We start from the raw sequence: 55,727 nt of genomic DNA, 5'->3' as shown, positions 1-55,727 counted from the left end.
ACCGTGACGAACCGCCCGCCGTAGCGCAGGGCGCGCAACGCCTCCTCGGCATACGGCCCGCCGACCGGGTCGATCACGACGTTCGCGCCGCCGCCGGTCAGCTCCTTGATCCGCGCCTTGAGGTCCTCGCGCGCGTAGTCGATTCCCGCGACCGCGCCGTGCTCGGCGGCCAGCGCCAACCGCTGCGGCGACGACGCCGCGGCGATCACGTTGAGCCCCAGCCGGGTCCCTACGTCTACACAGGCCAGTCCGACTCCGCCGGCCGCGCCGGTGACGACGACCCACTCCCCGGTCTGCGCAGCGGCCGTGGTGACCAGCGAGTGATAGGCGGTCTGCGTCGTCACCGAGAACGCGGCGGCCGACACCGCATCGAGGCCGGCAGGCACCGGGACGGCAGCGGCAGCGTCGATCACCAGGCACTCGGCGAACGCACCCGTCCCGCCCGTGCCCATCACCATCGTCCCGACGGCGGGTTCGATGACCCCCGGCCCGAGGCCCACCACCCGCCCCGAGAACTCGCCGCCGGGCACGAACGGCACGGGCTGCCGGGTCTGGTAGGTGCCCGCGATCATCAGTACGTCCGGGAAATTCACCCCCGCCGCGTGCACCTCGACCAGTATCTGACCCGGCCCGGGCGTCGGATCCGGGACCTCGACCGTCTCGAGCTCCTCGGGGGTCCCGTACCGGACACAGCTCAGCGCGCGCACGTGGTGCTCACCTCTCGTCAGGGGTCAACACGCGGCCCGCCGTTCGCGCAGGCCCGCGACGGCCGCCGCGGGGACGCCCACGGTGGCCAGGACCGCGTCGGTGTGTTCGCCGAGCAGCGGCGCGTGCCGGTGGGTCACCGGGGCCGCGCCGTCGACCCGCACCAGACGGGCGAGCTCGTAGACCGTGCCGCGCCGCGGGTGTTCGGACACCCCCACCCGGCCGTTGCGGCGGTTCTCCTCGTCCCGCAGGAAGACGGCGTCGTTCTTCGGGGCGGGCACGACCACCGCTATGCCGGCCTCGGCCAGCGCCGTGACCAGCTCCGCGGTGGCCCGGCCCGCGACGACGCCGCCGATCACCTCGGCCAGTGCGTCGTCGTGCTCCGCCCGGGCCACGGCGGTCTCGAACCGCGGATCGCCGAGGATCTTCACGCCGAGCACCCGCTGCAGGTCCGCCAGGCGGTGGTCGACGGCGGACAGGCAGATCCAGCCGTCCGCGTTCGCGTACAGCCGGTCCAGGGCACCGATGCCGAGCTGTTCGGCGTCGAGCCGGGCAGCCCCGAGGACGGTCCCGTCCGCCCGGCGCACGACGTGGGCCATGTGCGCCATCGCCGAGTTGAGCTGCGGGTGCTCCACGAGCTGACCGGCCCCGTGGCGCTGCCGGTGCAGCAGTGCCATCAGCATCCCGGTGGCGCCGAGCAGCCCGTTGCCGGGATCCTCGTTGCCCGCCGGGTAGCTCGGCGGATTTCCCCGGCCCGCGACCTCGTGGTTGACCCCGACGTAGCCGGACACCAGCGGCGCGAAGCTCTGCCGGGCGACCCACGGGCCGCTCGACCCCCAGCCCGGCGAGTACGCGTAGACGACCTCGGGATTGACCTTCCGGATGTCCTCGTACCCCATGCCCATCCGCTCCGCCGCCTGCGGGCGCAAGTTGTGCTGCACCACGTCCGCCCACGCCGCGAGCCGCAGGGCGTACTCGCGCGCCTCGGCGTCCTTGGTGTTCAGCGCCACCGCCCGCTTGTTCGCCTGGGCCGAGCCGAACGGCCGGTCGAGAGCGCGGAGCTGGTCGCCGACGGGGTGCTCGAGCTTCACCACGTCCGCGCCGAGGTCGGCGAGCAGCCGCGAGGCGTAGGGCCCCGCGTAGTAGGCGCCGAAGTCCAGCACCTTGACCCCGGCCAGCAGCGGGCGACCCGGGTCGGGGCGGGTGGGCGGCACCACCCAGGCGTCCCCGGCCCAGGTCGCGTCGTCGACGACGGTCGGGGCCACCGGCGGAGCGGGCGGGGTCAGTCCGAAGCGGGCAGGCGGACCGACCTGGTCCACGGGGCCGAGGCCGGGGTCCTCGACCCGCACGACCAGCCCGTTGTGCCGCGCCTGCGGGGAGTCGAGCACCTCGCCGGGGCGCAGTTCGGGGACCGCTGCCACGTCGGCCTCGTCGAGGGCGCGCATCCACTCGTCCCGGGTGCGGGTGGCGAAGCGCGCGGGCACGTCCTCAGCGAGGATGCGGCGCTGCTCCGGGGTGAGCGCGGTGGCCGCCTCGGGCGGGGGCACCGGCGGGAAGTGCTCGGCGAGACCGAGCGTCTCCATCAGCCGCCCGAACCCGCCGACCGCACCGGTGTGCACGCCGAGGTACTCGCCGTCCGCGCACCGGAAGGGCTCGTTGATCATCCGGCGGACGCCGCCGCCGACCCAGCCCTCGCTGATGTCGTCCACGGCCCAGAGCATCGACAGGTAGACCAGCGCGCCGTCGAGCAGGGAGGTCTCGACCGCGCGGCCGACGCCGTCCTCCGCGCGCCGGTGCAGCGCGGCCAGGGTGCCGATCACGGCCAGGTAGGCCGCTCCGATCCCCGCGAAAGGCAGCCCCTCGTAGATCGGACCGCCGCGGAAGCCGTGCTGCTCCCCCATCGTCCCGACGACGGCGTGCACGATCGACTCGTGGCCCACCAGGTCGGCGTACCGCGGGCCCGGCCCGAAACCGCTGATCGTGGTGGTGACCAGCCGCGGACAACGGCCCCGCACGGCCTCCGGATCGAGCCCGAAGCGGGCCGCGACCCCCGCGGACCAGCTCGTGACGAGGACATCCGCCCCCGCCAGCAGTTCCTCGACCCGGGCCGTCTCCGCGGCGAGATCCAGCCGGAGCACCCGCTTGTTCCGATTGAACACCGAGTACTCGGCGGCGAGCGGCCCGGCGTAGCGGTCCCCCGCAGGCGGCTCGATCCGCACGACGTCCGCGCCGTGGTCCGCCAGCATCCCGGCCGCTCGCGGGCCCGCCGTGCCGGTCGTCCAGTCGACGACGCGCAGTCCCTCCAACGGTCCTGCCATGTCAGGCATCCCTCGGGGCGAGCCCGGGCTGCTCGCGCACCGGGACGAACTCGGGCATCCGTAGTCCGCGGCGTAGCCAGTTGGCGCCGTCGAGCACCATGGTGTGGCCGCTCAGGTAGGCCGCGTAGGGCGAGCAGAGGTAAGTCGCGGCCCAGCCCAGCTCGTGCACCCGCCCGGTGCGACCGGCCGGGATGGTGTCGGCGTCCGCCTCGCCGCCCCGCGGGCGCGACGCCCGCAGCGCGGCGTGGTGGTCGCCGTGCGGGAACAGCCCGGGAGCCAGGCAGTTCACCCGGATCCCGAGCGGCGCCCACTCCACGGCGAGGGACTGGGTGAGGTTCGTGATCCCGGCCTTCGCCGCGGCGGAGTGCGAGGTACCGGGGCCGCCCGTCCACGAGTAGGTCGCGCCGATGTTGAGGACCGCGCCGGGCTCGCCGCGGGCGATGGCCCGCCGCGCGAACTCGGTGGAGCAGAGGAACGTCCCGTCGAGCACGATCCCGGTGACGGCCCGCCAGGCGTTGTAGGACATGTCCTCCGCGGGCACCGGGAAGTTCCCGGCCGCGTTGTTGACCAGCACGCCGACCGGGCCGAAGGCCTCCTCGGCGGCGTCGAAGGCCGCCGCGACCTGCGCGGGGTCGCGCACGTCGACGGCGACCCCGACGGCCTTCCCGCCTGCGGCCTCGACTGCCTCGATCCCGACGGCCCGCTGGTCCGCCCGCCGCCCGGCGACGACGACCGAGGCGCCGAGCCTGCCGAACTCCACGGCCATGCCCTTGCCCAGACCGGTGCCCGCGCCGGTGATCAGGACGACCACGCCCTCGTAAGTCCCCGGCGGCAGCATCGCGGTACCGAGGGCGGGCGGCTCGAGGAGGCTCATGATCCGCCACCCAGCCGCGCCGCCTTCCGGGCGCGGTAGTCGGCGCCCGAGAACAGCGCGACCTGGGACACCAGCTCGGCGTGCAACGCGTGGTCCCGAGCGCCCCGCCACATCCCGTCGACGGTCTGTTTGATCATGGCCAGGGCCTCCTGTGGCATCGCGGCGAGCTCGGCGGCGACCTCCCGGGCGCGCTCGTCGAGCTGCGCGGCGGGGACGACCTCGTCGACCAGTCCCCAGGCCAGCGCGGTCGCGGCGTCGACGGAGCGGCCGGTCATCAACATCCACTTGGCGCGCGACGGACCGGCCAGAATCGTGGCCAGTGCCGCGCCGCCGGTGTCGGTCATCAGCCCGTAGCGGATCTCGGGGAAGGCCATCCGCAGGTCCTCGGCGGCGATCCGGACGTCGGCGGCGAGCGCGGACTCCAACCCGCCGCCGAGCGCGTTGCCCCGCACCGCGGCGACGACGGGCTTCGGCGAGTCCAGCTGGAGGAGCCGGGTCTGCTGGTGGCGGCGAACGAACGAGAGGTCGCTCTCCCCGGCGACCCGCTCGCCGAGCTGCGCGGTGTCCCGGCCGGAACAGAACGACGGCCCCTCTCCGCGGAGCAGGATCACCCGCGCTGCGGGATCGGCCAGTGCTTCTGTCCACAATGTACAGAGCCGCTCGTGCAGCGCGTCGTCGACCGCGTTGTGCCGGTGCGGTCGGTTCAGCGACAGCGTCGCGATGCCGTCGGCGACGACCAGCGTCGCCACCTCGGCGGGAGCCGCATCGGTCATGTCCGTCGCCGTCATCCCGCCCACCGCAGCGCCGTGACCGCCCCGGCGTGCCCGCCGATGCCGCCGAGCTCGGTGCGCAACGCCTGGGCCCGCATGGTCCACAGGTGCAGGTCGTATTCCTCGGTGAAGCCGATCGCGCCGCTGAGCTGGTGCATGTCCACGGCGACCTCCCGCGCGGCCATCGTGGCGTACGTCGCGGCGGTCGCCGCCGACTCGGCGTCGCCGTGCCAGGCCGCCGAGCGCGCGGACCACCGGACGCCCTCCACCCACACGTAGGCCTCGGCGAGCCGGTGCTGCAGCGCCTGCAGCGAGCCGAGCGGTCGGTTGAACTGGGTGCGCTGCGCGAGGTACTCGCTGGTCAACGACAGGGCGGCGTCGAGCAGACCCGCGACCTCGGCGGCGAGCGCGACCCGCCACCAGGCCGCCATCCGTGGGCCCGCGCCCGGCAGCACCCGCCCCCCGGACAGATCGACCCGGGCGTACGGGAGCACGTACCCGGTCTCCACCCGCTCGGCTTCGGCCGGCTCGACGACCCGCACGTCCGGCCCGTCGAGCACCAGGACGACGTCCGCGTCGGTCCCGAAGCGGATCGGGCCCGGGTTCGCGGCGTCGGCGAGGGCGATCCGCGGGGGAACCGGTCCGTCGAGCACCTGCGGTGCCACCAGCGCCCGGGCCCCGACGTGCACGGCGGCGAGCGCACGCGCGGCGGCCTCGGTGACCAGTGCGGCGTCGAGCGGGCCCGCGTTCGGGTCGAGCGCGAGATCCAGGAAGCCCGCCTGCTCGAGTGCCGCGAGCAGTGTGTCGTCGTGCCGGTCCCGCAGTTCACGGGCGCGCGCCGGGCCCGCCTGCCTGCCCAGCAGTGACTCGACCACCTCGAGGGTGGCCTTCTGGTCGGGGGACGGGACGTAGTCCACCGTCGTCTCCTCCTCGTCGAGGTCGGGTCAGGAGCGGGGCAGCCCGAGGATCTGGCCCGCGATCAGATTGAGCTGGATCTCGTAGCTGCCGCCCGCGATGCCGGCGGTGAGCGCCTGGCGGTAGGTGCTGTCCTCGAAGGTCTCGGCGACCAGCGCCTCGGGTCCGAAGACGTCCAGGCCCAGCTCGGCGACCAGCCGCTCCGCCCGGACCATCGCCGCGCGGGCGGGGTAGGCGGTCGCGGTGCCCTCGATCTCCTTGGCCCGCTCGTCGACGACCCGGTAGACCATCCAGCGCGCGGCCTCGACGAAGGCGCGCGCCTCGCCGAAGCGGCGGGCGACGTCCGCCCCGGCGAGCAGCCCCTCCTTCGCCGCGCGCTCCGCCAACAGGTCGAGCACCAACGCGGCCCGCTCCCAGCGCGCCGCGCCGACGCGCTCGAACTGCAGCGCCCGCCGCACGATCGGCCAGCCGCCGTTCTCCGGGCCCAGCCGGGCGGAGGCGGGCACCCGTACGTCGGTGAAGAAGATCTCCGCGAACGCCCCCTCCCCGACGATGTCCGGGATCGTGCGCACCTCGACGCCGGGGGTGTCGATGGGGAGCAGCAGGATCGAGATACCGCGCTGCTTCGCGGCGTCGGGATCGGTGCGCACCAACAGGAACAGCCACTCGGCCGACGGTGTGTGCGAGGTCCAGATCTTCTGGCCGTTCACGACGTACTCACCGTCGTCCTCGCCACCCTCGCGGACCGCGCGGGTGCGCAGCGAGGCGAGGTCGGACCCGGCCTCCGGCTCGGAGAACCCCTGGCTCCAGAAGGCCTCGCCGCGCGAGATCCGCGAGAGGTGCTCGCGCTTCTGCTCCTCGGTCCCGGCCAGCATGATCGCCGGTCCGATCCAGTTGACGCTCATGTACTGGGAGCCGCGCGGCTCGCCGACCGACCACATCTCCTCGGAGAGGATCACCGACTGCCAGGCGGACTGCTCACCGCCGCCGTACTCCTTCGGCCAGGCCGGGGTCAGCCAGCCGCGCTCGGCGAGCTTGTGGGTGAAGTCGACGACGCGGGCCTTCTCCTCCGGAGTGATCACCCGCTTGTGGACCGGGTTCGCACGCCAGCCGGGCACCTCCGCGTCGATGAACGCCCGCAGCTCGGCGCGGTATTTCTGCTCGGTCTCGGACCACCCGAACTCCACGGCGTCTCCTCTCGACGCAACCTTGCGTCTCGACATAGAGTATCCCGAAGAATGGTTTGACACCATGCTTCGCGGCGTCGAACCCGAAACAAGGGGGCCGGAATCAGCCGTGACGACCGAGCAGCAGACACCGGAACGTGACGGCGTACGCGTGCAGCCCGGGCGCATCGCCGTAGTCACCCTCGACCGTCCCGAACGGCTCAACGCGCTGACCGGGCGGGCGATCGCCGCTCTCTCGCGCGCCTACGCCGACCTCGACGCCGACGACACGGTCCGCGCGATCGTCCTCACCGGAGCCGGACGGGCCTTCTGCTCGGGCGCGGACCTCAGCCGGCGCGGCGGTGCCTTCCAGACCCCACGGGACCCGGCGACCTACCGCTCGTCACCCCCGCGGCCGCTCGCCTTCCAGCTACGCAAACCGGTCGTCGCGGCGGTGAACGGGCACGCCGTCGGACTGGGGATGACGCTCGCGCTGCACTGCGACGCCCGGATCGTGGCCCGCGAGGCGAAATGGGGGGTGGTGCAGGTCCGTCGTGGCGTGGTGCCCGACGCGCTCGCCCACTGGACCCTGACGCGCAGTGTCGGCACCGCGCGAGCCGCCGAGATCTTGTTGTCCGGCAGGCTGTTCACGGGGGAGGACGCGATCCGACTGGGTGTCGCGAACCGGGTGCTGCCCGCCACCGAGGTACTGCCCGCCGCGGTCGAGCTCGCCGCGGAGATGGCGGCGGGCTCCCCGCTGTCGGTGGCACTGAGCAAGCGGATCCTGTGGTCGGCGGCCGATGGCTCCGCGTCCCTCGTGGACGACCTGGAGTCCGAGGCCCATCGCCTCCTGATGGGCAGGCCGGACGCCCTGGAGGGCGGCCAGGCCGCCTTCGAGGGCCGGGATCCCGAGTGGACCGCGTCGGTGGACGACTGGCCCACGGACGGCCCGTTCGCCGGCCCACCCATGGGCTGAGGCCGGTGAGATCCGGGCGGCGCCGTGGCCTACCCGGAACTGAGTCGCTGTGATCGCGCAGCTCCGGTACCTGCGCCGGGTCACGACGGCTCCCTTGCCGTCGAACCACGGGGAACAGGCGGGTAGGTCCGTTCACCTCGGCTCGTCGATGTCCGCGAGGAGGGCCTCGACCCGGGCCCGAGCGACGGGCCCGCTGCCCGGATTGCTCAGCACGTGCACCCGGCCGGCCTCGATCCCGACCATGGCGGCCTCGGCGACCTCGTCGGGCGAGAGCGCGGAGCCTGCCGGTCGCGCCGTCTCCTCGGTCGTCCCCACGCCCGCCGGCCGGTTCTGCAGTGACGTGCGGTGCAGGTCGGTCTCGACCATTCCGGGGCAGAGCACCGTGGCACCCAGTTCCGCGCTGACCGCCTTGAGCTCCACGTCGAGGGTCTCCGTGAGCCCCACGACGGCATGCTTGGCGGCGTTGTAGGGCGTGCGCTGGGGCAGCGCGATGAGCCCGCCCATCGAGGCGGTGTTGAGCACGTGCCCGCTCCCCCGCTCGACCATGTGCGGAACGAAGGCATGCACGCCGTTCACCACGCCCATCAGCGACACGTCCACGATCCAGCGCCAGGTCGCCAGGTCCTGCTCCCACATCGGGGCGGTGGGACCGGTGACGCCGGCGTTGTTGGCAATCAGGTCCACCCGGCCGAACAGCTCCAGGGGCGCCTTGGCCAGCCCTGCCACGGACTCCGGGTCCGTGACGTCGGCCGGCAGGCCCACGGCCGTGGCCCCCGTCTCGCGCAGCCCGGCGGCGGCGCTCTCCAGTACGTCCGCCCGCACGTCGGTCAGCACCACCGACAGCCCCCGCTCGGCGAGCTGTCGCGCCAGGCTGAGCCCGATCCCGCTCGCAGCCCCGGTGACGACGGCGACCTGACCTGTTCCGAACCTCACGACGTATCTCCTGTCAGGTGGTCCACTTCGGCTCGCGGCGCTCGGCGAACGCCTTCGGGCCCTCCGCGAAGTCCGGGTGCGCCCAGTGCATCCGGAGCAGGGCCCAGCCGTACTCCATGGCGTGCTTGTAGCCCATCTCCTGGGCGCTCCAGAGGGCCTGCTTCGACAGCGACACCGCGTGCGGGGAGTTCTTCACGATGTCCGCGGCGATCTGCTCGGCGGTGCTGAGCAGGTCCTCCGGCGCGACCAACTCGTCCACCAGACCCAGCTGGTAGGCCCGCTCGGCGGAGAGCCGGAAGTTCTTCCCCTGCAACGTCATCCGCAGCGCGGTGCCCATCGGGAGCCGCTTGGTCAGCCCGATGTTCTCGATGGCGCCGACCATGCCGACGTTGACGTGGGTGTCCATGAAGGACGCGTTCGTGGAGGCCACGACGATGTCGGAGTCCACGACGAGGTGCAGCCCGCCGCCGTTCACCAGCCCGTTGACAGCGGTGATCACCGGCTTCCACACCCGGTTCTGATGCGGGGACCAGAACACCTCGTCGGTCATGGGGCCGTCACCCGCGCTGACCCGGCCGTTGGTGGCGACCGCGTTCACGTCCGCGCCGGTGGAGAAATGCCGCTCGCCCGTGGCGGTCACGATGGCGACCCGGATCTCCGGGTCGTCTCGCACCTCGTCCCAGATCGCCCGGGCACGCGCCTGCATGTCCCCGGTCAGCGCGTTGCCGCGGTCCGGTCGGTTCAGGGTGATCCGGGCGATGTGCCCGTCCCGCTCGTAGAGCAGGTCGTCGAAGGGCTCGCTGAGGTCAGCGGGATTCATCTGGCACCTCCATGTGCGGGGACGGTCGGGAACGGACGCTGGGGTCACGGGTCGAGCAGTACTTCCTGCCCGAACGACGCGACGGGGATACCGTCGGCCAGCCGGACGGCGCCGCGGGCGAAGCCTCGCCCGCCTGCGTTCGACTCGGCCTTCGCCTCGACCAGCACCCAGTCCCCACGGGGGAACGGACGATGTATCCAGAGGGCGTGGTCGAGGCTCACGGAGCGGCGCTGCTCACGCATCGGCGCCCCGGGCCGCCGGGCGGAGCCACTGACCCCGATGTCGGTGAGGATCACGAGCAGGCAGGCGTCGAGCACCGGGTCCGGTGGGAGCGGCGAGCGCAGCCGAGCCCAGTACGGGTGCAGCCGAGCCGGGCCACCCCGCACGTGCGGGTGGACCGAGCGCACCTCGAACGGAGCCAGCGGCAGCGCAGTCGTCATGGGTGAGTCGAGGACCTCGCACGGCGGGCCACCGGCCTCCGTCGGAACGCTCCAGTCCGGAGTGGACTCCTCCGGGAGCCGGAACGCGGTCTCGACGTTCGCGACGAGCCGCCCGTCCGATCCGGTGACCGCGACCCGCCGGAGGGCGGTGGTCCGCCCGTCCCGGACCCTCTCGACCGCCAGTCCGACGGGGTCCCCCACCGTGCCCGGCCGGACGAACCGGGCGTGCAGCGAATGTGGCGCGAGCGCAGGCCAGCCCACGGGCACCGTGCGCGCCGCCGCCCGCAGCGCCAGGGCGAGCAGGTGGCCACCGAAGGCCCGCGCACCGTTGGTGGGCGGGACGACGGCGCCGAAGTGGTCCGACGCGCCCGTCGGCGCGAGGGCCAGCAGGCGGTCGAGCGAGACCTCAGCCTCGGCGCCCGGAACCTCCTTCGGCCCCGGCGCGACCGCGCGACCCACCACATTCCCTCCTCCGAGGCAGAGTGCACTCAAGATAGGCCGTCAGCGGAGCCCGGGACAACCCCGCGACCTGAGGAGAAGCCTGTGGTGAGGGCGTCAATTCGCCGCAGGGTCTTCCCGTGCGACGGGTAATGGAGTGTACTTTTTGACAAGCAACGACATGGAGGTGCCAATGGAGATCAAGGGCAAGAAGGCGATCGTCTTCGGCGGTGCGTCCGGGATGGGGCGGGCGACGGCAGAGCTGTTGGCCGCCCGCGGCGCCGAGGTCGCCGTACTCGACCGGCCGCAGTCCGCGGGCGCGGAGGTCGCCGCCGGCTTCGGCGGCTCCTTCCACGCGGTGAACGTCACCGACTTCGCGGGCACAGAGTCCGTCATCGCGCAGGCGGTCGACCAGCTCGGTGGCCTGCACGTCACCGTCACGACCGCGGGCGGCGGCATCGCCAAGCGCACGCTCGGCAAGGAGGGGCCGCACGACCTGGAGTCCTTCCAGGCCGTGCTGAACCTGAACACGGTCGCGACCTTCAACATCAGCAGGCTCGCCGCCGCGCACATGGCGCGTAACGAGGCCGAGGACGAGGACACCCCTGAGCGCGGTGTCATCGTCAACACCGCGTCCATCGCCGCGTTCGAGGGCCAGATCGGCCAGGTCGCCTACACCGCCGCCAAGGCCGCCATCGCCGGGATGTGCCTGACCATGGCCCGCGACCTGGGCTCCTTCGGCATCCGGGTGCTGGCCATCGCGCCCAGCCTGTTCTCCACCGGGGCCACCGTGAACGTGCCCGAGGAGATGTCGAAGGCGCTGGTCAAGGACGCCGCGTTCCCCAAGCGGATGGGCCGCCCGGAGGAGTACGCGAAGCTGGCGCTCGCCATCGTCGACAACCCCATGCTCAACGGCCAGTGCCTGCGCCTGGACGCCGGGCAGCGGTTCGCCCCGCGCTGACCCGCAGCGGAACGATCCCGATGACGACCATGCATCCCCGCAGGCTGCCGGACGTCCTCGCGGTGCGCGCCGCGCACACGCCGGACGTGGTGGCCCACGACGACACCACCACCACCCTCACCTTCGCCGAGTGGGACCGCCGCTGCAGCAAGGTCGGCGGCGGGCTGGCCGCGGCCGGGGTGGCCCCGGGCGACCGCGTGCTGCTCCCGATCACCAACAGGCACGCGACCGGGTTCGCCGTCGCGTACCTGGCCGCCATGCGTGCCGGTGCGATTGCGGTCCCACTGAGCCCGCGGCTGGCGCCGGCGGAGGTCGAGTACTTCGCGGGCCTCGTGGGCGCGAAATGGGCGATCACGGATGTCCCGGAGCGCATCGCCCACGTGTCCGTCCAGCGCACCTGGCACGTCGACGACATGCCCGCCGACCTCGGCGCGCTGCCCGAGCAGTCGACGCTGGACCCGACCGCGGACGCGGACATCGTGTCCACCTCGGGCACCACCGGCCGCCCCAAGGGCGTGGTGTTCAGCCACGAGGAGCTGGTCTCCCGGATGGGGGACGGCACCGGGACCGCCCGGTCGGGGCGGCTGCTGCACGCCCTGCCGTTCTCCGGCTTCGGCGGCTGCCACGGCCTGATGCTGTCCACCCTGCAGTTCGGCAGCACCCTGGTCACCCAGCCCGCGTTCGACGCCCACGGGTTCCTCGACCTCGTCGCGTCCCGCGAGCCGGACACGCTACACCTGGTCCCCTCGATGATCCGGCTGATCCTCGACCTACCGGACGTCGCCGGGCACGCCATGCCGTCCGTGCGCTGGATCATCACCGGCACGGCGCCCGTACCGCACGACAGCATCGAGCGGATGACCGCGCTGTGGCCGCACATCCGGGTGATCAACACCTACGGGATGACCGAGGGCTCGGTCGGCCTGTCCACGCAGGGGACCTCGGCCCGCAAGCCCGGATGCGTGGGGAAGCCCACCGTCCCGGGTACGGTCCAGATCCGGGACGAGTCCGGGGTCGTGGTGCCGGACGGAACGCCGGGCGAGGTGTGGACGAAGGCGCTCAGCCGTCGTCGGTACTGGAACGACCCGGACACCTCGGCGTCGACCTGGCAGGACGGCTGGCTGCGCACCGGTGACCTCGGCCTGATCGACGCGGACGGGGACGTCATCCTCACCGGCCGCGCCAAGGAGCTGATCATCCGGGGCGGGTACAACATCAGCCCGGCCGAGGTGGAGGACGTCCTGCACGCCCATCCCGCGGTGCGCGAGGCCGCCGTGATCGGGGTCCCGCACGAGGTGCTGGGCGAGGACGTCGCAGCCGCGGTGGTGCTCCGCCCCGCCGCGACCGCCGACCCCGCCGAGCTCGTGGAGTGGTGCCGCGCCCGGCTGGCCTCGAACAAGGTCCCGCGTACCGTCGTCGTGCTGGACGACATGCCCTACAACCAAAACGCCAAGGTCCTCAAGCGCGAGCTCGCCCCGCTGCTCGAAGCGGCCGCGCAGCAGCGCCGCGCCCAGGCCGCGGCCTCCTGATCCCCTCCCCGGAGTCGGAGTTCTCACCGATGAACGTCACGATGTTGCTGGACATGGCCGCCGACGGGTTCGGCGACCGCATCCTGGTCGGCACCCGCGAGGACGGCCTGTCCGGGGAGCGGCTGCGACGGCTGGCGGCCGGCGGAGCGACCCTGATCGCGGAGTCGGGCGCGGACGCCGTGCTCTACCTCGCGGTCAACGGCCCCGCCTTCCCGGTCGCGATGTTCGCCGCCGCCCGGGCGGGCGTGCCCCTGGTACCCGTGAACTACCGCCTCGGCGCCGAGCAGCTGGACTCGCTGGTCGCCAACCATCCGAAGGCACTGGTGGTCGCGGACGCCGGCCAGACCGCGGTGATCGAGCGGGCCGGGCTCGCCGCGCGCACCCGGGCAGAGTTCCTCGCCGCCGCGGAGAGCGCCCGGCCCGGGGAGAACGAGCCCTTCGTCGACCCGGACTCGGCGGCGGTGATCATCTACACCTCCGGCACCACCTCAGCGCCGAAGGGCGTGGTGCTCCGGCACTCCAACCTGGTCTCCTACGTCCTCGGGACGGTGGAGTTCGGCAGCGCGGACGAGGCGGACGCGGCACTGATGAGCGTGCCGCCCTACCACATCGCGGCCGTGTCCAACGCGCTCACGAACCTCTACGCGGGCCGCCGGGTGATCGTGCTGGAGGCGTTCACCCCGCAGGACTGGGTGCGGACCGTGCGCGAGCAGGAGATCACCAACGCGATGGTCGTGCCGACAATGCTCGCCCGGATCATGGACGAGCCCGGGCTGGAACGCGCCGTGCCCTCGCTGCGGGCCCTGGCCTACGGCGGCGCCGCCATGCCGCGCCGCATCATCGAGCAGGCGCTGCGCGAGTGGCCGCACGTCGGCTTCGTCAACGCCTACGGTCTCACCGAGACCAGCTCCACGATCACCGTGCTCGGTCCGGACGAGCACCGCGAGGCGCAGGACTCCGCCGACGACGTGGTCCGCGCGCGGTTGTCGTCGGCGGGCCGGGCGGTGCCCGGCATCGAGATCGAGGTGCGCGGTGAGGACGGGCAGGCGGTCCCCGCAGGCACCCCCGGCACCGTCTGGGTACGCGGCGAGCAGGTCTCGACCGAGTACTCGGGTAAGGGCTCCTCCCTGGACGCTCAGGGCTGGTTCTGCACCCGCGACCAGGGCAGGCTGGACGCCGAGGGCTATCTGTTCATCGAGGGCCGCGTGGACGACACGATCATCCGCGGCGCGGAGAACATCGCTCCCGCGGAGATCGAGGACGTGCTGCTACGCCATCCGGACGTGGCCGACGCCGTGGTCGTCGGGGTGCCGGACGACGAGTGGGGCCAGCGGATCGAGGCCGTCGTCGTCCCGCGCCGGGGCACGGACCTCGACGAGGCAGCGCTCGCCGAACTGCGGGACATCGTGCGCGGCACCCTGCGCAGCTCCAAGACCCCGGACCGGATCCTCTGCTGGCCGGAGATCCCGCGCACGCCGACCGGCAAGCTCCTGCGCCGCGATGTCGTCGCGGGGTTGGCACCCACGCCGAACTGACGGCTTCCGGGGTGGGGTCGGGGTGCCCCGACACCACCCCGAGGCCCAGGTTCGACAGATGCCCCCGTGCGCGCGGCAGGGTGCTCAGGGCCGACCGGCCCCCGGGACGTCGACGTCGATCGCCACGATCCGGCCCTGCGGATCCGTCCGAGCCTCGTGCATCGGCCGGACCGGCCCGACGGTCAGGTAGAGCGTTCGCCGCTCCGGTCCGCCCAGCACGCAGGCGACCGGCGAGTCCATGCCGAAGTCGATCTGCCGGTCCAGCGTGCCGTCCGCGAGGAAGCGGAACACACCGTGCCCCTTGGGATCCGCAACCCAGACTGCGTCCTCGGCGTCCAGGCAGACCCCGTCCGCCCAGGTGCCCGACGGCAGGTGCGCCAGGTCGCGGCGCTCGCCGAGCGTGCCGTCCGCCGCGATGTCCTGGACCGAGATCCGGTGCAGCCGGGTCTCCGCGACCACGAGCCGTCGCCCGTCCGCGGTGACCGCCACCCCGTTGGGCCGCCAGAGCTCGCCCTGCTGCAGCTCGACGCTCCCGTCCGGGCGGACGAGGCAGACCCCGGTGGCCTGGCGCTTCTCCCCCGCGGCGGCGTCGTAGCCGAAGCCGGTCACGTAGGCGTTCCCGTTCGGGGCCACCACCATGTCGTTGAGGTCGGCCGGCACCGTGCGACGCAGGTCGGCGTGCAGCCGGGCTCCGTCCGCGTCGACGCGGTACACCGTGCGCCGGTGCATCGACACGGCAAGCAGTGTCCCGTCCGGCAGCCAGCCGAGCCCGGAAGGCGTACCCGGGATGATGCCGACGTCCTCGGCACGCGCCGGAGCCCCGGGCTCGTCCACCAGTCTGCAGATTCGCTCGCGGGCCATGTCCGAGAACCACAGCGCGCCCTCGTGCCAGCGCGGCCCCTCGGCGAACCCGATCCCCGAGACGACCAGCCGCCCCGTCCCCTGCTGCGCGGTCACATCGGATCCCTTCCTCGGCAACTCTAAGAGGTCACTATATGACGCCAACAGCTCTCGGTCCCGTACGGAGCGCCGCTCGGGGTCAGAAGGCCGTCGACCCTACCGGGATCGCGATCTGCGTGCTCTCCAGGAACTTCGCGAGACCCGCGATGCCGACGAAGGGGCGGACGTGGTTCTCCAAGTACCGCGTGCACATCAGAGGCGTGCTCGCGCTGACGTCGACAATCTCGAGGTAGAGGTCGGGCAACGGGTTGACCGTCGCCGAGGTCCGCGGGCTCCGGCATCGTCGATCTCGTCGAGCACCCAGCGAGCGACGAACTGTCGGACACTGCCTACGCTCTGCCCCGCCGTTTCGTCGACGGACACCCGCCGGTCGCAACCGCCTCGGTGCGGCAGATGACGTGGCGCAACAGCGCTGCGCCCGCGTGTCCGCCCAGGTCCCTCAGCGCGGGATCTCCGGGAAGATGAGTGTGCTCGGGCGCTCCGGGCCGCGCAGGACCTCGATGGTCGGCGGTGTCGGCTCCACGGGGGTGTCGAAGACGTCCGGTCGATCAGGTTCAGGGTCATATGGACCCGCTGCCCCGGGCGCACCAGGAAGGACGTTGGGAAAGCGCTACGTTTCTCGGACACCCCCGGCCCTGCGGCAGCGATGGTCAGCGAGGCGGCTCCGCCTCTGCCGCAGAAACCGCAGAAATCGCAGAATTCGTCAGCCGGGCTTTTCTGCGGTTTCTGCGGTTTCTGCGGCACGGGGGTGGACGGTCCAGGTCGGAGATGCTCGGCGACCTCGTCTCGGCCTCACCATCTGCTCCGCAGCGCGAACGAAGCCGTGGTCCTCGAGCAGATGCAGGGCTGGGTCGAGGTCGGCTACCTTCTGGAAGCGCGACCTGGACAGCGCGGAGAAGGCATCACGGCGGCTGAAACTCGTCAGCTGGGCTCGAACGATCCACTCGAGCACGACTCGGGCGTCGTCCACGGTGGGGTCGGCGCCCATGCGGTCGAAGACCGCGAGGGCGTGGGCGAGGAAGTACTGACCGAGGCGGGCGGCGGCGTCGACCTGGCGAGCGGCGACGGGCTGGAGCCACGCGGTCGGCAGGGTCTCGGCGAGGTGCAGCAGGCCGGCGATTCGGGCGGTGGCGCCGGTAAGTTTGGAGGCCCAGTCGGTGATGTGAGCCAGCTCGGCGTGCGGGGCCAGCTTGGGTTCGAGGGTGCGTTCGAGGTCGAGGACGCGGTGGTTGGCCTCGTCGTTGAGGCGCAGGCGCAGCGGTTCGGGCTGGTCGGCAAGGGTGACGACCAGGCGGGCGAGGCGGCTGGTGTACGTGCGGTCGACCGGTGCGGGGACGGCGGCGGCGCCGACGCGGCGGCGGCCGACGGTGTTCTCCGGGAGTGAGTAGAGGATGCGGGCGAGCAGGCCGCGGCCGCGGAAGCCGGGCATCTTGGCGATATCGGTGAGGACCTCGGGCTGCAGGGCGAGGCCGATGGTCAGGGCCGGCTTGGGGACGTGTTCGGCGGGGCGGCCCTTGCGGTCGACGCGGAGCAGGTCGCCTGCGTGGCCCTTGAGGAACACCTCCAGCGATGGGACGCCACCGGAGTAGCGGCCGGCCAGTGTGGAGAAGATCCCACCCTCGGCAGAAAGCACGGCGAGGCGGCCGCCTTGTTCGGCGAGCAGGGACGCAGCAGCTTCGGTGGTGACGTCGTCCGCGATCAGTCTCGGGAGCGGTGGGACCACGATCTCCTCGGCGGCGATCGCCGCGTCCTGGGCAGAGGCGAGGGCTTCGTCGCGGGTGAGCCGGTTGCGGGCTTGGGTGGCGTCCTTGGCGCGGCGCTCGGCGTCGGTCAGAGCTACCTTCTTCGCCAGCTCGGCTTCGACGATCAGAGGACGCACTTGCTCGACAAGGGTCTGTTCCGCTTCGAGCAGCGGGGCGGTCATGGCGGCGAACACGGCGCTCTTGCGGGAGCCGGGTGGCATCGCGACCACCGTGTAGAGGTTGAGCGGCTCGCGCCAGCCCGGCCGTACTTCGAGCTCGGCACGCCCACCGGCCGCCGTGGAGAGTGCAGCGAGGGCGAGACAGCCGGGGAGGTCGAGTGGGGTCTGGGTGAACTCGGCGACCGCCAGGACCATGTCGGCCACCCACGGCGGGAGTGCATCGACCGGGAACGGCGGCACCAGCCGCCGTGGAGTCAGCGGCGCGGGGTCGGCGTCCCAACCGGGTGTTGCGGGCTGGTCGTCGCCGTGCAGGACGGCGAGGCGGCGGTCGGCGTCGAGGCCGGTGAGGATGTCGTGGGCGGTCCGGCGGGACCGGGAGGTCACCGTGGGTCTCCTATCGGAATCCGTCGCGGTCGCAGGCCACCGGCGGCGAGGCCGGAGCGGATGGTGGCGTCTGCTTCGACGGGTGGGAGGCCGATGGCGGCCGAGGCTTCGGCCAGGGCAGCGACGGCAAGCCCTCTGGGGAGGACGTCGGCGGCGACGAGTTGGCCGAGGGCGAAGGCGGCGCGGTTGAGGGTGTCGTTGCGGCAGCCGGGATGCGCCGCCAGGACGGTTTCCAGCTCGCTGTGCAGCGCCGCGGCGGCGTAGCGGGAGCGGCGGCCGACCACGTCGAGGAGCGGGGCGAAGTCGCGTCGACGCGGGGGGCGGGGTGGGTGGGGCACCGGCTCGCGCAGCCGGTCGGCAATCCATTCCGGTAGTGGTGCGACGACGTCGTGTCCGTTGCTGCGGTAGCGGCGCCCCCGCACGATCGAGCCCGCGGCGACGACGTAGCCGCCACAGGCGCGGATGTCGATGAGCCAGCCGAGGCGGCCGGCCGAGTTGCGAATACGGAGGCCGTCGGGTGCGCGGAAGTAGAGGTGCTCGCCGCCGGAGGCGGTCTGCACGCTCAGCGTCTCGAACGGTGCTGGCTGCCCGGCTTCGTCGGCCAGGGTCGCGAGGACGTCGACGCCGTCGCCTATCCCGGGGCGGTCCCATTCGCGTGGTCGCGGCGCACCGTGAGCGGGGGTGTCGAGGTCGACGACTACCAAGGAGGAAGGCCCACAGGCGAGCCCGATATTGAATTTTCCCTGTGACCAGGCCCTGCGAATGCGTGCCTCGTCGGTGGTTGCGCGGGCTTCCCAGTCGCGGACGGCGGGCCTCTTGTCGTTGGGTCGCAACGGGAAGACTCGCCAGCCACGGGCTGCGTGGGCGAGGGCCGAGCGCAGTAGGTCAGGCTCGGTCATCGATGTCACCTCCCGGCATGAGGCGGAGAACAGGTCGGGGAACTGGCGCATACTCGGCGTCATGACGTGGACACCGACCGAGCCGCAGTGGACGGTCCCGTCGCTCCACGAGATCGCCGACCTGCACTGGCTCGCCTACGCCGACGCGACCGAGTCGGGCTCGGGACGCGCAGCTGGGATCGTCGCGACGCTGGCGTGGGTCCGCGGTGGACAGACCGCGCCGGTGACCGGCCGCGAGGAACGCCCGGTGAGCCAGGCCCTGGCTGAGGCGGAGCTCTGGGTTGCTCGCGCAGCCCTCGCACCAGACGCTGCTCCGCCCGCTCACGCTCTGTCCCAGACACTCGGTGTCGACTACTGCCCACCGCTCGACGTTCCGCCCACCAGAGCCGAGGGCACTGCAGCAACCCTGGGTTGGCTGCTCGGCACGAACGCGTCTCCCCCACTGCCGTTGCCGGCAAGGCGCCCCGACGGACAGCTGGCCGACGCTCATGAGCTGGTCGAAGCTGCGATGGCGTCGGCGCCGCTCAAGATCTGGGGACCAGAGCAGCGTCATGCCGCCCGGAACGAGGCACAGGCGACTGTGGAGCGGTCGCGGCGCCTGACCGCGCGGATCGCGGCGGCGCGGCAACGGGTGCAGTCGGGCTAGCGTTCGGCGACGGCTTCGGCGTCCCACTCCGGGACCTCCTCTCGGGTCTGCTGCCAGGCAGCCACGTCGCGGACGGCGGCGTCCTCGGCCTCGCGCTGGGCGTCTGCTGCATCGCGGGCGGCGATCTCGGCGAGCGCGAGCTGCGCGCGGCCCACGGCTGCGGTGGTCTCGTCGACTGTCGGGATCCGCCCTCGGCTGTCCTGGGCGGTCTCACTGGGCTCGGCAACGCTGATATCTCGGACGTCGGGCACGTCCGTCCCGATGCCGGCGCGCAGGTCACCGGACTCCGAGCGCTCGAGGTCGGCGACGTCCAGCTCCGTGATCTCGCGGTGCCGCTCCTCCTCGCGCTGGCTGGCGAGGTGCACCGCGAGCCACTCCTCGGCGGTCACGCGATCCACGGGGTGAGCGAGGTCGACACCGCGCGCGCCGAGCTCGACCCGAGCGCGCTCGGCCCGATCGCGGGTCTGAGCAGTGTGGACGAACCAGGCCGCGCGGGCCCGGTCGGCGACTTCGAGCTGCGCCGCCCGCTCGGCCAGCGACTCGGCCTCGGCGCGAGCCTTCTGCGCGGCGCCATGCAGCGCGTCCCGCTCGGCGTCGTCGGTGATGGTCTCGGCGCGGGCCGCCCAGATCTCTGCGTCGCCGGCCGTCTTCGTTGCCTGCTGGTGGACCTGATCGAGCTCGTCGCCGACCCACCGCGGCGCCCAAGCGGTCTCGCGCTGGTAGGCGCGGACCCGCATTCGCAGCTGCCCGTCGGTCAGATCTGCTTCCTCGGCGCCTGCGTCGGGCAGGTCGAGCGCACGGTGGGCAGCACGAAAGAGGGCAGCAGATTCGACGAGGCCAGCGGACGGTGCGGCGCCGAGCGGGTCATGGTCGTCGGTATGGCCGGCGTGCTCGCGGTAGGCGGCCGCCCAACCGGCTCGTCGTTCCCACTCCGCCCGCCCGACGACGTCGTCGGGTACGGACCCGAGCGCCGTCTGCGCCCACGGCGGCGGGTCGGACGCGAGTTCAGCGCCGAGTTCGTGACGGCGCAGGTCGACGGCCTCGGCCCGTTCCCGCAGCCAGTCGGCCCAGTCCGCAGGAGCGTCTCGCGGGACGAGATCGGCTGCGGACTCGATCTCGGGCGTCAGCCGGCCGTGCAGCGTGGTGGTGATGCGGTGGTGCAGCACCTGCGCCGGTGAGCGGGCGTCGTCGAGGCTGCGACCGTCGATCGCCCCGCGTAGGACAGCGGCGGGGTCGTGCCCGGCGAGCTCGGCGGTGCGCAGCAGCCGGTCCAGCGAGCTCAACGCCTCGTCGGCGGCCAGGCGTTCACGGATGCGCGGCGCGAGGACTCCGTCGACGGTGAGCTGATCCAACGTGGCCGCGGTCCGACCGGCCGTCACGTGACCGGCACCCTCGATGAGCTGCCCGGCATGGGTGAGGGTCGACCGCGCGGTGATCTGGGCCTGCTCGCGCTCCGCGAGTGCGGTCTGATCTGCCTCCGCCGCGGCGAAGACGTCGGCGAGGATCGCCCGAGCCGTACGGGGTTCGGTCTCCAGCGTCTGGCCGGGGAGCGCGTCGGAGGCGGTGGGGCGGGTGACGGTCCACGCGGTGTTGCGCTCCCGACCGCGGGTCAGCGCGACGTACACGGCGGAGGCGTCGGCGCCAGGGGCGAGGACGGAGTGTGCGGTGTCGACCGTGCGGCCCTGCGCGGCGTGCACGGTGCTGGCGTAGGCCAGCGCGAGGTGCGAGCGCACGTACTCCAAGGACAGCTGGATCGCCTCACCGCCCAGCACCGGCGTCACCGCCAGCCCGCCGTCGTCGCGAAGGGCGGTCACGCGGTAGGTGCTGCGGTTGATTGGCGCGCGGGTGTTCCCGGCGAAGCCGACCAGGTTCCAACCGTTGCGGCGCGCCTGCACGAGATCGCCGACCCCGGCGACGGTGCCCTGCAGCCCGAGCTCGACGCCGCGTTCCTCGACCCGACCGAGATCGACGAGCTGGGCGCGCAGCTCCGCGCTGACCCGGGCGGCGGCGTCGTTGCTGTCGACGATCAGCACGGAGTCGCGTCCGGCGAGGGTGTCGGCCAGCCACGCCCGGGCTGCTGAAGCCTCGGCCTGCTCGGGTGCGCCGGCGTCGACCAGTCGGCCGTGGCGTTGGTAGGCGTCGAGTGCGTCGGGTCGGCCCTCGCGCAGCTGCAGCGAGGCATGGCGTTCCCAGTTGGCGGCGAAGCGGCGGACCTCGCCGAGGTGATAGGTGATGCCCCGGTCGCCGACGTCGGCCAGCGCCCCTCCCGGTCCCACTGCGCCGAGCTGGCGGGGATCGCCCACGAGTAGGAGCTTGGCGCCGGCGGCATCACAGCGGCGGGTGATCTCGGCCAGCTCACCGGTCGAGGCCATCCCGGCCTCGTCGACCACGACCAGGTCGCCCTCGCGGGGCACCATGTCCCCCGGCGTGTTCGACAGCCACCGCGCGGTGTTCGCCGCCGTCAGCCCCTCCTCGGCGAGCAGGTCCGCCGCGACCTGGGACGGCGCCAGGCCGAGCACGCGGCGCCCGGAGGGCGTCCAGGCGTCGGTCAGCGCTCCAACGGTGAAGGTCTTGCCGGTGCCCGCCGCCGCGGCGAGGACCTCGACGCGTGCCCCTGAGGTCAGCACGCCCCGCACGGCGGCGGCCTGGTCAGCGCCGAGCTCGTGGCCAGACTCGGCGAAACGAGCCACGATCGCGTCGGCTTCGGCGGGATCGAGCGCAGCGGCACCGCGCACCACCGCGGTGCGTCGCAGCAGGCGTTCGGCGGCGAGCTGGCCGGGCGCGCTGTAGCGCTCCCCGCCCGGTCGCGCGAACATCGACGCCCCGTCCTGGCGACGCAGCTCGCTCGGCAACGAGTCCAGCACCGGCGGCGGAGTGATCGGCACAGCCTGAGCGAGCGCGGTGTCGGTCAGCTTCTCCAGCAGCGGCCGAACCTGGTCCGGTGGGATGCCCAGCTGGCCGGGCAGCTCGTCGGACACCGCGCGCATCAGATCCGCCCGCGACCACGACGCCCGCGCCGTGCCTACGTTGGCCAGCGCGCGCTCGACGACGTCCTCGACCGACCACTCCTCCGCCGCACCTTCCTTCTGGGCGCGCTCGACCACCTGATGCGCGACCTGGCTGAGCCCACCGGCGACGGCTTGCCGGGCCTCGGCCTCCCACCGGTCGAGGCGCTCGCCGAGCGACTCGCCGTCGTGGCTCTTCACCGCACGGGTCGCGAGGGTGGCCTGCTGGGCGAGCCGGGTGCGTTCCAGTGGGGAGGGCTCGCGCCCGAAGCGGGCGGTGAAGGCATCGACCAGCTCCCGCGTGCGGGCGGTGATGGCGTGTCGGCGGGAGGAGAACAGCTCCAGCAGCTCCGGTTTAATGCCGACGACCTCGCGCGCCCGCCCGTCCGGGCGGGTGGCCAGCTCCACCCCGAGTGTCCGCGACAGGTGCGCTTCCATGACCCGCTCGGCGATCGCACCCGCCGCACCCCGGTGGGCGTGGATGGTGCGGGAGTCCAGCGCCCGCCACTTGCCGTCGGCGGACTGGACGCGGTTGAGGATCGCGTTGTGCACATGCAGCTGCGGGTCCTGGTCGCGGGAGTCGTGCTGCAGGAACTGGGCGACGACGAACTCGTGGGCGTCCACCCACCGCCCACCGCCACCCCCGTGGTGACCAGCACGTGCGTAGCCGGCCGCGTCCTGCAGGTAGTCGAGTCCGGCCCGGGCCCCGGCGAGCACCGCGTTCTCCACCGCCTGCTGGTGCGCCGCCCACGCTGACGCCGCCCGCTCGTCTCCCGCCGCGCGGGCGTCGTTGGCGGCCCGCTCGAAGGCTGCTCCGAGCACCGTCACGCTCTTCGGCGCCGAGAAGGTCGCGTCGATGAACGCCACCGCTTGCCGCGAGGACTGCTCGGCCCGCGCGCGTAGCTCGGCCCGACGCTCCGGCCCTGCCTGCGGCTCAGCTGTCAGCAACTCTGCATAGATCTGCCCGGGCGACCGGAACTTCTTGTGCGGAGACGCGAGCGGCGCTGCCTTACCCCACGTCGATCGCGACTGCGCCGCGGGATCGCGCGGGTCGAGCAGGTGCGTGTAGACAGCCTCCATCAGCTCGGCGTCGACCTCGCCGGCGAGCCCGAGGCGCTCGGCCCCGGCCCCGTACCAGAGCCCGGCAGGCTCCCCGACAGCGACGGCGCCGGTGTAGTAGCCCTCCCGGCCGCCGGCCACAGGGCCGGTCAGGTAGCCGACGTCGTGGCCGATCGCGAGGCTCAGCACCGGCGCCCTCCGGCCGCGTCGCGCATGTCCATCGGATCGTGATGCCTAGGTGTGTATCGGCTTTGGATCTTGAGTAGTTGATCTTGGGAGAGTGTCCTCATCGGTGGGCCTTCCGGTGCTGTGCGCGGTCGTGTCGCTCGGCGGTCGCGAGCTGCTGCTCGGTCGGTTCGGGCAGTGCGCGGCGCGTGGCCCAGGCGTGGACGACGTCGCTCGCGGCTTCGGCGAGCGGGGCGACCGGAGCGGGACCAGCGGCGTCTCCGCCCTCGATGTGCAGCGCGAGTTCGCAGCCGCCGACGGCGGTGCGCAGGCGCTTGACGACGCCGGGCCGGTAGCGGTCGTGCCAGTCCCCGATGCGCTGCCAGGAGCCGGCCTCGTCGTCGTAGGCCGCGGCGTGCGCGCCGCGCAGCCACCACAGCTCCTCGACGACGGCCGGATGCCAGAGCCAGCACGAGGGCAGCTCGGCGTCCGGATAGCGCAGGAACACCGTCTCGACCCAGTCGACCAGCCCCGCCATCTCCGTCACGGCCGGGTCCGAGTGCTCGGCGAGTAGCCACCCGCCGCTCGTCGAGCGTCGCCCGCCCTCGCCCGTCGAGGCCGAGGCGTCGCCCGCCGGCGGGCGCGAGCGGGAGAGGCGGGTGACGTCGCCCGCCAGTTGGCGGACCAGACCGTCGAGCTCGCCCAGTCGCCGCTGGGTCCGCTCCAGCGAGCGGGCGAGGGCCGTGATCACGGTGTCGCGTTCGTCGGTCACGACTGCCGCCCCGGCAGCTGAAGCACGTTGTCCGGTGCGGTGATCTCGCGCTCGCGACGGTCGACGCCCTCGTCCCGCACACGTCGGGCGAGCGCGCCGAACCGCTCCGGCCATCGGGTCGCCAGCGCGTCGACGGCGCCAGCCACCGCGTTGTCGCGCCACCTCCGCAGCCGCCCCACCTGCGCCTCGCGACGGACGACCCGAGCATGCGACCGGACGTCGCGCCGTCTCCATGCCATCCGGACCCGCCCGATGGCCGGCGGGATGCCGCGCCGGAAGACCACGACCTGTCCCGCGGGCAGGTTCGCGATCTGCGCCGGCGCGAGGACGGGCACCCGTCGCACCGTCCGCGAGGCGAGCCGGCCGTGGAGGTCGGTCGTCGTGACGGGCTCGTCGCGCTCGCCGGCCAATGTGGACCAGTAGGACAGGTCGTCACGATCGCGAGTCCCGCCGAACACCATCACCGCCGCGGTGTTGTTCAGGATGATCGCCGCACCGGTCTCGCCCCACCGTGCGATTACCTGCGCCCGCGACTGGAAGGCCCCGATGATCGAGACGCCGCGCCCGCCCATGTCCGCGGTCCAGGACTGCAGCGGGACCGGCGAGATCAACGCCGCCTCGTCGAGCGCGAGGGTCAGCGGCGGGTCCAGGCGCCCGCCGGGCCGGACCGCCGCGAGCCGCCGCGCTTCCCTCGCGATGAAGCCCGTCAGCGCGCACACCAGCGGCGCCGCCTGCGTCTCCTCCGCGCCGAGCAGGTAGACCGTCGCCCGGGTGTCGAGCAGGTCGCCGACGTCGAACGGGTGCGCGCCGCTCGCCGCGGCCGACGCCGCCGGCGAGGTCAACCAGCCCAGCGCCGGCATGATCGTCGAGGTGATCGACGTCCGCGTCCGGTCGTTGGTCGTGACGAACTGCGTGGCGTCCTGGACGTACTCCGGAGCGGGCGACTTCCGCAGTAGCGACGTGACCTCGCGGTGCGCCCCGTCCGGGTCGGCGACCCACCCGAGGACCTGGCGCATGGTCAGCTCCCCCAGCGCCGCTGCGTGCATCAGCGCGGCAAGGACACGCCGAGCCTGGGTGTCCCAGAACTCGCGGTCGCCACCGCCGTGCGAACCCGCCGCCAGCAGGTCCGTTGCGCGCTCCGCCGCCGTCACCGGATCCGCGCAGCCGGTGAGCGGGTCGAAGGTGATCGTCGACGCGTGGCCGCCCAGCCCGACGGCGTTGAAGACGTAGGTCGGGCCACGACGAGCGCGGAGCGGCCCGGTCAGCTCGAGGAGATCCGTTCGGGTCGAGGTGACGACGGCGGCACCGGGGGCGTCGAGCAGTCGACCTGCCAGCCACCCCGTCTTGCCGGTGCGCGGCCCACCGAAGATCAGCGTGACGTCCTCGATCGAGGCCCAGACTCGCTGCAGGCCGACACGGCACAGCGCGACCCCGACGTCGGACGTTCGGATGCGACCCCGCTCGGCCAGCGGCTGCGCCGACAGGGCCGGGCGAACCGAGGCCGCCTTACGCCGGATCGCTGCGCCCGAGGCCACGCGCGCGATGTCGACCGACGAGGCCACTCCGGACTTCCGGCGTGACCGGGCTCCCCAGCGAGTCACCTTCGCCGATGTCCGGCTCCAGCGATGCCACCCCCACGCCACGAGCAGCGCTCCTGGGACGAGCAGCACCCAGAACGGCAGGTGCCGAACCGACCACCAGCCCGGAAGGACGGCGCAGGCGGCCACGATCACGGCCAGGCCCCGCGACCCGCGCACCCACACGGCTACCGCTCCGATCGCAAGGAGCAGGCACAACAGAACGGGCGAGTAGGTCATGACGCGTTCTCCTCGGGATCGTCCGCTGCGTCGTCGCGGCGGGAGGAGGCGAGTAGCTGGCGCGCCTCGTGCTCCGTCACGCCGAGCTCCCTGGCGAGGCGGCGACGACCGATGCCGGAGGCGATGAGCGCCTCGGCGCGGTCGTATCGACTCGGTTCCGACACGGGAGGGGCTGACTCCCACCACGGCGACAGAGGCTCGTCGCCGAGATCAGCGAAGTCGTCGTCGGCCAGCTCGACGGGCGGCGCCGGCTTGACGCGACCGACCAGGACGGCGAGATGCACGACGGCGCCCAGAACGGCCGGCGCGATCGCGGACACGACCACGACGACCCACCAGGGGGGCTCGAGCCCGTAGGCCTCGAGCCCATGGCCCAGTGCATTGGCTGCGACCGACAGGGCCAACAGACAGAGCGCCAGGGCGCGGGCGAACCGCCGAGCGGTGTCAGCCGCCCACCCGCCGAGCCAAACCAGGGAGCCCGCTGCCGCCCCGGCGTCGACGACGACGGGGAGCAGCCAGGCGAGCCACACCGCGAAGCCGCACATCCGGGCGAGATCGCGCAGGGCGGCGAAGGAGAGGACCGCGGCCGCCACCGCCACGACGAGCAGCAGCGAGAACAGAGCACCGCGCGCGGTCACCTGTGGTCTCCGCAGACAGCCCTGTCGATCAGCGCGACGTACCGGCCTCCTCGTTGTTCAGGACGGGCGTGGCCGCGTCGTCGAGCGTGGAGAAGAAGGTCGCCACCGCGCCGGGAACCCCCTGCCCGATCGGGCTGGCAACGAAGAGCACGAGGGCGACGAGCGCGAACAGCACCGCTCCCCCGGGCACGCGCGCCCGGGCACAGATGAACGCCCCGACGAGCGCGAAGAAGATCAGTACCCCGACGCCGTCCACCCCACCGGTCCTTTCGTCGCGCATCCGTGGTCATGCCGCCGCCCGCCTGCGACGCCGCCAGCGGGGGATCTGGAATCCGCCGTCGCGCAGGACGCGGACGAGTCGAAGCCGCTCCCGGTAGGTCAGCCCGCCCCAGATCCCGTGCGCCTCCCCGGTTGCGATCGCCGTCGCGAGGCATTCGGGCTGGACAGGGCACGACCGGCAGACCGCTTTCACCTGCCCCGCCGGCTGGCGGTCCTCCGGAAAGAAGAGGTCGGCGTCGATCTCCCGGCAGGTGGCGAACACCCGCCAGTCCGGGTCGACCTCGTGAACGAACAGGGCGGAGAAGAGCTCAGCCGCGCCCATCAGCAGCCTCCTCCGCGACGGCCGCAGTCCACTCCGCGACATCGACGGTGCGGTGCCCGGCTACCGCCGCCTCGGTCATGGCCTCGAGCGCCTTCGCCGGCACAACAATCCGCCCCCGAATCCTCAGCGCCGGGAACTCGCCGTCCTGGATCGCGCGGTACACGGTCATCTCCGACGCGCCGAGCATCCGCGCTGTCGCGGCAACGCTGTAGAAGGCCGGCGCGACCGAATCCGCACTGCTCTGCTGCTTCCTCATCAGTCCTCCTCAGAACGACCCGGCTCGACCATATGCACATAGTGCACCTGTGGTAGTAGGTGTGGTGACACGCCTGTGGATGGGCGTGTCGTGGAAGGTGGTGGTGCCCGACCGGCAAGATGCCGGTGACGAGGCGAGGAGGGTCGGTGGCGAGGCGCCCCAAGTACCAGCAGATCGCAGACGACCTGCGCGGCAAGATCCTGGACGGGACCTATGCCGTCGGCGACCTGCTGCCCTCCACCTCGGCGTTGATGTCGACCTACGCCGTGTCCGTCACCGTCGCCCGCGCCGCGGTCAAGCAACTGCAGTCCGACGGGCTTGCCGAGGGCCAACCAGGCAAGGGCGTCTATGTCTCGCGGGAGCCCGAGCCGTCCGCTCCGTCGGCCGAGTTCGTCGAGATCAGTCAGCGCATCGACGACCTCCGGGAGGCTCTCGACTCGGCGATGGCGCAGCTCGACGCGCGGGTGAGCGAGCTGGAGAAGTCGCTCCGCCGTTGACCGTCCGGCCGAGCTCGTCGATCCTGGCGGCGAGCAGGTCCGCCCAGCGACGCACCTCCGCGCCGAGCCGGGTCAGCTCCCGCTGCACCTCTCGTCGCTCGGCTGCGCTGAGCGAGGCCCCGCCGGCCTCCTCTTGTCGTCTGTCCTCCACGTGATCCACTCTGGCTTTCGCGAACTGCCCGCGGCAGGGCGCACATGGGGGCACACTCGGACGCCCGGGGTGCGGAGGGAGGTCGATGGCAGCCAACGAGCGGCTCTACGCGCTCCTGCGCGAGGCCGGCTACCTCGACCGCGACGGCTCCGTGGGCCGCAAGCGCTTCGCACGTGCGGTGACCGCGATGGCTGCGCGACGGGGACTCACCCGCGAGTACACGCACACCTACGTCAGCCGCTGGATCAACGGGACCATCCCGCGCGATGACGAGGCGAGGGCGTGCATCCTGCAGGCCCTGGGCGAACGTCTCGGGCGCGAGGTACGTCCCGACGAGGTCGGGTTCGTGGGTGGACAGACGGTGAGCCCCGACGTGGGCCTCAGCTACCCCACCGACGCCGACGAGTCCGCATCCACCCTCGCCGCCCTGCTCCAGGCCGACATCGACCAGGCCGGCTCGGTGGTCGCCTCGGCGGCAAGCCCAGCAGCATGGAACGAGGCCTCGCTGACGTGGCTCGTCGGCACGCGAGGCTCCGCCGACGTCGAGCCGAGGACCCTCGGCAGAGGCGATGTCGACCGGATCCGACAGACCCGGCTGACCTTCGCGATGCTCGACAACAGGTTCGGCGGCGGACACACGCGTCGGGCCCTCATCGCCTTCTTGCGGGACGAGCTACCGAAGTCCTTGCGTGCCGGCGCGTCGTCGACTGTGTACCGGGAGCTGTTCACGGCCGCCGCGGAGATCACCCAGCTCGCGGCCTGGAGCTCCTACGACGTCGGGCACCACGGTCTCGCCCAGCGCTACTTCATCCAGGCACTGGCGCTGGCCGACGAGGCCGGGGATCGCAGCCTCGCGGCGAGCATTCTCGACGCGATGAGCCACCAGGCGACCTATCTCGGCCGGTTCCGCGAGGCGGCGAATCTCGCCCGGGCCGCGCAACTGGGGACGAGCTCACTCGGCATCCCCGTGCTCAGCGCGCACTTCAGCGTGATGGAGGCACGGGCGCTCGCCAGGCTCGGCGACGCAACGGGGTGCGACGCGGCGCTCGGCCGAGCCACCTCGAAGTTCGAGCGCCACTCCCCTGGGGACGGTCCGGAGTGGATCCAGTACTTCGACGAGGCGGAGCTTGCTGCGGAACTCGGCCACTGCCATCGCGACCTCGGACGCCCATCCGATGCTGCGCACTGGGCCTCACAGGCCGTGGAGGGAGCCAGCGGTGAGTACGTCCGCAGCGACTTCTTCGCGACGATGGTCCTCGCCCACGCCCAGCTCGACGGCGGCGAGGTCGAGGCCGGCTGCGCGACCGCGCTGACCGCGCTCGACCTCGGCGATGACCTGCAGTCCACGCGCTGCGCGAGCTACGTCGACGAGCTCCGGCAGCGTCTGCCCCGCTTCCGCGGGTCTCGCGTCGTGCGGGACTTCGACGAGCAGGCTCGTTCCCGCCGGCTCTGGGGTCAGTAGGCCGACCAGTCCTTTCGGCTCGCTCCGGTCCTGATGGCAACGATCCGCTTGGCCGCCTCCGCCGCCGATTTCTCCGACTCGGCGGCCTGCCGGCTCAGCCACGCCGTCATCGCGATCTCGCGCATGTCGGCGAGCTGCTCGTAACCCTCCCACTGCAGCAGGTCGTAGCCGTAGACGCGGACGAAGGTCTCGTACTCCTCGCGAGTGTGCCAGCCCAGCCGATCGTAGAAGAGCGCCGTCTGGATCAGGTCCCACTCGCGTGGGCCCACGGCGAAGCTGTCGAGGTCGATCAGCACCGGCCGTCCTACGCGGTCAAGGATGACGTTGCCGACGTTGGCGTCGCCATGGATCACGCCGCGCGGCAACGCGAACGGGAGATCGTCGAACGTCTCGCGCGCCCACCGATAGCGCTCCTGCAGGTAGGCAGCGTCGTCTGCCTTGAGTCCAGTGAAGGACGGCAACGGGGCCTCGGGTGAACCGAAGGGCTGCAGTCTTGGAAGCTCGATAGGGGTTGGCACGTGGAGCTCGTGCAGTCGCCGGATAAGCGCCGCCACGTCGGCGAGGCCGGCGTAGGTCTCGCCGTCGGATACCGACTTCCAAAACGTCACGAGACGATCGCCGACTACGGCTGGCTGCTCGACGCCAACGATCTGCGTTGCGGGGTAGTCGAGTGCCTCGAGCCACCGCGCGACGGCAACCTGACGCTCCACTGCTTCGGCGTCGGCGCCCGGGCGGGAGACGCGGGCGATCACGTGGTTCGGCAGCCGGAAGACTGCATTCGAGCCGTACCGGATCAGCTCGGCATGTTCGTCGTCGAGCTGGACCTTCTGCGCCGCCGCGTGCAGCACGGCCGCCGGGTCGTCCTGCTCGGTCTGGTTCGTCATGCCCGCGTCGCTGATCGCGCACCCCAATCTCTCATCATGGAACCCGTCCGCGGCGCTGCCGATCCGAGCCTACGGCCGGGCGCCACGCTCGTCAGTCCGTCGGATACAGCCGGCGAGTGAACGAACGAGGCTGCTCACTCCCTTCGACGAACCACGCGACCGACTGCCTCGTCCCGAGCCGGCCGACACGGAAGCTGGTCACGGAGGTCGAGAGCACCCGGTCGTCGAGGGACCGCGACCGGGCATACTCACGCGCCTCGGCCTCGGACCCGAAGATGACCTCGACCGCCCCGACGTCGTCCGGCCTCGTCGCGTGGACCGAGTAGACCGTGTCCGCCACACCGCCTCCTCCAACTACGTCAATCTACGACATAGTACGACGAGCAGTGCCACGAACCTGATCGGTTCCCTAACCTGCGTGTCGTGGCACGGCTGGTGACGAGCGGGCAGCTCGCCAAGGAGCTGGGCCTCAGCCTGCGGACGATCCAGCGCTACATCGCCAGTGGAGCGATCACTCCTGAGCTGCGCACACCCGGCGGGCACACGCGGTGGGATCCGGAGAAGGTACGCCGTCAGCTACGTACAGTGAGCGACAACCACAACCCTTGAACGGCACAAATTGAGCAGATTGCTTCCTTCAATTGAAGGCCGCGAAGATTAGATTCGCCACAGCGACGGGCACAAAGATGAAGATCCACCATTTGACCGCTTTCCGAGCGGCGCCCCGAACCCAACCCTGGTCACGCTGATAGATTCCCGCCGACACCGCAGCCCAAGCGACCACGAAGAAGAACGTCGCCACCCACTGCAGAGCGGCCTGCGCTGCGTCATCCAATGTGATCGAAACCAGAGTGGCAGCAATCGCCAGGGCGAAGGCAGCAAGAGCACACCTGGTTGCCCGAACTACATCAATGAGTCCTTCAGTCAACGAGTCTCGCATAACCACGATCTCGCCGATCTCACGCTCCCCCATTGGGCCACGTAGCCGGGCAGACCGAAGCCGCATGACTGCGGACCGGACGAAGTCAGGTGCGATCTTGAGCACGTCTGAAGGCCTTCGCGCATACCCGTTCTCGTAGAGCAGAGTTCGTCCGGCTGGACGAGTCCGGACTACCCCGACGCCAATGGCCGGTAGATCAATTAGCTCCCCCTTCTTGTTCACCTGTTGCCAGCGCCGAATGCGTGTATCCACGGTATGCCCGAACTTGTAGTTTCTCTGTCGGTCATGATACCGACATCGGCGCCATTCACCGGCGACCCAGTTGTCGCATGGCCTTCGCTTACTAGTTTTAGGGTAGGCACATCTGACAGGCCACACATTCCCCCGAAGGATCCAGAGCATGAGCGTCAACGCCGCTACATAGAACGGAAACAGGAGTGCGAGCCATAGCGGCCAAGGAATGCTTGAGACTCGCTGAAGCGAGTTCGCCAACCACTGGAACGTCGATGGCAGCAACGACAGATAGTCGTACACTCATCCCCCTGGAGCGTCGTCGCCTAAAGTAGGTAATACACGTGCGGCCCGCATCACTACCGCCGATCAGGTGCTTACACACCTGTAGTTCGGAACCGGTCGGGCCACCTTGAAGGAGCGCGTGCGCGGCGTGACTTTCCGGCTTTCCATTGAACAGCCGCTCAACGACACGTTGAGTACCCGGAAGCAGGGTCGACTGGACCCCAGGAAGTCAAGTCCGCCACGATCAAAGGCCCTACATCGTTACACCGCTCGCGATAGTCCGTGCTCACGAGCCTGTGTTCCGACCTTGAATTGAGGCTGGAGTACCATTATCGGCCGCCAACCGCGCAGCTCTTTCGTACTCACCGCGGCATCGGCCGGCGAACTGCTGCGTCGGGTACGACGTGAGGCTTTATGAGCGATGCAAGAAGCGAACCACCGACGCTTCCCGGCGGCAAATGAACCGTCCTCGAGCCGATGCAGCGGCCGCGGCGCGATGGCTTCACCCGGAGTGCTGCCGCCGAACAGCACAGGGCGTCAGCTCGACTGCGACCGCCCGGCAGAGGCCAGGCGAGGAGTTCTCGCCCGGCCTCTGCCGGTTTCACAGGATCCGAATCGTCGAGCACACCCACCGGTCGAGGCCGACCAGCATGAACGAGGCGGCCAGTGCCCGGCGGCGTCCCCGGAGCCGGACCGATCCGGCGACCTCCACCGCGCCCTCGTGCGGCTGCGACGGGTGGAAGCTCAACAGTCGGGCTCCGCCGCGGAGGCCGCTGGTCTCGACCGGGACCGCTCGCAGGTACCGCAGCACCCGCGGCGCGGCTAGGTCGGTGAGCTGCCTCGCCGGGCGGCGCTGGTCGAGCACCTCCACCGCCATCGCCACCGTCCGGTGCGCCTGCCCGATTGCGGCGCTGTCGAGCACGACGTCGGTGACCGGGTCACCGGGCGAGAGCTCGGCGGGGGCGTCGGCCGGGGCGCGGTGGCCGCAGGTGGGGCACGGGTCGAGGAAGTCTTCGCCGTCGAACACCACCGTGCGGACCGGGCGGAGCCCGAGCACCCGCCGAAGCGTGTTGTCGTCCTGGGGTGTCTCCTTGTGGTCGAGGGTCTGGGACATGGCGGCCTCCTGGAGAGTTCGGCAACCAGCCCGAGCAGCAGGTCGGTTCTTGTTGTTGTGGTGGGCTGGCTGCGGGGCGCGGTGCGAAGCGCCCGCCCTTGCCGTCCGCGCCCGACTCCGCCCGGCGAGGCTCGCGGGCAGGGGCGACCGCCAGGTCGTCGGCGCAGCCGATGCGCAGCACCCTTGCCCGTGAGACCGGGCGGAGTGAGCGGCCCACCACTGAAGAAGCAGCCCGGCCGGAAGGCCGGTCCTCCGAGAACCGGGTATGTGCTGACCATGCAGCGATGTGTCCAGTTCGCGTCGCACCTAGTCGGCCGCGAACGTGGCCGAGCCGCTACCCCCTCGAGGTGCTCGAAGGACAGCAGCACGCGAGCAACCGCTCTCGGTTTCGCTGTTACTAATTCGCGATTCGCGAGGGCGTAACAGGTTACCGACGGAGTGCGACATGTGAAACGACGTCGGGGGACGAAATGCACGAACGGAGACGCTCCCCCATGTCTCAGCCGTACCCGCCGCATCCAGGTCAGCCGTACTACGGTCCCCAGAACGGTCGGCCCGGTCCCTACCCGCCCCAGCCCCGGCAGCCGCAGCCGATGCCTCAGCAGTACGGCCAGCAGTGGGCGCCGCCGCGACAACCGCGGCCGCAACAGTTCGGCTTCACCGGCGGCCACCCGCTGCCGCCTCAGGTTCCCAAGCAGCGCAGCGCCGAGCCGAGGCCGCCGAAGAAGCGGAAGAAGTGGCCGTGGATCGTCGGCGCACTCATCCTGATTCCGATCCTGGGCTTCGCCGGGTGTACTGCTCTCGTGGGTGGTGCGGTCAAAGCTGTCGACGACGTTCGCAAGGGCGGCACCGTGAACCTCGGCGAGACCTACACCTACGCTTCCGGCATCGCCCTGTCGGCCAGCGTCCCGAAGCCGCACAACCCGAAGAACCAGTTCATCGTGGCCAAGAACGAGCAGGGCTGGGAGTCCACAGTCACCATCACCAACGGCAGCACCAAGCCCATCGGCGCGTCTCTGGTGACGATGAGCGCTACCGCCGACGGCGCACCCGCCCAGCAGTACTGGGGCGACGGCAACGGGCTGCCGACCCAGCAGATCGCGCCCGGCCAGTCCCTCGCCGTGCCGTTCCAGTTCAAGACGCCCAAGGGCACCAAGGGCTCGCTGCAGATCGCCGTGGCCGCCGAACTGAACGAGCCCGTCTTCTTCAACGGCTTGCTCGGCTGATCAGGAGGCCGAGCCGGCCGAAAGTCTCAGCCACTTGCGGCGCTGGTTCGTCACACGTCGGACCAGCGCCGCAGCTTGCCGACTGTGGCGCCGCACGGACGAGCACTCCGCAGCTGCCACGCAGAACGGAGATCAGTCGAAGTCAGGATCCGCCGAAGACGATCCTTGTCCCCGGTGGGGCTGGGGTGTTCAGGTCTTCGACGACCACGCCGTCGAGCTTGATCACCTTGCGCTCGAGGTGCGAGGCGATCCGCTCCTCCGACAGCATCGCCTCGAGGCGGTTCCGGACCGTCGGGATCTCCTCAGCCTGCTCCGCGTCGCTCATGTCAGGATCAACTTCCTCGGTACGACGGCGGATGCCGTTGGCTGGCTCACCTCTTCGGGGCTCATCGATCAGCTCCGGTAGGTCTGGCCGTTGTAGCGGCGAAGCTTCAACGCCTCGGCCGGCACGAGCTGGTCCACATGCGTCAACCCCAGCGAGGGGTCCGCGACGCCCACATGATGGGGAACGAGACAAGCCCGTACCAGCGCGCGTCGAGCCCGCGGAACCACGAGTGGAGCTCGCCGTTCGCGACGCCGGCGACGTCGAGCACTCCGGGTTTGCTGATGTCGATGTTCCGTCGCTCCTGCGGGCCGTAGATGCACCGCAGGTCGACGTAGACGGGCTTGGCCATCCTGCGCATGGACACCGCCTCCGAGTCGAACACATGTTCGGATCGTACGGCTACGCGCCACCGCTGTCGTCTCCAGCCGCGGCACATCACTCCACGAACGCGCAAGATCGGGCAGCCTCAGGAAGGACTGCTCGGCGCGACAAAGGTGCGGATGCGCTCCTTCAGCTCGGGATCGGCGATCTCCATGGAGAAGTCACCGAGGTCACTCGGGTCCCGGCCGTCCCGGCGGACCGCGTCGACGAGCAGCTGACGCAGCTGGGCGGCATTGTTCGGGTCGGCCTCGGCCGAGAAGTCGGCGATGACATAGCCGCGGCGGCGGACTACGAAGTCGAGGAGCCTCGCCGAAGCAGGAGCGGGTTGGGCTGGCTGCGCCGGCGCGACCTCGGCGATCTCCGGTTCGGGCTCCTGCGCCACGGGCATTGCCTCGGAGGGGGATGACGTCGCAGAGTCCTCGAGGTCAACGGTCTCGAGGACGATCGGCCGACCGCCGCTCTTGAGGAGGACCAGACCCCACTCCTCAAGAAGCTGCAGCGCCTTGTACACGGTGCCGACGCCGACCTCGTGCTGCTTGGCCAGGGCGTTCACGGCGAGCAGCTGATCGCCGGGTGCGAGCTCGCCTGTCAGGATCTGCAGCCGAATCGTCGACGCGACCTTCTCGAACGGCAGGCGGGGCGCCATCTTGGCCCGCTCGCTCGCGGAGGCGGCAGCCTTGGGGCGCTCGGGCAGCCGCGCCGCGATCCCCGCGGCGGCGCGCTGGTCGGCCTCGGCCAACCAGGCGCTGTAGACCCGCAGCGTGGTGATACCACCGCCGCTGTGCCCGAGGCGCCCGGCGACGGTCCGAACGTCCATCCCGGCCGCGATCAGCTCGGTCGCCGAGTAGTGCCGCAGGGCGTGGAAGTGCGTCTCGATCCCGAGGCGCTTCGCCATCCGCGTGTACCGCTGCCCGACTGAAGACGGCACCAACGGCTCGCTGCTGTCGGGCGCCTGCGAGAACACGAACCCCTGGCCAGTGAGCAGCTTGCCCACCTGCGCCGCGGCCTGCTCGGCCCGCAGCCGGTGCTCGGCCAACACCTCACGCGTCTCGTCGTCGATCGTGACGCGGCGCTGCTGGTGGGTCTTCGTGTCCTTCTCCACCAGCTTGCTGCGGCCGTCGGTCGCCAGGGCCCGGCGGATCTCGACCAAACCCTGCTCGAGGTCCACGTTGCGCCAGCGAAGGGCGCAGACCTCGCCGCGGCGTGCACCGGTCGTCATGGTGAACCAGACCAGGGCGCCCCAGTCCGGATCCAGCGACGCCTCCTCGATCAGCTTCGCCGCCTCCGCCGGAGTCGGCGGCCGCGGGTCCGGCGGCTTCGGAGGCGGCGCTTCCGCCTGGGTCACCGGGCTGGTTGCGATCCAGCGCCAGCGGACGGCCTTCTTGAAGGCGGCATTCAGGATGTGGTGGACGTGCCTGATCGTGGTGTTCGACAGCGGCTTGCACGCGTGGGGCCCGCAGCGGTCGTCGCACTCGTGCGGCCGCGGGGTGCGGTGGTCGATCTGCCGGCTGCGCGGGCGGCAGTGGATTCGGCAGCGGCGCAGTTCCGCGTAGAGCGAGTCGAGGACATCGGTGTCGACGGCGCCGGCCTTCAGGCCGCCGATGAACGGGCGGACGTGGTTCTCCAGGTACCGCGTGTACATGACGTGCGTGCTGGAGCTGACGTCGATCATCTCGAGGTAGCGGTCGAGCAGTTGGTTGACCGTCGCCGACGTTCGCGGGTTCCGGCGCTCGTCGACCTCGTTGAGCATCCGCGTGCGCGCTGCCTCGGCCCGCCCCCGAGCATCCGGACCGGGCGGGATGATCTCGACAAGGCGATGCCGCTTCCCCGTGACGGCGTCGTAGCCGGCGTGCACACGCACACGAAGTCCGCCGTTCGGCAGGCGATCGATGCTCCCTCGAACACGCTTCCGACCCGCTCGCGATACCCCCATGAGGCCGAAGCTAGGAGCGTTGGGGGCAGATTTGGGGTCACGACACGCTGACGCTGAGCGTGTCGCGGAAGCGTCTGACCTGGTCAGGGAGGGTGGGCGCGGCAGGGATCGAACCTGCGACCGCTCGGGTGTAAACCGAGTGCTCTCCCGCTGAGCTACGCGCCCGGGACCGGGGCGGAGGACCGCCCCGGGTGCGGCCTAGAGCGCCGCCAGGGCCTTCTTCCACCCCTCCTGGTCGCGGGCCTCGCCGGGCTGGTTGACCTCGGCGAAGCGGATCACACCGTCGGTGTCGACGAGGAAGGTGCCGCGGACGGCCATGCCGGCGCCCTCGTTGAACACCCCGTACGCCTTGGCGACCTCGCCGTGCGGCCAGAAGTCCGACAGCAGCGGGAAGGTGTAGTTCTCCGCGGTGGCCCACGCCTTGAGCGAGAAGGTGGGGTCGGTGGAGACCGCGAGGATCTGCACGTCGTCGTTCTGGAAGGACGAGAGGTCGTCCCGCACGGTGCAGAGCTCGCCGGTGCAGATACCCGAGAACGCGAACGGGTAGAAGACCACCAGGACGGCCTTGTCGCCCTGGAAGGAGGACAGGCTCACCTCCTGCTTGTCCTGGTCCTTCAGCGTGAAGTCCGGGGCCTTGGTGCCCACCTCGGGTGCCATGCGTCGTTCTCCTCGAAGGCATGCGGGTGCCCGCGGGGCGCGGGCGACGTCGGGCCGAGCCTACTAGGCCGCCCACGGCCTACCGTGTGGAGCGCGGGCGGGACGCCCGGGTCCCGGCCGGCGAGCGAACCGGGGGTACGCCATGGCCACCGTCAGCGTCCGGTACATCGTCCACGACGTCGACGCCGCGATCGACTTCTACACCGCCCACCTCGGCTTCACCGAGACCATGCACCCGGCCCCGACGATGGCCATGCTGACCCGCGGGGACCTGCGGCTCGTCCTCAGCGCGCCCGGCGGGCCCGGGGGCGGCGGCCGGACGACCGACGACGGCCGCGTCCCCGAGCCGGGCGGGTGGAACCGCTTCGCGCTCGAGGTCGACGACCTGCCCGCCCTCGCCGAGAAGCTGCGCGCGGCGGGCGTGGCCTTCCGCGGCGGCCTCGTGCAGGGGGTGGGCGGCGACCAGGTGCTCGTGGAGGACCCGTCGGGTAACCCCGTCGAGCTGTTCGCGCCGAGGCGGGCGGAGGCCCGCCTCGGCCCGGACAGCTCCTAGCTAGGCGCGCTTCTTGCCCGCCTTCGGGGAGACGAGCCGGGCACCCGCCCAGTCCTCGCCGATGCTGACGTTCGACGTCTGCGCCAGGCCGGCGGTGGGCGCGGCCTCCGCGATCTCGCTGGGCTCGAGATGGCCGCTCCGCCCCGTCTTCGGGGTGAGCACCCAGATCATGCCGTTCTCGGCGATCATGCCCCGGGCGTCCACGAGGGTGTCGACGAGATCGCCGTCGCCCTCCCGGAACCACAGGAGCACGACGTCGATGACCTCCTGGGCGTCCTCGTCGAGGAGCTCCTCGCCGGTGACGTCCTCGACGGCCTCGCGGACCGCGTCGTCGACGTCGGTGTCATAACCCAGTTCCTGGACGACCATGCCCGGCTCGACGCCGAGCTTGCCCGCGATGTCGGACGATCGTCCGGCATCTTCCGCGGCGACCACGCGTGCACCTCTTTCCTCGCATACGGCGACACGTCGACGCGCCACCGAGAGTCGGTTCGGATGCGGAATCCGAACACGACCATGCGGCCCCGCGCAACCGCCGTTCCGTGATCATGCGGCGAGGGGCACGATAGGGGGTACCGCCCGGGGCTGCCGTACGGCACGACCGCGGGGAACGCGACACACTGCACGAACACCTGTACGAGCCACCCAGGGAGACCCCTTGACCGGCCAGAGCACCACCGGCGGCGACAACCCGGCCAGCAACGGCACCGACGGCCCGCGACGCGTCCACGTCATCCGTGACGGCCTCGCGGCCCACCTCCCGGACATCGATCCCGAGGAGACCGCCGAGTGGCTGGACTCGTTCGACGCCGCGCTGGACAACGCGGGTCAGCAGCGCGCCCGCTACCTGATGCTCAGGCTGCTCCAGCGCGCCCGCGAGCGCCACGTCGGAGTCCCGTCGCTGACCAGCACGGACTACGTCAACACCATCCCCACCGACCGTGAGCCGTGGTTCCCCGGCGACGAGGACGCCGAGCGCGCGTACCGTCGCTGGATCCGCTGGAACGCGGCGATGACGGTGCACCGCGCGCAGCGGCCGGGGATCGGCGTCGGCGGGCACATCTCGTCCTACGCGTCGTCGGCGACGCTCTACGAGGTCGGCTTCAACCACTTCTTCCGCGGCAAGGAGCACCCCGGCGGCGGTGACCAGGTCTACATCCAGGGCCACGCCTCCCCCGGCATCTACGCCCGCGCGTACCTCGAGGGCCGGCTGACCGAGGACCGCCTCGACGGGTTCCGCCAGGAGGTCAGCCACGGCGGACCGGGTCACGGCCTGCCGAGCTACCCGCACCCCCGGCTGATGCCGGACTTCTGGGAGTTCCCCACGGTCTCCATGGGCCTCGGCCCGATGAACGCGATCATGCAGGCGCGGTTCAACCGCTACCTGAACGACCGCGGCATCAAGGACACCAGCCAGCAGCACGTCTGGGCCTTCCTCGGCGACGGCGAGATGGACGAGCCGGAGTCGCGCGGCCTGCTGCAGGTCGCCGCGACCGACCAGCTGGACAACCTGACCTTCGTGGTCAACTGCAACCTGCAGCGGCTCGACGGCCCGGTGCGCGGCAACGGGAAGATCATCCAGGAGCTGGAGGCCTTCTTCCGCGGCGCCGGCTGGAACGTCATCAAGGTCATCTGGGGCCGCGAGTGGGACGCCCTGCTCCACCAGGACCGCGACGGCGCCCTCATCAACCTGATGAACACCACGCCCGACGGCGACTACCAGACCTACAAGGCCAACGACGGCGCGTACGTCCGTGACCACTTCTTCGGCCGGGACCCGCGCACGAAGGCCATGGTCGAGCCGCTCAGCGACTCGCAGATCTGGGGCCTCAAGCGCGGCGGGCACGACTACCGCAAGGTCCACGCCGCGTACAAGGCCGCGATCGAGCACCACGGCCAGCCGACCGTGATCCTGGCGAAGACGATCAAGGGCTACGGCCTGGGCTCGCACTTCGCCGGCCGCAACGCGACCCACCAGATGAAGAAGCTGTCCCTGGACGACCTCAAGCAGTTCCGGGACGAGCAGCGGATCCCGATCTCCGACTCCCAGCTCGAGCAGGACCCCTACCTGCCGCCGTACTACCACCCCGGCGACGACGCGCCGGAGATCCAGTACATGAAGGAGCGTCGCCGTCAGCTGGGCGGGGCGCTGCCCTCGCGGCGCACCACGTCGACGCCGCTGGTGCTGCCGGGCGACAAGGTCTACGAGTCGATCCGGAGGGGCTCCGGCAAGCAGGAGGTCGCCACCACGATGGCGTTCGTCCGGCTGCTGCGCGAGCTCATCAAGGACAAGGAGATCGGCGGCCGGTTCGTGCCGATCATCCCGGACGAGGCCCGCACGTTCGGCATGGACTCGATGTTCCCGACGCAGAAGATCTACAACCCGCACGGGCAGCAGTACACGTCCGTCGACGCGTCGCTGATGCTGGCCTACAAGGAGTCCGAGCAGGGCCAGCTGCTGCACGAGGGCATCAACGAGGCGGGCTCGGTCGGCTCGTTCACCGCGGCGGGCACGTCGTACTCCACCCACGGCGAGCCGATGATCCCGGTCTACGTCTTCTACTCGATGTTCGGGTTCCAGCGGACCGGCGACTCGATCTGGGCGGCGTCGGACCAGATGGCGCGCGGCTTCCTGGTCGGCGCCACCGCGGGCCGCACCACGCTGACCGGCGAGGGCCTGCAGCACAACGACGGGCACTCGCTGCTGCTGGCGGCGACCAACCCGGCGATCGTGTCGTACGACCCGGCGTTCAGCTTCGAGATCGCGCACATCGTCAAGGACGGGCTGCGCCGCATGGTCGGCGACGACCCGGAGAACGTCATCTACTACCTGACGGTCTACAACGAGCCGTACCCGCAGCCGGCCGAGCCGGAGGGCCTCGACACCGACGGCGTGCTCAAGGGCATCTACCGCTACCTGGGCACGAACAAGGAGGACGGGCCGCAGGTCCGCCTGCTCGCGTCCGGCGTCGCGCTGCCGTGGGCCATCCAGGCGCGCGACATCCTCGCCGAGCAGTGGGGCGTGGGCGCCGAGGTGTGGTCGGTGACGTCGTGGGGCGAGCTGCGGCGGGACGGCGTCGAGGCCGAGCACCACAACCTCGTCCACCCCGACGCCGAGCCGCAGGTCCCCTACGTGACCCGGGCGCTGGGCGGCACGGACACGCCCGTGATCGCCTCCTCGGACTGGATGCGGGCGGTCCCGGACCAGATCCGGCAGTGGGTGCCGGCGCCGTTCGTCACCCTCGGCACGGACGGGTTCGGGCTCTCCGACACCCGTCCCGCCACGCGCCGCCACTTCGCGGTCGACGCCGAGTCCATCGTGGTCGGGGCGTTGCAGTCGCTGGCCGCGCGGGGCGAGGTCGACAAGGGGGCGCCGGCCGAGGCCGCCGCCAAGTACCGGATCGACGACCCCCAGGCCGCCGGCCCCCAGACGTCCGACTCCGGCGTCGCCTGATCGGAGGAGGGGGCCGCGGGCCGTCGCCCGGACGGCCCCCTCCGGACGATCAGGTGGCCGCTCTCGTGTTTCGGTCCCGTTCCAGGCCGAATACACAGCTCACGACCCCTCGGCAAGCGACGCGAATCACGCTAGGCTCCGCCCGACGCCGACCCTCCGATGGTGGATCGGTGTCCCGACCAGGGCGCGGACAGTAGCGGCCGGGCGGCGTTTCCCGGGGCGAGAGCCTCGAGCACGTACGAGGAGAGCAAGAATGGCAGAGGGCACCGTCAAGTGGTTCAACAGCGAGAAGGGCTACGGCTTCCTCGCTCCCGACGGTGGTGGCGCGGACGTGTTCGTGCACTACTCCGCGATCCAGGTCAACGGCTACAAGAGCCTCGACGAAGGGCAGCGCGTGTCCTTCGACATCGAGCAGGGCCAGAAGGGGCCGCAGGCCACGCAGGTGACGCCGATCGGCTGATCCGCCCGTCCCGGCCGGCCGGTCGGGACGCCACCCACCAACCGGCGCACAACCCGTTCCGCTTTCCTCGCCCGTCTCGGCCCGAGCCCCGCACGGTACGTGTCAGCGAACGATCCGTACGTCGTCGAGGCCGGGGTGATCCCACGCGGTCACCCCGGTCGTCGACGTCCGGGGCCGGCCGGTGCGGCCGCGTGCCCTCGGACTCCGGTCCCTGTGCCCCGCGGCGAGCGGTCCGAACCGCCTGAGTGGGATCAGCCCGGCCGTAGGTCACTGCCCATCGCCCAGACCAGCACCTCGGCGCCCTCCGGGCGCGCGGTGAGCGTCGTGCTGCCCGCGGAGCCGAAGCCTGCGGAGCCGACCACGGGCGCGGTCACCCGCAGCTCGTCACCCTCGCCCAGCTCTCCGGCGGGGGTGTCCGCGCTGCCCGCCGCCAGGAAGACGTGCAGGTAGGGCGCCTCGGGCAGGGACCACTCCGCTCCGGCGGGGAGCCGGGCGGCATGCAGGTCGGCGTCGGCGCGGCGCAGCGGGAGCGCGCCCGCGCCGGCCCGGCCCGACCCGACGAGGAACGGCCGCCCCGCGGCCAGCTCCGCGGCGACGTCCCGACGGTCGAGCGCGGGCGCGCGCAGCGGCCGGTCCGGGACGAGCCACGCCTGCACGAACCGCACCGGCCCGGCCCCGCCGCAGCGCTCGGCGTGCTCCACCCCGGTGCCGGCGGACAGCACCTGCACCGTCCCGGGCCGCACCTCGGCCTCGTTCCCCAGCGAGTCCGCGTGCGCGAGCCCGCCGGACACGACCCAGGTCACCAGGTCGACCTCGTCGTGGGCGTGGGTGTCGTAGCCCGCGCCCGGGGCGAGCCGCTCGTCGTTGTGCGCGAGCAGCGCCCCGAAGAAAGTGTTCGCCGGGTCGTAGTGCGCGCCGAAGGAGAAGCCGTGCCGGGCCTCGCAGCCCGCGTGCACCGTCCGCGCCCGGTCCGCGCCCCGGCGCAGCTCCACCCGCCCGTCCGCCCCGGTTCCGCCGCTCACGAGGTCCTCCGTTCCGGCGCGTCCGACCGCCCCGGCGTGCCATGCTTCCCCATATGACCCTGTCCGACGTGCGGGCGGTCTCCGCGGCCACCCTGCGCCGCCTCGAGCTGGCCACCGGCGACCTCGCCGCGGCCTGCCTGTCCGCGATGGAGGACGGCCAGCCCTGGTTCGCGCGGATGCCCGCCGACCAGCGCGCGGGCGTCCTGCTCGTCACGCAGACCGGGGTCAGCAACTTCGTCGCCTGGCTCGGCGAGCCGGACGAGACGATCCGGCTCACCGCCGAGGCCTTCCGGATCGCGCCGCGCGATCTCGCCCGGCGGCTGTCCCTGCGGCAGACCGTCGACCTGGTGCGGATCGCCACCGAGGTGTTCGAGGCGCGGCTGCCGCCGCTGGCCGCCGACGAGGCCGAGTACCGGATCCTCGTCGAGGCCGTGCTCCGGTTCGGTCGCGAGATCGCGTTCGCCGCGGCCACCGTCTACGCCAACGCCGCCGAGACCCGCGGCGCGTGGGACGCCCGGCAGGAGGCCCTCGTCGTCGACGGGGTGGTCCGCGGCGACGCCGACGACGCCCTGGTCTCCCGCGCGGCCGCGCTCGGCTGGGACCCGGCCGCCGCGGTCCGGGTGCTGGTGGGCAGCCCGCCCGCGGCCGACGGCGGGGACGCGGCCGAGATCCTCGGCGGGATCCGCCGGCACGCCACCCGGCTCGGCCGGTCCGTGCTGGTCGGAGTGCAGGGCAGCCGGCTGGTGCTGCTGCTGACCGAGCCGCGCGGCCGCATCGCCCCGGACGACCGGCCGCGCGACGGCGCCCACCCGATCGCCTCGCTGGTGGCGGACTTCGGGCCGGGCCCGGTCGTCGTCGGGCCGCGGGCGCCGAACCTCGCGGCCGCACACGTCTCCGCGCGGGACGCCCTCGCCGGGCTGCGGGCCGCCCCCGGCTGGCCCGCCGCGCCCCGGCCCGTCGACGCCGAGGACCTCCTCCCGGAGCGCGCGATCTCCGGCGACCCCTCCGCGTTGCGCCTGCTCGTCGAGTCGGTGGTGGCCCCGCTGGAGGCGGCCGGCGGGGAGCTGCTGCGCACGCTGGCGACCTACCTCGAGGGCGGCGGCGCGCTCGAGGCGTGCGCCCGCGCGTTGTTCGTGCACCCCAACACGGTCCGCTACCGGCTGCGGCGCGTGAGTGAACTCACCGGCCGCTCGCCCTCGGATCCGCGGGACGCGTTGGTGCTCCGCACCGCCCTGCTGGCGGGTCGGCTGGCGGACCCCGCAGGCCCGCCCACCCCGTCCTGACCTGGCAGAACCCTCCACACCCCGCTGGACGTGCGCGGAGGTGACCGGCCAGTAGCGTGCCGACGCTTGGAGGAAACCCACAAATCGGGGAGGCCAACGTGGTGGGTGCCGGTGTTCCGTTCCCCGCGCCCGCAGTGTTGGCTGTACCGCTGTGATCGCCTTGCTCGCGCCCGGTCAGGGGTCGCAGTCCCCCGGCATGCTCGCGCCCTGGCTCGAGGACCCCGCCGCCGCGGAGACGGTGGCGGCCTGGTCGGAGGCCACCGGACTCGACCTCGCCCGCCTCGGTACCACCGCCGACGCCGACGAGATCAAGGACACCGCGGTGACCCAGCCGCTGGTCGTCGTCAACGCGCTGCTGGCCGCGGCCCGGCTGGCCGACGCCCTGCCCGCCTCCGCGCCCACCGCGGGGCACTCGGTCGGCGAGCTCGCGGCCGCCGCCGTGGCCGGTGTGCTCACCCCCGACGAGGCCGTGCGGCTGGCCGCGATCCGTGGCCGCGCGATGGCCGACGCCTGCGCGCTGGAGCCGACGGGCATGGCCGCCGTCCTCGGCGGCGAGGAGTCCGTGGTGCTGGCCCGGCTCGAGGCCCTCGGCCTGGACCCCGCCAACCGCAACGGCGCCGGCCAGATCGTGGCGGCCGGTTCCCAGGCCGCGATCGAGGAGCTGGAGAAGGAGCCGCCGGAGGGCGCCCGCCGCGCCGCGGTGCTGCCCGTCGCCGGCGCCTTCCACACCCGCTTCATGTCACCGGCAGAGGACGCCGTCCGCGCCGCCGCGGCCGAGCTCAGCCCCGCCGACCCGACGCGCCCGCTGCTCACCAACTCGGACGGCTCGGTCGTCAAGGGCGGCGCCGCGGCGCTCGACCTGCTCGTGGCGCAGGTGACCCGCCCGGTCCGCTGGGACTCCTGCATGGCGACGCTCGGCGAACTGGGCGTGACGGCGGTGTTGGAACTGCCTCCGGCGGGCACCCTGGTGGGGTTGGCCCGTCGCGACCTCAGGGGCGTCAAGACGTTGGCGCTGAAGACCCCCGACGACCTGGACAAGGCCGTCGCGCTCATCGAGGAGCACGCATGACGACGTTCCGGCTCCCGCCGTCCGTCCCGGGTGCGCGCATCGTCGGCCTCGGCAGCTCCCAGCCCGAGCACGTCGTCACCAACGACGACCTCGCGGAGCGGGTGGAGACCAACGACCAGTGGATCCGGGACCGGGTCGGCATCGTCGAGCGCCGGGTCGCCCAGGACGACGTGTCGCTGGTCGACATGGCCGTGGAGGCCGGCTCGCGGGCGCTGAAGGACTCGGGCCTGACGACCGCCGACATCGACACGGTGATCGTGGCCACCTGCACCATGACCGCGCCGATCCCCAACGCCGCGGCACAGACCGCGGACCGGATCGGGATCAGCGCGCCCGCGGCCTTCGACCTCAACGCCGCCTGCGCCGGCTTCTGCTACGGCCTGGGCGCCGCCGCCGACCTGGTCCGCTCCGGCTCGGCCCGCAACGTGCTGGTCATCGGCGCGGAGAAGCTCTCCGACTGGGTCGACTGGGACGACCGCTCGACCTGCATCATCTTCGCCGACGCGGCCGGCGCGGCCGTGGTCACCGGCGCGCGGAGCGAGGACGAGGTCGGCGTCGGGCCGGTGTCCTGGGGCTCGGCCGGCGACATGGCGAACGTGATCCGGATCCTCGAGGAGAGCACCAACAAGCTCCACCAGGAGGGCCAGACCGTCTTCCGGTGGGCCACCACCCGGATCGCCCCGGTGGCGCTCGACGCGATCGCCAAGGCCGGGCTCACCCCCGCCGACGTCGACGTGCTGGTGCCCCACCAGGCGAACCTGCGGATCGTCGAGGCCGTGGCCAAGAAGCTCCGCAAGGAGGGCGCGCGCGAGGACATGCGCGTGGCCGACGACATCGTCCACTCCGGCAACACCTCGTCCGCCTCCATCCCCATGGCGCTCGACCACATGCGCGCCGCGGGGAGGATCCGTTCCGGCGAGATCGCCCTCCTCGTAGGCTTCGGCGCGGGGCTGTCGTACGCCGGCCAGGTCGTCCGCGTCCCCTGACCGAGATCCACCCGAGTTCCACCCCCACAGATGAGGAGCACGCCCGTGGCTGACACCGCCGAGATCCTGTCCGGCCTCGCCGAGATCGTCGAGGAGGTCGCCGGCATCGACACCGCCGAGGTGACCGCCGAGAAGTCCTTCGTCGACGACCTCGACATCGACTCGCTGTCCATGGTCGAGATCGCCGTGCAGGCCGAGGACAAGTTCGGCGTGAAGATCCCGGACGACCAGCTCGCCGAGCTCAAGACCGTCGGCGACGCCGTCTCGTACATCGAGAAGAACCAGTAAGTCCGGCGGTCGCCCCCGCCGCCCGCCCGCTCGCCAGAAAGGCCTTCCATGACCGACGTCGTCGTCACCGGCTACGGCGCGACGACCCCGCTCGGCGGGGACGCCGCCTCCACCTGGGACGCCCTGCTCGCCGGCAAGTCCGGCGTCGGGCACACCACCGGTGAGTGGGTGGACAAGCACGACCTGCCCGTGAAGATCTCCGCGCAGCTCGCCGTGGACCCCGCCGAGGTCCTGCCCCGCGTGCAGGCCCGCCGGATGGACCGCGCCGAGCAGGTCGCGGTGGTCGCGGCGCGGGAGGCGTGGGCGCACGCGGGGCTGGCCGTCGAGAAGGGTGAGGACCCGAAGGTCGACCCGACCCGGCTGGCGGTGATCGTCGGCACCGGCATCGGTGGCGTGACCACCCTGCTGGACCAGGACGACCTGCTGGAGTCCGACGGCCTGCGCAAGGTCTCGCCGCTGGTCGTGCCGATGCTGATGCCCAACGGGCCCGCGGCGCTGATCTCGCTGGAGATCGGCGCGAAGGGCGGGGTGCACTCGCCCGCCTCCGCCTGCGCGACCGGCGCCGAGGCGATGGCGTGGGCGTGGCGGCTGCTCAAGGCGGGCGAGGTCGACGTCGTGGTGGCGGGAGGCGCGGAGGCCTGCATCGCGCCGATCACCGTCGCCGGGTTCGTCCAGGCCCGCACCCTCTCGCAGCGCAACGACGCGCCGCAGCAGGCGTCCCGGCCCTTCGACACCGGGCGGGACGGGTTCGTGCTCGGCGAGGGTGCGGGCGTGCTGGTCCTCGAGCGGCGCGAGTTCGCCGAGGCCCGGGGCGCCACGGTCCACGGCACCCTGGCCGGCATCGGGCTGACCTCGGACGCCTACCACATCACGGGGCCGGACCCCGAGGGCGGCGGGCAGGGCCGGGCGATGCTCAACGCGGTCCGGACCGCGGGTCTGGAGCCCTCGGACGTCGGGCACGTGAACTGCCACGCGACGTCCACCGTGGTCGGTGACGTGGGCGAGGCGAACGCGATCAAGAAGGCGCTCGGCGACCACCCGGTGCTCACCGCGCCGAAGGCGTCCATGGGGCACCTGGTCGGCGGCGCGGGCGCGGTCGAGGGTCTGATCGCTCTGCTCTCGGTGCGGGACGGGATCATCCCGGCCACGCTGAACCTGGAGGACAAGGACCCGAAGGTGGACCTCGACGTCGTGGCGGGCGAGCCGCGGAAGATGGAGCTCACCGCGGTGGTCAACAACTCCTTCGGGTTCGGCGGGCACAACGCCAGCCTCCTGTTCACGAAGTAGGCGGACGGGCTTTCCGGGCTGCCTCAGTCGAGGCAGAACTCGTTCCCCTCGGGGTCGGCCATCACGAGGAAGCCCGCGCTCATCGGGGGCGCGGGCTCGGAGCGGTGCAGCCGCGTGGCCCCGAGGGCGACGAGCCGCGCGCACTCGGCCTCCAGCGCGGCCATCCGCTCCTCCCCCTGCAGCCCGGGAGCCGCCCGGACGTCCAGGTGGACGCGGTTCTTGGCGACCTTGTCCTCCGGCACCTGCTGGAAGAACACCCGCGGGCCCTGCCCCTCCGGGTCCTCGATGGCCGACCTCGAGTTGCGCTGGTCCTCCGGGACGCCGATCCGCGCGAGGAAGTCGTCCCAGGCGGCAAGCGGGTCGGCGCCCTCGGGCAGGTCGACCCCGGGCGGCCCGGGATGGACGTAGCCGAGGACCTCGCGCCAGAAGGACGACAGCGCCCGTGGGTCGTGGGCGTCGACGGTGACCTGGATGTGGCGGCTCATGGGCACACCCTGGCACCCGGCACCGACAGAATCGGACGAACCGCGCCCTAGCAGGGCCGGGAGAGCGTGCTGCCCGGCGCCCCGGCGCCGATCGCGAGGGCGGCCCCGGTCATCGGGAGGGCGCTGCGCCAGCAGATCCGCCCGACCCTGAGGTCCGCGGGCGCGTCGGCGACGTCCTGCGTGCTCGTGAAGCGCACCAGCGCGAGCACGCCGTCCGGGGCGTCCTCGATCCGGTCCACGCGGATCGTGCCGTCCTGCGTGCTGCGGACGCCCGCCAGCCAGGTCTCGGCCGGCTGTGCGGCGACCCGCTCGGGGGTGACGGTGGCCGCCCAGGCCGCGTGGTCGTGGGCGTTGATCGCGTCGAAGTAGGCCTGCAGCCGCTCGCGCACGGCGAGGTGCTGCGGGTGGGTCAGGGCGTCGAGGCTGAGTTCGACGGTCGGGGGGCCGGCCCCGGTGGCCGGGACCGCGGCGGGCGCGTCCGTGGGCGCCCCCGCCTCGAACGCCCGCCCGCCGACCAGCCAGGCCGCGGCCGCCGCCGCGACCACCACCAGGGCGAGCGCCCCGGCCGTCCCCACCGCCACCGCGTTCCGCACGGGGACAGTGTGCCCCCGCGCGTTGCTCCGGACGGAGCAGACGCGCCCGCGCGACGCGTCAGCCGACCTGGTGCAACCAGGTGACCGGTGCGCCGTCGCCCGCGAAGCGGCACGCCTCGAGCTCGGCGTCCCAGGCCTCGCCCAGGGCGTCGGAGATCCGCGCGGGGAGCATCGACGCCGGCCCGTCCGCGATGATCGTGCGGAGCTGGTCCTCGCCCAGGAGCACGTCGCCGTTGGCGCTCATCCGGCCCGTCCACAACCCCAGCCCCGGGACGTGGCAGAACCGCTGGCCGTCGACACCCGTGCTGGGCTCCTCGGTGACCTCGAAGCGCAGCATCGGCCACGCCCGGAGGGCACCGGCGAGCGCGCCGCCGCTCCCCACGGGACCCGTCCAGCTGAACTCCGCGCGCAGCTGACCGGGTACGGCCGGCTGCGCGCTCCACTGGAGCGTCACCCGTGTTCCGAGGACGCCCGAGACCGCCCACTCGACGTGCGGGCAGACCGCAGTCGGCGACGAGTGGACGTGGACCACGCCGCGTGTGCTCACTGCAGACCTCCGCTTCTGACAGACGTGGATCGTCTTCCCCTACGTCCACGGTCGTCGGCGTCGGCCGGCGTTCCGGGTCCTTCGGCCCGGACGGGATCGAACTGTGCGTGATCACTCTGCCCGATCCCGCCCGTGCGTGCCAGCACTGGGCGGTGGGTGCGGCGTGTCGCACCCGCCCGGGAGTGTCGATCGACTAGGGGCATCCGGGGCCTCCCCGCGATCATCGCCGCACCTCTCCCCCGTCGACGAAGACGTTGTCCCGCAGCTCCGCGGCACCCCGGACCCGCAGCGGCGCGGCACCGGCGTCGCGGTGGAAGCGGTTGCCCGTGATGCGCAGGACGGCGAGCGGCGCCGCCGCCGCGTCCCGCAGCAGCGTGTACCGACCGCCGCCCAGCTCGTTGTCGCGGACGACCACCGGGCCGCGCCGCTCGGCGCGCCGCTCTCGCTCGCCGGCGCTCTCGTGCCGGGCCGTCTCGGCCGGGTCCACCAGCACGGCGCTGCCGAGGCCGGGCCCGGTGCCGAGCCGCACCCGGTTGGCCTCGACCAGCACGTCGCCCTCGGGGGCGGCGAGGGTGATGGCGTCGACGGGGCGGTCGGGCCGCGGGGCGAAGTCGTGCAGCCAGCTGTTGCGCAGGGTGGCGCCGGGGCCGAGCCGCGCCCCGTCGGCCCGGACCGCGATCATCTCGACACGCTCGGCCACCCAGTCCGGCCCGTCGACGGCGGCGTCGGCGAACTCGCCGGTCAGCGTGGTGTCCTCGATCCGGACCGAGCCGCCGTCGAGCGTCCGGACGCCCGCCGGAACGGTGCCGTCGCCGGTGATGCGGCTGCGGCGGACGACCACGCCCGGGGCGGCGACCACCAGCCCGCCGGTGAGGTCCAGCCCGTCGAGCACGGCCCCGGGCGTCCGGATCTCGAGGGCGGCGCGGACGGGGCAGAGCCGCAGTCCTGCCGGGGTGCCGACGCTGTCCGGCGGCGGGGGTGCGTAGGGCCCCGCCTCGGCGCACACGGGCACGGGCGCGGCGGCCGCCACGGCGACCTCGTCGCCGGTGCCCGCACCGACGGCGAGGCCGGTCGCGAGCGAGGTCGCCACCAGGCCGCCGAGCACGCCCCGGGTCGAGAGCATGCACGGAGAGTACGGGTTCGATTAGACCGGATGGCCTAACAGTTCCGGCGTGTCCTGGGCCGTTCGACTCAGGCGAGCGCGTAGTGCAGCACGCCCTCCTGCTCCGTCCGCGCGAGGGCGCCGCGTTCGACGAGCACCTCGAGGTGGTGCTGCGTCTCCAGGATCGCGAGCATCGCGTTCCACCGGTCGAGGTCGGCGAGCGCGTGGTTCCGCCGGGTCCACGGGAGCGCCTGCGCGACCAGGAAGGGCGTGTGCCGCCCCTCGCGCACGGCCGCGAGCGAGGCGTCCAGCCGGGCGCCGTGGTGCGCCAACAGCTCGTCGACCCGCTCGTGCACCCGCCGCCCGACCGGCCCGTGCGCCGGCAGCAGCGCGGCGTCCGGCCGCTCACGGATCAGCTGCAGGGACGCGAGGAAGGCCGACAGCGGGCTGGCCGTCGGCACCGGCTCCAGGCCGATCGACGGCGTGATCCGCGGCAGGACGTGGTCGCCGGCGAAGAGCAGGTCGTTGACCTCGTCGGCGAACACGACGTGTCCGCGGGTGTGCCCCGGCGTCTCGATCACCTCGAGGGTGCGGGACTCCCCGACGACGACCTTCGTCCGGTCCTCGAGGTATCCGTCCGGCAGGAGCCATCCGTCCATGTCCCGGACGTGGTCGCGGCCGGCGCGCTCGATCGCGGCCGCGAGCTCCGCCGCCCCGGCCCGCCGCAGCCGCGGCACGGAGTTCTGCGACTCCGCGTGGCCGGGATCGACCACGCGCTCCAGGTTGACCCGCTCACCCGCCCCGATCAGGACCTCGGCCCCGAACTCGCGGCGGATGGTGATCGCCTGGGTGTAGTGGTCGCGGTGCGAGTGCGTGACGAGGAAGCGGCGCACCTCGCGCAGGTCCGAGCCCAGCGCGCGCATGGCCCGGTCGAGCAGCGCGCGGGACTCCTCGAGTGCCCACCCGGCGTCGACGAGTGTCCAGCCGGGGTCGCCGCCACGCTCGTCGGCGACGGCGTAGACGTTGACCGCGCGCAGGCCGTCGTTCGGGAGCGGGAGGGGGATCCGGTAGACGCCCTCCGCCACGCGGAACACGCCGGCGGCGGTCCAGTCGGCGCCGGAGAGGCTCGGGTCGTCGTCGGTGACGGTCGGAGCTACCACCGGCCGGATACTAGTCGAACGATCGTTCATTTCTCACCGGACGAAGGTGTCGGGTTCCGCACCTTGCGTCCCGCCGGTCATCCGCCCCGGCCCGTAGAACGCGTCGAACGTGGTGAGGATGAGGTCGAGCGGCAGGTCGGTGAAGACGCCGCGGTGGTGCACGTACTCCATGTAGCGGCTGCCGTCGCCGGAGAACTCGTGCATGAGGGCGTCCGAGCGGCCGTCGAACGGGATGGGCGAGACTCCGAAGCGGGCGCACAGCTCGGCGTTGAACGCCGGGGTGGCCTTCACCCACCGGCCCTCGACGTGCAGGTCCGTGTAGCCGTGGAAGACGAAGACGTCCGAGCCCATCCGCTCGCGCAGCCTCGGGGTCGTGAGGTGGTTGCGGACGTCGGCGAACCCCAGCCGGGCCGGGATCCCGCGGGCCCGCGCCGCGGCCGTCAGCAGGACCGCCTTCGGCACGCACCAGTTGCTCGGCGCCGTGGCGACCGCGCTCGCGCGGTAGTCGGCGGCATCGGTCGAGAGGTGGTGCGGGTCGTACCAGATCTCGTCGCGCACGGCCTCGAACAGCCGCGACGCCACCTCGACGGGATCGGTCGCCGTGCCCGCGGCCCGGGCCGCGAAGGCACGGACCTCGGGCGAGTCGGAGTCGACGAAGCCCGCGGGCGCGAGATGTTCGGGGAGGGCGGGATCCGGCAGGGCGGCATCGGCAGTGGCACTCACCCGTCGCAGCGTAGGCGCTTGCCGCGCGTGACGACGCACGGTGAGCACACTGCGTCGATCGCCTGTGACGATCCGTTGCAGAACGCACCGTTTCCACTCGTTCGGGACACCCGGAACCACCCGGACGGTGACGCTGGGTCGTCTAGGGTTCCCGCACAGGAACCACAGGTGAGCGCGCCGGGCCCGGACGAGGGTCGGGCGACGACAGGGCGGAGGGGCGCACGGCATGGCTACAGGGGATCGGGACCACCCGGACGTGATCGGCGCTCCGTTCCTCACCGTGGCCGAGGTGGCGGAGCGGATGCGCGTGTCCAAGATGACCGTCTACCGCCTCGTGCACAGCGGCGAGCTGCCCGCGGTGCGCTTCGGCCGGTCCTTCCGCGTGCAGAAGGGCGCGGTGGAGGAGCTCATCGCCGCGGCGCGCTACGAGGCGGGCTGAGCCGGCTCAGCGCTCGCGGCCCCGCGGCTTCAGCGGGGTCGGAGGCAGCTCGGGCGCGGCGAGGGGCAGGCCCTCGTACCCGGGGACGGCGCCGAAGCGGTGGTCGGCGCCCCCGGCGATCTCCGCCTGCCACCCGGCCCGCGCCTCGGCGACCTCCTCGCCGCTGCGCCCGACGAAGTTCCACCACATCACCAGCTGCTCGGCGAACGGCTCGCCCCCGAGCAGCAGGAACCGGCTCTCCGGCTCGGCGCGCAGCGGGACCTCCCGACGGCCGGTGCCCAGGTAGAGCAGGGTGCCGGGGGCCAGGACGCGACCGTCGACCTCCGGGGCGCCGGACACGGTGAGCACCGCGTGCTCGAAGTCCGGCTCCAACGGCAGCGCGGTGGCCGCACCGGCCGCGAGCCGGACGTCGACCCCGAGGATCGGGCTGTGCACCCGGCCCGGCGACCGCGCCCCGCCGACCTCTCCGAGCAGGACGGTGGCGCGCAGGCCCCGCGAGGTGACCTGCGGCAGGTCGGCGTGATGCTCGAAGCGCGGCGCGACCGCCCGCTCCTGCCCCGGCAGCGCGACCCAGAGCTGGGCGCCGTGCAGCAGCGGCGAGTGCGGGTCCGGGGACTGCTCGGAGTGCGCGATGCCGCGGCCCGCAGTCATCAGCCCGAGCTCGCCGGGCCGGACCAGCACGTCGCTGCCCAGGGAGTCCCGGTGGTGCACCTCACCCGCGAGCAGCCAGCTCACCGTCTGCAGTCCGATGTGCGGGTGCGGGGCCACCTGCATGCCCGGCTCGGCCGCGATCTCGTCCGGCCCGTAGTGGTCGACGAAGCACCAGGCCCCGACCATCCGCCGGCCCAGGCTCGGCAGCAGCCGGCGGACCTCGGTGCTCTCCCCCAGCTGCACCCGCCGCGGCTCCAGCAACTCGCTCACCGGCCCGCCGGTCGCCCGCGACTCGCACACCGTGACCCGCGGATCGGCCGTCACATCGGACATACGACCACCCCCCGAACGTGACGATACGGGCACGGACCGACATGCCCGCGTCACGCCGGCCTGACAGACTCTCCGCGATGCGACGCGACGTGACCGCCCGGCTGCAGCTGACCGTCTCCGAGCCCGCGCTGATGGCGCTGCAGATCGCCGTCGCGGGCGGTGCGACCTCCGAGCGGCTCACCCTCACGCTCGACGACACGGTCCTCGACCCGCCGCGGGAGCTCGACGCCGGGCACGGGGGGCGCACGCACGTGCTCGACTGCCCGCCCGGCGAACTGGTGGTGGAGTACGTGGCGCAGGTCGAGGGGCGGCAGGAGGTGCCGGCGCCGCCGCTGTCCGCGGAGATGGACCGGCTGCTCGCGACGCGGCCCAGCCGGTACTGCCCGTCGGACCGGCTGCTGGCCACCGCGAGCCGGGAGTTCGGCACGGTCGAGGGGGCCGAGGCGCGGATCGCCGCGGTCACGGGGTGGGTGCGGGACCGGCTCGCGTACGTCGGCGGGTCGAGCAAGCCGACGGACGACGCCGTCGACACCCTCCTCCTCGGCGAGGGCGTCTGCCGGGACTACGCCCACCTCGTCGTCACGCTGCTGCGGGCGCTCGACGTGCCCGCGCGGCTCGTCGCCGTCTACGCGCCCGGGCTGTTCCCGATGGACTTCCACGCCGTCGTCGAGGCGTGGACGGGGACACGGTGGGTGGTGGTCGACGCCACCGGCCTCGCCCCGAGGGAGTCGATGCTGCGGATCCACACCGGGCGCGACGCCGCCGACACCGCCTTCCTCACCACCCACCACGGCATCGTCGAGCTGACGTCGATGCAGGTCATGGCGGTGGTCGACGAGCTGCCGAAGGATGATCCCGGCGCGGTGGTGGAGCTGGGGTGATCGGTCCGCGGCTCGGGTGCCCGGTGGTCGTGCGCTCAGGGTGGTGGACTTTCCGGCCCTGGTTCGTGTGCGCGCGGTGATCGCTGGTGTGGTGCATCGGGGGTGGTTCGGGCCGCCGTAGGTGCACCGGGTTGCTGATCATGGGCGCCGCGGGATATGTGCGGCTCACGTCGTCGGCTGGCCGGACCGCCCCTGCCTTGCGGGCGCGGCATGATCGCCGATGTGGGTGCATGGGCGGCTTCCCCGACTGCCGTGGGTGCGTCGGGTTGCTGATCACGGGGCGCGGGATGTGCGCGGCTCGCGTCCTCGGCCGCGGAACTGCCCTCGGCTTGCGGGAGCGGCATGATCGCCGGTGTGGTGCAGCGGCGGCAGTTCGGACCGCCGTAGATGCACCGGATCGGTGATCATGGGCGGCGCGGGCTGTGCGCTGCTCGGGTCGGCGCGGGACTGTGCGCGGCTCGCGTCGTCGGCCGGCGGACCCTCCGCCTTACCGGCCCGGCATGATCGCCGTTGTGGTGCGTCGGGGGCGGTTCGAGCCGCCGTCGGTGCATCGGGTTGCTGATCATGGTCGGCGCGGGACTGTGCGCGGCTCGCGTCGTCGGCCGGCGGACTACCCTCGGCTTGCGGGCCCGGCTTGATCGCCGGTGTAGTGCGTCGGCGGCAGTTGGGACCGCGATAGATGCACCGGGTTGCTGATCATGGGCGGCGCGGGGCTGCGCACCCTCGGGTCGTCGGCCGGCGGACTACCCTCGGCTTGCGGGCCCGGCTTGATCGCCGGTGTAGTGCGTCGGCGGCAGTTGGGACCGCGATAGATGCACCGGG

General features: G+C 72.4%; 56 protein-coding genes and 1 tRNA gene (1 of these 57 only partly in view). 19 read left to right on the top strand and 38 right to left on the bottom strand.

From position 1 onward, the window contains the following. The 6 genes in view from AB0B41_RS16065 to AB0B41_RS16040 are tightly spaced (at most 27 nt apart) and all read right to left on the bottom strand, a layout consistent with a single transcriptional unit that may run on beyond the window. A protein-coding gene (locus AB0B41_RS16065) for an NADPH:quinone oxidoreductase family protein (RefSeq protein WP_358203586.1) crosses the window boundary here: on the bottom strand, positions 1 to 707 show its 5' portion. It extends 316 nt beyond the left edge of the window; 707 of the gene's 1,023 nt are visible here — the first part of the coding sequence; it begins with the start codon at positions 705 to 707; its stop codon lies beyond the left edge, outside the window. A gap of 24 nt (positions 708 to 731) precedes the next feature. Then, complete coding sequence (locus AB0B41_RS16060) at positions 732 to 3,023, bottom strand: CoA transferase (RefSeq protein ID WP_358203584.1); 2,292 nt, start codon at positions 3,021 to 3,023, stop codon at positions 732 to 734. A gap of 1 nt (position 3,024) precedes the next feature. Beyond that, entirely contained in the window at positions 3,025 to 3,897 is an 873-nt protein-coding gene (locus AB0B41_RS16055; protein ID WP_358203582.1) for an SDR family oxidoreductase, read from the bottom strand. Next, on the bottom strand, positions 3,894 to 4,685 hold the full coding sequence (locus AB0B41_RS16050) for an enoyl-CoA hydratase/isomerase family protein (protein WP_358203580.1): 792 nt from the start codon (positions 4,683 to 4,685) through the stop codon (positions 3,894 to 3,896). Before AB0B41_RS16050 ends, AB0B41_RS16055 begins: the two co-directional genes overlap by 4 nt. Next, a complete protein-coding gene (locus tag AB0B41_RS16045) occupies positions 4,682 to 5,584 on the bottom strand; it encodes an acyl-CoA dehydrogenase family protein (protein ID WP_358203578.1) in 903 nt (300 codons plus the stop codon). The genes AB0B41_RS16050 and AB0B41_RS16045 overlap by 4 nt, the downstream gene beginning before the upstream one ends. Before the next feature lie 27 nt (positions 5,585 to 5,611). Then, positions 5,612 to 6,769, bottom strand: coding sequence for an acyl-CoA dehydrogenase family protein (locus AB0B41_RS16040; RefSeq protein WP_358203575.1), 1,158 nt, complete (start codon positions 6,767 to 6,769; stop codon positions 5,612 to 5,614). A gap of 109 nt (positions 6,770 to 6,878) precedes the next feature. Between AB0B41_RS16040 and AB0B41_RS16035 the strand changes: the two genes are divergently transcribed. After that, a complete protein-coding gene (locus AB0B41_RS16035) occupies positions 6,879 to 7,724 on the top strand; it encodes an enoyl-CoA hydratase/isomerase family protein (protein WP_358203573.1) in 846 nt (281 codons plus the stop codon). A gap of 132 nt (positions 7,725 to 7,856) precedes the next feature. On the opposite strand, the gene AB0B41_RS16030 is transcribed toward AB0B41_RS16035, so the two are convergent. The 3 genes from AB0B41_RS16030 to AB0B41_RS16020 are packed head-to-tail and all read right to left on the bottom strand — an operon-like array spanning position 7,857 to position 10,379. Next, positions 7,857 to 8,657, bottom strand: a complete 801-nt coding sequence (locus tag AB0B41_RS16030; RefSeq protein ID WP_358203571.1) for an SDR family NAD(P)-dependent oxidoreductase — start codon at positions 8,655 to 8,657, stop codon at positions 7,857 to 7,859. A 13-nt stretch (positions 8,658 to 8,670) separates the two neighbouring features. Next, positions 8,671 to 9,477, bottom strand: a complete 807-nt coding sequence (locus AB0B41_RS16025; protein ID WP_358203568.1) for an enoyl-CoA hydratase-related protein — start codon at positions 9,475 to 9,477, stop codon at positions 8,671 to 8,673. A gap of 44 nt (positions 9,478 to 9,521) precedes the next feature. Continuing rightward, entirely contained in the window at positions 9,522 to 10,379 is an 858-nt protein-coding gene (locus AB0B41_RS16020) for an acyl-CoA thioesterase domain-containing protein (protein WP_358203566.1), read from the bottom strand. A 157-nt stretch (positions 10,380 to 10,536) separates the two neighbouring features. Between AB0B41_RS16020 and AB0B41_RS16015 the strand changes: the two genes are divergently transcribed. The 3 genes from AB0B41_RS16015 to AB0B41_RS16005 are packed head-to-tail and all read left to right on the top strand — an operon-like array spanning position 10,537 to position 14,380. Continuing rightward, complete coding sequence (locus AB0B41_RS16015) at positions 10,537 to 11,316, top strand: SDR family NAD(P)-dependent oxidoreductase (protein ID WP_358203563.1); 780 nt, start codon at positions 10,537 to 10,539, stop codon at positions 11,314 to 11,316. Positions 11,317 to 11,336: 20 nt separating this feature from the next. Further along, positions 11,337 to 12,845 (top strand): AMP-binding protein, encoded by a 1,509-nt coding sequence (locus tag AB0B41_RS16010; protein WP_358203561.1) that lies wholly within the window; start codon positions 11,337 to 11,339, stop codon positions 12,843 to 12,845. A 29-nt stretch (positions 12,846 to 12,874) separates the two neighbouring features. Beyond that, positions 12,875 to 14,380, top strand: coding sequence for an AMP-binding protein (locus AB0B41_RS16005; protein WP_358203559.1), 1,506 nt, complete (start codon positions 12,875 to 12,877; stop codon positions 14,378 to 14,380). A gap of 84 nt (positions 14,381 to 14,464) precedes the next feature. Here the strand turns inward: AB0B41_RS16005 and AB0B41_RS16000 are convergent, their stop codons facing one another. From AB0B41_RS16000 to AB0B41_RS15985, 4 genes are all read right to left on the bottom strand, one after another. Next, positions 14,465 to 15,337 carry an SMP-30/gluconolactonase/LRE family protein gene (locus AB0B41_RS16000; RefSeq protein WP_358203556.1) on the bottom strand — a complete coding sequence of 291 codons (873 nt, stop codon included), beginning with the start codon at positions 15,335 to 15,337 and terminating at the stop codon, positions 14,465 to 14,467. 82 nt (positions 15,338 to 15,419) lie between these two features. Further along, positions 15,420 to 15,584: a hypothetical protein gene (locus AB0B41_RS15995; RefSeq protein WP_358203554.1), complete on the bottom strand. Its 165-nt coding sequence runs from the start codon at positions 15,582 to 15,584 to the stop codon at positions 15,420 to 15,422. Positions 15,585 to 16,043: 459 nt separating this feature from the next. Further along, a complete protein-coding gene (locus tag AB0B41_RS15990) occupies positions 16,044 to 17,456 on the bottom strand; it encodes a YfjI family protein (RefSeq protein ID WP_358203610.1) in 1,413 nt (470 codons plus the stop codon). Positions 17,457 to 17,641: 185 nt separating this feature from the next. After that, positions 17,642 to 18,544, bottom strand: a complete 903-nt coding sequence (locus AB0B41_RS15985) for a bifunctional DNA primase/polymerase (RefSeq protein ID WP_358203552.1) — start codon at positions 18,542 to 18,544, stop codon at positions 17,642 to 17,644. 61 nt (positions 18,545 to 18,605) lie between these two features. Here AB0B41_RS15985 and AB0B41_RS15980 point away from each other — a divergent pair, with 61 nt between their 5' ends. Then, on the top strand, positions 18,606 to 19,190 hold the full coding sequence (locus AB0B41_RS15980; RefSeq protein ID WP_358203550.1) for a hypothetical protein: 585 nt from the start codon (positions 18,606 to 18,608) through the stop codon (positions 19,188 to 19,190). Here the strand turns inward: AB0B41_RS15980 and mobF are convergent. The 7 genes from mobF to AB0B41_RS15945 form a co-directional block, all read right to left on the bottom strand. Next, positions 19,187 to 23,443 (bottom strand): MobF family relaxase, encoded by a 4,257-nt coding sequence (gene mobF, locus AB0B41_RS15975; RefSeq protein WP_358203548.1) that lies wholly within the window; start codon positions 23,441 to 23,443, stop codon positions 19,187 to 19,189. The genes AB0B41_RS15980 and mobF overlap by 4 nt on opposite strands. A 97-nt stretch (positions 23,444 to 23,540) precedes the next feature. Continuing rightward, positions 23,541 to 24,191, bottom strand: coding sequence for a hypothetical protein (locus AB0B41_RS15970; protein WP_358203545.1), 651 nt, complete (start codon positions 24,189 to 24,191; stop codon positions 23,541 to 23,543). Further along, positions 24,188 to 26,008, bottom strand: a complete 1,821-nt coding sequence (locus AB0B41_RS15965) for a TraM recognition domain-containing protein (RefSeq protein ID WP_358203543.1) — start codon at positions 26,006 to 26,008, stop codon at positions 24,188 to 24,190. Before AB0B41_RS15965 ends, AB0B41_RS15970 begins: the two co-directional genes overlap by 4 nt. Continuing rightward, entirely contained in the window at positions 26,005 to 26,646 is a 642-nt protein-coding gene (locus AB0B41_RS15960) for a DUF2637 domain-containing protein (RefSeq protein WP_358203541.1), read from the bottom strand. The genes AB0B41_RS15965 and AB0B41_RS15960 overlap by 4 nt, the downstream gene beginning before the upstream one ends. Before the next feature lie 28 nt (positions 26,647 to 26,674). Then, positions 26,675 to 26,926 carry a hypothetical protein gene (locus tag AB0B41_RS15955; protein ID WP_358203539.1) on the bottom strand — a complete coding sequence of 84 codons (252 nt, stop codon included), beginning with the start codon at positions 26,924 to 26,926 and terminating at the stop codon, positions 26,675 to 26,677. 6 nt (positions 26,927 to 26,932) lie between these two features. Then, entirely contained in the window at positions 26,933 to 27,247 is a 315-nt protein-coding gene (locus AB0B41_RS15950) for a WhiB family transcriptional regulator (protein WP_358203537.1), read from the bottom strand. Next, the gene (locus AB0B41_RS15945; protein ID WP_037054245.1) at positions 27,234 to 27,503 is read right to left on the bottom strand and encodes a helix-turn-helix domain-containing protein; all 270 of its coding nucleotides are present in this window, start codon (positions 27,501 to 27,503) and stop codon (positions 27,234 to 27,236) included. The genes AB0B41_RS15950 and AB0B41_RS15945 overlap by 14 nt, the downstream gene beginning before the upstream one ends. Before the next feature lie 146 nt (positions 27,504 to 27,649). Here AB0B41_RS15945 and AB0B41_RS15940 point away from each other — a divergent pair, with 146 nt between their 5' ends. Next, entirely contained in the window at positions 27,650 to 28,000 is a 351-nt protein-coding gene (locus tag AB0B41_RS15940) for a winged helix-turn-helix domain-containing protein (protein ID WP_358203534.1), read from the top strand. 236 nt (positions 28,001 to 28,236) lie between these two features. After that, entirely contained in the window at positions 28,237 to 29,613 is a 1,377-nt protein-coding gene (locus AB0B41_RS15935) for an XRE family transcriptional regulator (protein ID WP_358203532.1), read from the top strand. Here AB0B41_RS15935 and AB0B41_RS15930 read toward each other — a convergent pair. Together AB0B41_RS15930 and AB0B41_RS15925 are read right to left on the bottom strand one after the other, a co-directional pair. Continuing rightward, positions 29,607 to 30,497 carry an aminoglycoside phosphotransferase family protein gene (locus tag AB0B41_RS15930; protein WP_358203530.1) on the bottom strand — a complete coding sequence of 297 codons (891 nt, stop codon included), beginning with the start codon at positions 30,495 to 30,497 and terminating at the stop codon, positions 29,607 to 29,609. The genes AB0B41_RS15935 and AB0B41_RS15930 overlap by 7 nt on opposite strands. A gap of 91 nt (positions 30,498 to 30,588) precedes the next feature. Further along, positions 30,589 to 30,837: a hypothetical protein gene (locus AB0B41_RS15925; RefSeq protein ID WP_358203528.1), complete on the bottom strand. Its 249-nt coding sequence runs from the start codon at positions 30,835 to 30,837 to the stop codon at positions 30,589 to 30,591. A gap of 83 nt (positions 30,838 to 30,920) precedes the next feature. On the opposite strand from AB0B41_RS15925, the gene AB0B41_RS15920 reads away from it, so the two are divergent. Continuing rightward, complete coding sequence (locus tag AB0B41_RS15920) at positions 30,921 to 31,106, top strand: MerR family DNA-binding transcriptional regulator (protein WP_358203526.1); 186 nt, start codon at positions 30,921 to 30,923, stop codon at positions 31,104 to 31,106. A gap of 28 nt (positions 31,107 to 31,134) precedes the next feature. Here the strand turns inward: AB0B41_RS15920 and AB0B41_RS15915 are convergent, their stop codons facing one another. Then, positions 31,135 to 31,470, bottom strand: a complete 336-nt coding sequence (locus tag AB0B41_RS15915; protein ID WP_358203523.1) for a hypothetical protein — start codon at positions 31,468 to 31,470, stop codon at positions 31,135 to 31,137. 1,084 nt (positions 31,471 to 32,554) lie between these two features. Then, positions 32,555 to 33,067, bottom strand: a complete 513-nt coding sequence (locus tag AB0B41_RS15910) for an Rv3235 family protein (protein ID WP_358203522.1) — start codon at positions 33,065 to 33,067, stop codon at positions 32,555 to 32,557. Between the two features lie 593 nt (positions 33,068 to 33,660). Here AB0B41_RS15910 and AB0B41_RS15905 point away from each other — a divergent pair. Then, complete coding sequence (locus AB0B41_RS15905) at positions 33,661 to 34,293, top strand: hypothetical protein (RefSeq protein WP_358203520.1); 633 nt, start codon at positions 33,661 to 33,663, stop codon at positions 34,291 to 34,293. A 142-nt stretch (positions 34,294 to 34,435) separates the two neighbouring features. Here AB0B41_RS15905 and AB0B41_RS15900 read toward each other — a convergent pair whose 3' ends face one another. The 5 genes from AB0B41_RS15900 to AB0B41_RS15880 form a co-directional block, all read right to left on the bottom strand. Next, the gene (locus tag AB0B41_RS15900; RefSeq protein WP_358203518.1) at positions 34,436 to 34,618 is read right to left on the bottom strand and encodes a hypothetical protein; all 183 of its coding nucleotides are present in this window, start codon (positions 34,616 to 34,618) and stop codon (positions 34,436 to 34,438) included. A 142-nt stretch (positions 34,619 to 34,760) separates the two neighbouring features. Continuing rightward, positions 34,761 to 35,000, bottom strand: a complete 240-nt coding sequence (locus AB0B41_RS15895; RefSeq protein ID WP_358203517.1) for a hypothetical protein — start codon at positions 34,998 to 35,000, stop codon at positions 34,761 to 34,763. A gap of 84 nt (positions 35,001 to 35,084) precedes the next feature. Next, the gene (locus AB0B41_RS15890) at positions 35,085 to 36,860 is read right to left on the bottom strand and encodes a tyrosine-type recombinase/integrase (protein WP_358203515.1); all 1,776 of its coding nucleotides are present in this window, start codon (positions 36,858 to 36,860) and stop codon (positions 35,085 to 35,087) included. Positions 36,861 to 37,025: 165 nt separating this feature from the next. Beyond that, a tRNA-Val gene (locus tag AB0B41_RS15885) sits at positions 37,026 to 37,097 on the bottom strand. Between the two features lie 33 nt (positions 37,098 to 37,130). After that, positions 37,131 to 37,589 (bottom strand): peroxiredoxin, encoded by a 459-nt coding sequence (locus AB0B41_RS15880; RefSeq protein ID WP_358203513.1) that lies wholly within the window; start codon positions 37,587 to 37,589, stop codon positions 37,131 to 37,133. Between the two features lie 142 nt (positions 37,590 to 37,731). On the opposite strand from AB0B41_RS15880, the gene AB0B41_RS15875 reads away from it, so the two are divergent. Then, positions 37,732 to 38,142 (top strand): VOC family protein, encoded by a 411-nt coding sequence (locus AB0B41_RS15875; protein ID WP_358203510.1) that lies wholly within the window; start codon positions 37,732 to 37,734, stop codon positions 38,140 to 38,142. Here AB0B41_RS15875 and AB0B41_RS15870 read toward each other — a convergent pair whose 3' ends face one another. Then, positions 38,143 to 38,577, bottom strand: a complete 435-nt coding sequence (locus tag AB0B41_RS15870) for a DUF3052 domain-containing protein (RefSeq protein WP_037052388.1) — start codon at positions 38,575 to 38,577, stop codon at positions 38,143 to 38,145. A gap of 298 nt (positions 38,578 to 38,875) precedes the next feature. Here AB0B41_RS15870 and aceE point away from each other — a divergent pair, with 298 nt between their 5' ends. Further along, the gene (gene aceE, locus AB0B41_RS15865) at positions 38,876 to 41,596 is read left to right on the top strand and encodes a pyruvate dehydrogenase (acetyl-transferring), homodimeric type (protein WP_358203607.1); all 2,721 of its coding nucleotides are present in this window, start codon (positions 38,876 to 38,878) and stop codon (positions 41,594 to 41,596) included. A gap of 253 nt (positions 41,597 to 41,849) precedes the next feature. Further along, on the top strand, positions 41,850 to 42,056 hold the full coding sequence (locus AB0B41_RS15860; RefSeq protein ID WP_037052393.1) for a cold-shock protein: 207 nt from the start codon (positions 41,850 to 41,852) through the stop codon (positions 42,054 to 42,056). A gap of 251 nt (positions 42,057 to 42,307) precedes the next feature. On the opposite strand, the gene AB0B41_RS15855 is transcribed toward AB0B41_RS15860, so the two are convergent. Beyond that, positions 42,308 to 43,078, bottom strand: a complete 771-nt coding sequence (locus tag AB0B41_RS15855; RefSeq protein WP_358203506.1) for a pirin family protein — start codon at positions 43,076 to 43,078, stop codon at positions 42,308 to 42,310. A gap of 53 nt (positions 43,079 to 43,131) precedes the next feature. Between AB0B41_RS15855 and AB0B41_RS15850 the strand changes: the two genes are divergently transcribed. From AB0B41_RS15850 to AB0B41_RS15830, 5 genes are all read left to right on the top strand, one after another. Beyond that, the gene (locus AB0B41_RS15850) at positions 43,132 to 44,361 is read left to right on the top strand and encodes a helix-turn-helix domain-containing protein (protein ID WP_358203504.1); all 1,230 of its coding nucleotides are present in this window, start codon (positions 43,132 to 43,134) and stop codon (positions 44,359 to 44,361) included. A gap of 151 nt (positions 44,362 to 44,512) precedes the next feature. Beyond that, a complete protein-coding gene (locus AB0B41_RS15845; protein WP_358203502.1) occupies positions 44,513 to 45,430 on the top strand; it encodes an ACP S-malonyltransferase in 918 nt (305 codons plus the stop codon). Beyond that, a complete protein-coding gene (locus tag AB0B41_RS15840) occupies positions 45,427 to 46,416 on the top strand; it encodes a beta-ketoacyl-ACP synthase III (protein ID WP_358203500.1) in 990 nt (329 codons plus the stop codon). The genes AB0B41_RS15845 and AB0B41_RS15840 overlap by 4 nt, the downstream gene beginning before the upstream one ends. 45 nt (positions 46,417 to 46,461) lie before the next feature. After that, entirely contained in the window at positions 46,462 to 46,704 is a 243-nt protein-coding gene (locus AB0B41_RS15835) for an acyl carrier protein (protein WP_037052399.1), read from the top strand. Positions 46,705 to 46,752: 48 nt separating this feature from the next. Further along, positions 46,753 to 47,991 carry a beta-ketoacyl-ACP synthase II gene (locus AB0B41_RS15830; RefSeq protein WP_358203497.1) on the top strand — a complete coding sequence of 413 codons (1,239 nt, stop codon included), beginning with the start codon at positions 46,753 to 46,755 and terminating at the stop codon, positions 47,989 to 47,991. Positions 47,992 to 48,014: 23 nt separating this feature from the next. Here AB0B41_RS15830 and AB0B41_RS15825 read toward each other — a convergent pair whose 3' ends face one another. The 6 genes from AB0B41_RS15825 to AB0B41_RS15800 all read right to left on the bottom strand — a co-directional run bounded on the left by AB0B41_RS15825 (position 48,015) and on the right by AB0B41_RS15800 (position 52,601). After that, positions 48,015 to 48,476: a VOC family protein gene (locus tag AB0B41_RS15825; protein ID WP_358203495.1), complete on the bottom strand. Its 462-nt coding sequence runs from the start codon at positions 48,474 to 48,476 to the stop codon at positions 48,015 to 48,017. Between the two features lie 47 nt (positions 48,477 to 48,523). Continuing rightward, on the bottom strand, positions 48,524 to 49,069 hold the full coding sequence (locus AB0B41_RS15820; RefSeq protein WP_358203493.1) for a hypothetical protein: 546 nt from the start codon (positions 49,067 to 49,069) through the stop codon (positions 48,524 to 48,526). A 58-nt stretch (positions 49,070 to 49,127) separates the two neighbouring features. Next, positions 49,128 to 49,616: a DUF3145 domain-containing protein gene (locus AB0B41_RS15815; RefSeq protein ID WP_232870007.1), complete on the bottom strand. Its 489-nt coding sequence runs from the start codon at positions 49,614 to 49,616 to the stop codon at positions 49,128 to 49,130. A 220-nt stretch (positions 49,617 to 49,836) separates the two neighbouring features. Next, entirely contained in the window at positions 49,837 to 50,739 is a 903-nt protein-coding gene (locus tag AB0B41_RS15810) for a hypothetical protein (protein ID WP_358203490.1), read from the bottom strand. A 68-nt stretch (positions 50,740 to 50,807) separates the two neighbouring features. Beyond that, complete coding sequence (locus AB0B41_RS15805; RefSeq protein ID WP_358203487.1) at positions 50,808 to 51,878, bottom strand: MBL fold metallo-hydrolase; 1,071 nt, start codon at positions 51,876 to 51,878, stop codon at positions 50,808 to 50,810. 33 nt (positions 51,879 to 51,911) lie between these two features. Beyond that, on the bottom strand, positions 51,912 to 52,601 hold the full coding sequence (locus AB0B41_RS15800) for a transglutaminase family protein (RefSeq protein WP_358203484.1): 690 nt from the start codon (positions 52,599 to 52,601) through the stop codon (positions 51,912 to 51,914). 226 nt (positions 52,602 to 52,827) lie between these two features. Between AB0B41_RS15800 and AB0B41_RS15795 the strand changes: the two genes are divergently transcribed. Continuing rightward, a complete protein-coding gene (locus AB0B41_RS15795) occupies positions 52,828 to 53,040 on the top strand; it encodes a helix-turn-helix domain-containing protein (protein ID WP_051738157.1) in 213 nt (70 codons plus the stop codon). A gap of 6 nt (positions 53,041 to 53,046) precedes the next feature. On the opposite strand, the gene AB0B41_RS15790 is transcribed toward AB0B41_RS15795, so the two are convergent. After that, positions 53,047 to 54,024: a pirin family protein gene (locus AB0B41_RS15790; protein ID WP_358203482.1), complete on the bottom strand. Its 978-nt coding sequence runs from the start codon at positions 54,022 to 54,024 to the stop codon at positions 53,047 to 53,049. Between the two features lie 77 nt (positions 54,025 to 54,101). Here AB0B41_RS15790 and AB0B41_RS15785 point away from each other — a divergent pair, with 77 nt between their 5' ends. Further along, positions 54,102 to 54,905 carry a transglutaminase family protein gene (locus tag AB0B41_RS15785; RefSeq protein WP_358203480.1) on the top strand — a complete coding sequence of 268 codons (804 nt, stop codon included), beginning with the start codon at positions 54,102 to 54,104 and terminating at the stop codon, positions 54,903 to 54,905. The last annotated feature ends 822 nt before the right edge of the window (positions 54,906 to 55,727 follow it).

The sequence above is a fragment of the Pseudonocardia sp. NPDC049154 genome (assembly GCF_040648315.1).
Lineage (GTDB): Bacteria > Actinomycetota > Actinomycetes > Mycobacteriales > Pseudonocardiaceae > Pseudonocardia.
The sequence above is the reverse complement of the archived record's forward strand: the minus strand, read 5'-3'. Positions and strand labels throughout refer to the sequence as shown.

What these genes read in the sequence shown, in the direction of transcription:
- AB0B41_RS15930 (WP_358203530.1), bottom strand. Translation starts at nt 30,497, where the DNA reads ATGACGAACCAGACCGAGCAGGACGACCCGGCGGCCGTGCTGCACGCG.
- AB0B41_RS15915 (WP_358203523.1), bottom strand. Translation starts at nt 31,470, where the DNA reads ATGGGGGAGCGTGAGATCGGCGAGATCGTGGTTATGCGAGACTCGTTG.
- AB0B41_RS15945 (WP_037054245.1), bottom strand. Translation starts at nt 27,503, where the DNA reads ATGAGGAAGCAGCAGAGCAGTGCGGATTCGGTCGCGCCGGCCTTCTAC.
- AB0B41_RS15825 (WP_358203495.1), bottom strand. Translation starts at nt 48,476, where the DNA reads ATGAGCCGCCACATCCAGGTCACCGTCGACGCCCACGACCCACGGGCG.
- AB0B41_RS15810 (WP_358203490.1), bottom strand. Translation starts at nt 50,739, where the DNA reads ATGCTCTCGACCCGGGGCGTGCTCGGCGGCCTGGTGGCGACCTCGCTC.
- AB0B41_RS15860 (WP_037052393.1), top strand. Translation starts at nt 41,850, where the DNA reads ATGGCAGAGGGCACCGTCAAGTGGTTCAACAGCGAGAAGGGCTACGGC.
- AB0B41_RS15965 (WP_358203543.1), bottom strand. Translation starts at nt 26,008, where the DNA reads ATGACCTACTCGCCCGTTCTGTTGTGCCTGCTCCTTGCGATCGGAGCG.
- AB0B41_RS15875 (WP_358203510.1), top strand. Translation starts at nt 37,732, where the DNA reads ATGGCCACCGTCAGCGTCCGGTACATCGTCCACGACGTCGACGCCGCG.
- AB0B41_RS15785 (WP_358203480.1), top strand. Translation starts at nt 54,102, where the DNA reads ATGCGACGCGACGTGACCGCCCGGCTGCAGCTGACCGTCTCCGAGCCC.
- AB0B41_RS16055 (WP_358203582.1), bottom strand. Translation starts at nt 3,897, where the DNA reads ATGAGCCTCCTCGAGCCGCCCGCCCTCGGTACCGCGATGCTGCCGCCG.
- AB0B41_RS15980 (WP_358203550.1), top strand. Translation starts at nt 18,606, where the DNA reads ATGACGTGGACACCGACCGAGCCGCAGTGGACGGTCCCGTCGCTCCAC.
- AB0B41_RS15850 (WP_358203504.1), top strand. Translation starts at nt 43,132, where the DNA reads ATGACCCTGTCCGACGTGCGGGCGGTCTCCGCGGCCACCCTGCGCCGC.
- AB0B41_RS15950 (WP_358203537.1), bottom strand. Translation starts at nt 27,247, where the DNA reads ATGGGCGCGGCTGAGCTCTTCTCCGCCCTGTTCGTTCACGAGGTCGAC.
- AB0B41_RS15985 (WP_358203552.1), bottom strand. Translation starts at nt 18,544, where the DNA reads ATGACCGAGCCTGACCTACTGCGCTCGGCCCTCGCCCACGCAGCCCGT.
- AB0B41_RS15990 (WP_358203610.1), bottom strand. Translation starts at nt 17,456, where the DNA reads ATGGTCCTGGCGGTCGCCGAGTTCACCCAGACCCCACTCGACCTCCCC.
- AB0B41_RS15955 (WP_358203539.1), bottom strand. Translation starts at nt 26,926, where the DNA reads ATGCGCGACGAAAGGACCGGTGGGGTGGACGGCGTCGGGGTACTGATC.
- AB0B41_RS16015 (WP_358203563.1), top strand. Translation starts at nt 10,537, where the DNA reads ATGGAGGTGCCAATGGAGATCAAGGGCAAGAAGGCGATCGTCTTCGGC.
- AB0B41_RS16025 (WP_358203568.1), bottom strand. Translation starts at nt 9,477, where the DNA reads ATGAATCCCGCTGACCTCAGCGAGCCCTTCGACGACCTGCTCTACGAG.
- AB0B41_RS16010 (WP_358203561.1), top strand. Translation starts at nt 11,337, where the DNA reads ATGACGACCATGCATCCCCGCAGGCTGCCGGACGTCCTCGCGGTGCGC.
- AB0B41_RS16060 (WP_358203584.1), bottom strand. Translation starts at nt 3,023, where the DNA reads ATGGCAGGACCGTTGGAGGGACTGCGCGTCGTCGACTGGACGACCGGC.
- AB0B41_RS15880 (WP_358203513.1), bottom strand. Translation starts at nt 37,589, where the DNA reads ATGGCACCCGAGGTGGGCACCAAGGCCCCGGACTTCACGCTGAAGGAC.
- AB0B41_RS15840 (WP_358203500.1), top strand. Translation starts at nt 45,427, where the DNA reads ATGACGACGTTCCGGCTCCCGCCGTCCGTCCCGGGTGCGCGCATCGTC.
- AB0B41_RS15830 (WP_358203497.1), top strand. Translation starts at nt 46,753, where the DNA reads ATGACCGACGTCGTCGTCACCGGCTACGGCGCGACGACCCCGCTCGGC.
- AB0B41_RS15935 (WP_358203532.1), top strand. Translation starts at nt 28,237, where the DNA reads ATGGCAGCCAACGAGCGGCTCTACGCGCTCCTGCGCGAGGCCGGCTAC.
- AB0B41_RS15905 (WP_358203520.1), top strand. Translation starts at nt 33,661, where the DNA reads ATGCCTCAGCAGTACGGCCAGCAGTGGGCGCCGCCGCGACAACCGCGG.
- AB0B41_RS16005 (WP_358203559.1), top strand. Translation starts at nt 12,875, where the DNA reads ATGAACGTCACGATGTTGCTGGACATGGCCGCCGACGGGTTCGGCGAC.
- AB0B41_RS16050 (WP_358203580.1), bottom strand. Translation starts at nt 4,685, where the DNA reads ATGACGGCGACGGACATGACCGATGCGGCTCCCGCCGAGGTGGCGACG.
- AB0B41_RS15910 (WP_358203522.1), bottom strand. Translation starts at nt 33,067, where the DNA reads ATGTCCCAGACCCTCGACCACAAGGAGACACCCCAGGACGACAACACG.
- AB0B41_RS15795 (WP_051738157.1), top strand. Translation starts at nt 52,828, where the DNA reads ATGGCTACAGGGGATCGGGACCACCCGGACGTGATCGGCGCTCCGTTC.
- AB0B41_RS15790 (WP_358203482.1), bottom strand. Translation starts at nt 54,024, where the DNA reads ATGTCCGATGTGACGGCCGATCCGCGGGTCACGGTGTGCGAGTCGCGG.
- AB0B41_RS15900 (WP_358203518.1), bottom strand. Translation starts at nt 34,618, where the DNA reads ATGAGCGACGCGGAGCAGGCTGAGGAGATCCCGACGGTCCGGAACCGC.